Raw genomic sequence first — 57,671 nt, 5'->3', positions numbered from 1 at the left:
TAGCAACATCCAAACTCTGGCGCAGAGTGGCAGATGAAGTGTCCAAGGATTATCCAGATGTGACCTTGGAGCATCAACTGGTGGACAGCGCTGCTATGCTCATGATTACTAATCCTGCTAAGTTTGACGTTGTAGTAACGGAAAATCTCTTCGGGGATATTCTCTCGGACGAGTCCAGTGTCTTGTCAGGGACGCTGGGAGTTATGCCATCGGCCAGTCATTCGGCAGCTGGACCAAGTCTTTACGAGCCTATCCATGGTTCTGCTCCAGATATTGCAGGGCAAGGCATTGCCAACCCTATCAGTATGATCCTTTCTGTAGCTATGATGTTGCGGGATAGTTTTGCAGAGCTTGAAGCTGCAGAAGCGATTGAAGTAGCGGTTGAGAAGACTTTGGCTCAGGGGATTCTAACGCGAGATTTGGGTGGTCAGGCAGGGACAGCTCAAATGACGGAGGCAATTATTAAGAACCTATGAAATGGATATTAACAAGTATTTGCCTGCTATGGAACCTTGTCGTTTTCCTGCTTTATAGCTGGGATAAGCGAAAGGCTAAGAAAAATCACTATCGCATTCCAGAGAAGACTTTGCTGCTGTCAGCATTGGCAGCCGGAGGTTTGGGCGCTTTATTAGGCGGTCGCCTCTTTCATCACAAGACCAGAAAATGGTATTTCTGGCTGGCTTGGATTTGTGGAATAATAGTGGAAATCGGAATTTTATATTACATATGGAGAAGCTAGTATGGCTGGAAAATCGATTTTTGATAAGCTGTGGGAAAGGCATCTGATAACTGGTGAAGAAGGTCAGCCCCAGCTTATGTATGTGGATCAGCATTATATTCATGAAGTAACCAGCCCTCAGGCTTTTCAAGGTCTTCGAGATGCAGGGCGCAAAGTTAGACGGCCGGATTTGACCTTTGGAACCTTTGATCATAATGTTCCTACGGTCAATATCTATGATATTAGGGATGTGATTTCCAAAGCTCAGATTGATAAACTTTCTGAGAATGTCAAGGATTTTGGCATCGAGCATGCGGCTCACGGATCGGAACTGCAGGGAATTGTTCATATGGTTGGACCCGAAACGGGCAAGACTCAGCCAGGCAAATTTATCGTCTGCGGTGACAGTCACACGGCCACTCACGGAGCCTTTGGAGCTATTGCTTTTGGAATCGGTACTTCGGAGGTGGAACACGTTTTTGCCACGCAGACCATTTGGCAGGTCAAGCCTAAGAAAATGTTGGTCAAATTTACCGGAGTGCCACCTAAAGGTGTCTATTCCAAGGACTTTATCCTCGCTCTGATTGCCCGATATGGTGTGGCTGCGGGTGTTGGTCATGTGGTCGAGTATGCTGGGGATGCGATTGACCATCTGACCATGGAAGAACGCATGACTATCTGCAATATGTCCATTGAGTTTGGCTCTAAGATGGGCATTATGAATCCTGACCAGAAGACCTATGATTACGTTCAAGGTCGGCCGGGAGCTCCCAAGGACTTTGAGGCAGCAGTAGCTGATTGGAAGACTCTGGTCAGTGATCCTGATGCTGTCTATGATAAGGTCATTGAGATTGATGTCTCCCAGCTGGCACCTATGGTGACTTGGGGAACCAATCCTTCTATGGGAGTAGAGTTTGGCGCGGCTTTCCCAGAAATTCGCGATATGAACGATGAGCGGGCTTACAATTACATGGACCTCTCACCGGGTAAGAAAGCAGAAGATATTGACCTAGGTTATATCTTTATCGGCTCCTGTACCAATGCTAGACTCAGCGATTTGCAGCTGGCAGCTAAGTTTGTTGCTGGCAAGCATATCGCTCCCAATCTGACAGCTATCGTCGTACCAGGCTCTCGTCCGGTCAAGCGGGCTGCTGAAAAGATGGGACTGGATAAAATTTTCATGGATGCAGGCTTTGAGTGGCGTGATCCGGGTTGCTCCATGTGTCTGGGAATGAATCCAGACAAGGTGCCAGACGGAGTCCACTGTGCCTCAACCAGCAATCGGAACTTTGAGGATCGTCAGGGATTTGGCGCTAAGACCCATCTTTGCAGTCCTGCTATGGCAGCAGCAGCAGCTATTGCCGGGCACTTCGTAGACGTCCGCCAGCTACCGGAGGTCCAGTAAGGAAGGTTTATGGAAAAATTTACAATCTACACGGGGACAACGGTTCCCCTCATGAACGATAATATTGACACGGACCAAATTTTGCCCAAGCAGTTTCTCAAGTTGATTGATAAAAAAGGCTTTGGCAAGTACCTCATGTACGCATGGCGCTATCTGGACAATCAGTACACCGAAGATTCTGATTTCGTCTTTAATAGACCAGAGTACCGTAAGGCGACTATTCTGATTACAGGGGACAATTTCGGAGCGGGTTCCTCTCGGGAGCACGCTGCCTGGGCCTTGGCTGACTATGGCTTCAAGGTAGTCATTGCTGGATCTTTTGGCGATATTCACTACAATAACGAGCTTAATAACGGTATGCTGCCTATCGTCCAGCCTCTTGAAGTGCGGCAAGCCTTGGCTAATCTGAAGCCAACGGATCAAGTGACAGTGGATTTGGAGCAGCAGAAGATCTTTTCACCGGTGGGAGAATTCTCCTTTGACATTGATGGTGAATGGAAGCATAAGCTCCTCAACGGCCTGGATGACATTGGCATTACGCTGCAGTATGAGGATTTGATTGCAGAATATGAAAAAAATCGTCCATCTTATTGGCAGTAACCTTATTTTTGCTATATTGAGAAAATTCTGAAAAAACCTTGTCTCCGATAAAAATATATGGTAAAATAAATCTTAATTTAATAGAAAAGGAAGAAACTTATGACAAAACACATTCAATGGAACGGACAGCTTTCACAAGAAGGTTATGACATCCTGAAAGGCGATGGCGGCTGTATCGTTTGCCCGACCAAGGTGGGTTACATCATCATGACTAGCGATAAGGCTGGCTTGGAGCGTAAGTTCGAAGCTAAGGCTCGTAACCGTAATAAGCCAGGTGTTGTCCTCTGTGGCAGTATGGATGAGCTCCGTGCTTTGGCTCAGCTAAATCCGGAAATTGAAGCTTTTTATCAAAAGCATTGGGATGAAGACATCCTCTTGGGCTGTATCCTTCCATGGAAGCCAGAAGCTTTTGAAAAGCTCAAAGCCTTTGGCGACGGTCGGGAAGAGCTGATGACTGATGTTCGTGGCACTAGCTGTTTTGTTATTAAGTTTGGTAAGGCGGGCGAGCAGCTGGCAGCTAAGCTTTGGGAAGAAGGCAAGATGGTTTATGCTTCTTCAGCCAACCCATCTGGTAAAGGAAATCGTGGCAAGGTAGAAGGAATTGGCGAGCGCATTGAAAATGCTGTTGATTTGGTCATTGAAGCAGATGACTATGTAGCCTCTATCCAGCCAGACAAGACCATTGAAACGCGCTACGAGCAAGGTGTTATGGTCTCCATGGTGGACAAGGATGGAAAACTGATTCCAGAACAAGGTGGGCAACGTTCCATCTCACCAGCACCAGTGGTCATCCGCAAAGGCTTGGACATCGACAAAATCATGATGCACCTGTCCGATACTTTCAACTCATGGGATTACCGTCAGGGTGAATATTACTAAGATAAAAAGAAGCTCAGTGTGGGAGAGGTATTTCCTCATTACACTGGGTTTTTTGGTTTATAATTTCTTTTATTTTTCCTATAATCATGCTATAATATATAAGATTATATATTAATAGGATATAAAGGAGGGCTAACTTATAAAAAAGTATTTATATGTCACGATTAGATGAATGATTATATGACTATAAAGATGAAGAAAGGGAGATAAAGTTTAAATGATAAAAAAAGCAGATTTTTTAGAAAGAATAAAAGCAGAGTTTCCAGATGCGGTTGAAAATAGAACAAAAAGCTATATTTCTTTTCAGGTTGAGAATCAGAAAGGAAAATTACAAAACTTCATTGAGGTTAGTTTTCAGAGTAAAAGAATAAAAATTGCTATTTTATCAAAAAGTCTTCAAGAATCAGATGTTTTTTTATTTGATAAGAAACCAGATTCGTTTGGATGGACGCTTGATGCTGAGTATATTATTGATAGTGATGACTCATTGAATGAGGTTTTACCTTTTATAGACAAATCGTATGAGTTTGTAAAAGGAGGGACGGATATAGAGTGTTACACAGCTTTCAGAGAATTTTTATCAAAATTTGTTAATCAAGCAAATCTCTATAATTCAAAAGATATTAGGATTAAACGTTCTCAGAAGTTTGATGGTGCTAAGGCTATCTATCCTGCGGTTATTATTGATAATATTCCATACAAAGTTGAAATGCTTAACACAGGTCATTTTGGTCCAAAGAGTGGTAATGGATATATTAAATCACCTTACTTTGGTTATCGGCTGAGTGACATTGATAACTCATGGATAAATATAAGATGTGGTTTCCAAAGTTTTGAACTTACAGAATTTAAAATAGTAAAATGGTATAGTGATAATCGAGATGAAGAATTAGGTCATAAATACTTTGTTAAAGATTTAGAGTTGGAATCAACTGGTAAACCTAGCGATACTTTAAAAGAGTTTTATGACTATTTTACTAGTTTTTATAGAGAATTAAAAAAGAAAGATATAAATATGTTAGAAAATATTAACAAATATAAAAATGTTTTACTTTCATCCAAAAACTTCATCCTCCGTGGTGCGCCTGGTACTGGGAAGACTTATCTTGCCAGACAAATTGCCAATGAGTTGACTGGAGGAAATGAGGAACAAATCGATTTTGTTCAATTCCATCCCTCTTATGACTATACAGATTTTGTAGAGGGGTTGCGACCTGTTTCTAATGATAATAGCCAGATAAGTTTTGAGTTACAAGATGGAATTTTTAAGAAGTTTTGTCAGAAGGCTAGAGACGCTCAGAAGACTGGAGGACAAGATAATTTTGAAGAGACTTGGACTAAGCTAACCGATGCTATCAATGAGAAACAGGGGCAATATTTGTTCCCTCGTAGTTCGGTTCCAGCCAGTTTAAACAGTCAAGGGAATGTGAAGTTTGATTCTCCCGTTGCCACCAAAGAAAAAGTATATCTTTTATATAAGGGTGAGGAGACTAAGTTAAAGTACGAAACTTATCAAAAAATTGTTTTGGATCACATGAAAGAAAGTTATGGATTATCTGATTATGTATCCCCAACGATTGACACAGACAAGAACTTCGTCTTCATCATCGATGAAATCAATCGTGGTGAGATTTCTAAGATTTTTGGTGAACTTTTTTTCTCCATTGATCCGGGCTATCGTGGTAAGGATGGAGAGGTTTCGACCCAATATGCTAATTTACATGAAACTAATGAGAAGTTTTATATTCCTGAAAATGTCTATATCATCGGAACAATGAATGATATTGACCGCTCGGTAGATACTTTTGATTTTGCCATGCGCCGTCGTTTCCGTTTTGTAGAAATCACGGCTGAAAGTCAGCTGGGAATGCTTGATGAACCTCTTGGAGATGGAGCTGAAGAAGCGAAAATTCGTCTAAGAAACTTGAATGCTGCTATAGAAAAAGTAGAAGAGCTCAATAGTCATTACCATGTTGGACCAAGTTATTTCCTTAAGTTGCAGGAAGTAGATTTTGATTATGAATTGCTCTGGTCTGATTATATTAAACCGCTCCTAGAAGACTACTTGCGTGGTTCTTATGATGAGGTTGAAACTTTGGAAACTTTAAAAAAGGCATTTGATCAGACAAGCATTGAACAAAGAAATCAGTCAATAACGGGTTACAATGAAGGCGATGGAAATGACGATGCGGATAACTGATAATCAGCAACTGATAAAAAAAGAGGATTTTGTTGAAATCTACCCCAAAATTAGTCAGGTACTTTTAGATAGAACTTTAGAAAGTCTTTCTCAAGAGGATGGTATTTTCATTTTTCCAAATGACTTGAAAAATACTTCTGACTTGGACAAGGAACAGAAAATTTTTGAAACTGTAAATCAGAACATTAAGACAGGAAATGTGATTGGTTTTCTGGGTTACGGTCTGGAGAGATTAACGCTTTCCTCTCGTTTTTCAAATGCTAATAACGACTATTTTTTACATTATCTCTTGCAGAAGGTCCTCAATATCAATCTCACTAATTTGGATGTTGGTTTATCTAGCGAAGATAAACTCTATCAATTATTGGTTTACCTCTTCCCAAAATATCTGCAAGCGGCTTTGAGAAAAGGACTTTATAAGCAATACCAGAGTTTTTTCCATAATGATAGCCATGTAAAGGGAGCGATTGATGTAGGAAATCATCTTAAGAAAAATGTTCCTTTTATGGGAAATATTTCCTATACTACTAGAGAATTTACTTATGATAATCCATTGATGCAGCTGATTCGACACACCATTGAGTATATTAAGAATCAGAAAATAATTGGAAGTGGAGTATTTGATGCTAATCGTGAAAATGTAACAGAAATTATCCGTGTAACTCCGTCTTATAAACTAGCCGATCGTGTTAAGATTATTAGGCTGAATCAAACTAAACCCATCCGTCATGCCTTTTTTCGAGAATATAGAAAATTACAGGAACTCTGTCTGTTTATTCTGAGTAGAGAAAAGCACGGTTTAGGATTTCAAGAGCAAAAAATACACGGTGTTCTCTTTAATGTTGCTTGGCTTTGGGAAGAGTATGTCCAGACATTATTGCCAGAAGGTTTTATCCATCCACGAAATAAAGAAAAGACGGATGGCATTTCTGTATTTAGAAGTCATGTTCGAAATATTTATCCAGACTTCTATCATAAAGATTTAAAAATCGTACTAGATGCTAAATATAAAAAGCTAGAATTTACTGAAAAAGGAATCAATCGTGAGGATTTATATCAACTGATTTCCTATACATACATTTTAGAAGCTAAAACAGCCGGTCTTATTTTCCCAAGTGTGGAGAAGGTTGTTGATAACGACATAGGTAAATTATCAGGTTACGGTGCACTCTTGAAAAAGTGGTCCATTCTTATTCCTCAAGAAGCTGAAAATTATGACCATTTTGTTCAACAGATACATCAATCGGAAACAATAAATTTTAGATTTTAAAGCAGGTTGAACCTGCTTTTTTCTTTACCCAGTTTAAAATTATTTCCAAATAGAACAAAATTCTTGATAGTTGAAATCACAAATGTTACAATGGAACCGTTCTTTTTGGATGATAATGGATTGATTGTGGAGCATTGGGATAATAAAGAAGTCATGCCTAAGGTAGAAGACTTGACCAATCGAGGGAAGTTTTAAAAGGAGGACAAACAATGATTGAATACAAGAATGTAGCGCTACGCTATACAGAAAAGGATGTCTTGAGAGATGTCAACTTACGGATTGAGGATGGTGAATTTATGGTTTTAGTGGGTCCTTCTGGGTCCGGTAAGACAACCATGCTCAAGATGATCAACCGTCTCTTGGAACCTACAGATGGCGATATTTACATGGATGGCAAGCGCATCAAAGACTATGATGAGCGTGAGCTGCGCCTTTCTACAGGCTATGTCTTACAAGCGATTGCTCTCTTTCCAAATCTAACGGTGGTAGAAAATATTGCTCTCATTCCTGAAATGAAAGGATGGAGCAAAGCAGATATTCAGCAGAAGACCGATGAATTGCTGGAGCTAGTGGGCTTGCCTGCTGATGACTATGCTCAGCGTATGCCGAGTGAGCTGTCTGGTGGTGAGCAGCAGCGGGTGGGCATTGTCCGTGCCATTATCGCCCAACCCAAAATCCTGCTGATGGACGAGCCTTTTTCAGCTCTTGATGCCATCTCGCGTAAGCAATTGCAAGGCTTGACCAAGAGTATCCATGACCAGTTTGGGATGACAACAATCTTTGTGACCCATGACACGGATGAGGCCTTGAAATTGGGCAATCGGATTGCTGTTCTGCAGGACGGGGAGATTCGTCAAGTGGCGACACCTGAGGAAATCTTATCTGCACCTGCGACAAGCTTCGTAGCAGATTTGTTTGGAGGTGTTCAACATGACTAATTTGTTTTCTACCTTTCAGGATCGCTTTGGCGAATGGTTGGCAGCCTTAGGGCAACACCTCCAGCTGTCTCTTCTGACTTTACTAGTGGCCATATTCCTGACCATTCCACTCGCTATCTATCTTCATAGTCACAAAAAAGCAGCCAATTGGGTGCTGCAAATTGCAGGAATCTTTCAAACCATTCCTTCAATGGCCTTGCTGGGACTCTTTATCCCTCTTATGGGGATTGGTACACTGCCGGCACTGACTGCCCTGGTGATTTACGCTATTTTCCCGATTTTAGAAAATACCGTCACGGCTTTGAATGGGATTGATCCTAGTTTAGAAGAAGCTGGAATCGCCTTTGGGATGACCAAGTGGGAACGACTCAAAAAGTTTGAACTGCCTCTAGCTATGCCCGTCATTGTATCAGGAGTTCGGACGGCAACAGTTATGATTATCGGGACGGCAACTCTAGCAGCCCTTGTCGGAGCTGGTGGACTAGGTTCTTTTATCCTTCTAGGAATTGATCGTCGCAATGCCAGTCTAATCTTGATTGGAGCAATTTCATCTGCAGTTTTGGCCATTCTTTTCAACAGTCTCCTTAAATGGATGGAAAAGGCTAAGCTTCGGACGGTCTTTGCAGCATTTGCAGTCTTAATACTCGGACTTGGCGCTTCTTATACGCCAAGTTTGCTACCGAAACAGGAGAAGGATCATCTGGTTATTGCTGGGAAATTGGGTCCAGAGCCAGAAATTCTTATGAATATGTATAAGCTCCTCATCGAGGAAAATACGGATATGACTGTGACGGTCAAGCCAAACTTTGGTAAAACCGACTTCCTTTATCAAGCACTAAAAAAAGGTGATATAGATATCTATCCTGAGTTCACCGGTACGATTACTGGAACTCTCTTGCAGCCTGCTCCAAAGGTCAGCACTGATGCTGAAGAAGTTTTTGAAGCAGCACGTGATGGAATCAAAAAACAGGACAATCTAGTCTTGCTCAATCACATGGCCTATCAGAATACCTATGCGGTTGCAGTTCCAAAGGCTATTGCCAAAGAATATAATCTTAAAACGATTTCTGATCTCAAGGCAGTCCAAGACAAGCTCAAGGCAGGCTTTACCTTGGAATTTAACGACCGTGAAGATGGAAACAAGGGACTCCAGTCTGTCTATGGACTGAACCTCAATGTATCAACTATGGAGCCAGCCCTTCGCTATGATGCGATTCAATCAGGCGATATCCAGATTATGGAAGTCTACTCAACTGACCCTGAAATTGAGCGCTATCAACTTCAGATTTTAGAAGATGATAAGCATCTTTTCCCTCCTTATCAAGGGGCACCTCTCCTGAAGGCTGAATTGCTAGAAAAACACCCTGAGTTGGAAGGTATTCTCAATAAGCTGGCTGGTAAAATTACGGAAAGCCAGATGAGCCAGATGAATTATCAAGTTGGCATCGAAGGCAAAAAAGCCGAAGCTGTTGCGCGTGACTATCTGGTCAAGGAAGGACTTTTAAAAAAATAATAAGTAAAAGAGTTAGACTTGTAAGGTCTAGCTTTTTTGCTTACTTGAGGATAGACAGACTAAGGATGGAAGGAGATGTGTTTATCTCTTAGTTAGGTAATCTTCATTCATTTTTGGTATAATAAAGTAACAATTTATGGAGGTGTTCCGATGGCATCTAGTCAAGAATATTTTGATTTTATTCTGGAGCAACTGCAGGGCTTAGGGCAAGAAATTAGCTTTCGCAAGATGATGGGAGAGTATTTGCTTTATTATCGGGGGCGCTTATTCGGCGGGATTTATGACAATCGCCTGATGGTCAAGCCGGTCCAGCCAGCTCTGGATTTTTTTGAAAATCCGATTTATGAGTCCCCTTATCCAGGCGCAAAGCCAATGCTTCATATAAAAGAAGTAGAAGATGCTGCCTTTCTCTGTAGTCTGATTGAGGCTGTCTATCCTGCCTTACCAGCACCTAAAAAGAAAAAATAGTCTTTCCTTTACAATAGATATTATAAAAAATTTCCGTTTAAATAGACATTTTTAAAATTTTCCTTTATAATGGACTTAAAGGAGGTTTGGTATGCTTTATATTGCTCTTATTGGAGATTTAATAGAATCCAAACAGCTGAAAAATCGCAAGCAGGCTCAGAAGGACCTGCAGGACATGATGGCGGTGCTAAATCAGGATTATCGGGATTATCTGGTGTCACCTTTCACGGTAACGACTGGAGATGAGTTTCAGGCTTTGCTACGGCCTAATCCAGAGATCATGCAGCTCCTTGATCAGATTGCCTTGGGCTTTCCTCACCCAATTCGCTTCGGGCTTGGCCTGGGGGATATTGTGACGGATATCAATCGGGAGCAGAGTATTGGTGCCGACGGTCCGGCCTACTGGAGGGCACGCGCAGCCATTGAGGCTATTCACGAGAAGAACGACTACGGTAGCAGCCGTATAGCTGTATCCTTGGGAGATGAAGAGCTCAGTCAGGCGGTCAATACGGTGCTGGCAGCTACTTCATTTATCCAGAGCAAGTGGAACACCAGTCAGAGAGAAGTTCTGGAGCGGATGCTCATGGAATATATCTATGATGAGAATTTTTCTCATGGGGAAATAGCAGAGCTGCTGCAGATTAGTCCCAGTGCGCTTAGTAAGCGGCTCAAGTCGTCTGGTCTGAAGATCTATCTGAGAAATCGCCGTTTAGCTATGAGAATGATTCTACAGGCAGCAAAGGAGGCTGAAGAATGACAAATTTTATGGGATTTTCAGAATTTTTCATGCAGAATCCGATTCTTGTATTGACTTTGCTGGCTCATGTGCTAGCTGATTTTCAGCTCCAAAGTCAGAAAATGGCCGACCTTAAAAGCCGGCGGATGAATTTCTTAATTCTCCACTTGGGAATTGTTCTATTGCCCTTGTTGCTCTTGGGTCTCATCTTACCTAATTATCTGCTATATTTCGCCTTGGTCTGGCTCAGTCATGCGCTTATTGACTTCTTGAAGAATAGGTTGAATTCATCGATTGTCCGGCATCATGCTCAAAAGTCAGCCTTTTTACTGGATCAGATCTTGCATCTGATTAGCATTTTTGCTCTTTATTTTCTCTTAGGACAGCAGCAAATTCCAGCTCCTAATTGGCTGTCTGAGCGCTACCTCATGCTGCAGGCTCTCTTTTTCTTCGCCCTTACTGGTAAGCCGATTAATATCCTCTTTAAACTCTTCTTCAGCAAGTATCAGGCGGGGGAAGACAGTGGAGAGACTATTGCGGGGGCTGGTGCCATGATTGGGATTTTGGAGCGCTTGATTATGGGACTTTCTCTTATTTTCGGGCAGTTTACTGCGATTGGGCTAGTCTTCACGGCTAAGTCTATCGCCCGCTACAATAAGATTTCAGAAAGCCAGTCCTTTGCTGAATACTACCTGATTGGCTCGCTTTTCAGTATGATTGCAGTCCTGCTGGTTTACGGCTGTCTGTATTGGTAAAAATAAATAAAAAACAGATCATCATAACGATGGTCTGTTTGTATGTTCTTATCTATTAATTCTACTCAATCATGGTATTGACAGCAGTGCCTGTTTGGTAGTCAATCACTGCATTTGGAGAAACATTGTCCAAGAGGACATGAGACATTCCGTCTTCATCTATGGTTTCCTTGCCCCCTAGCTGAATGCTGACAACATTGCCTTCTGCATCAAGCCCGACATACTGGAGCTCAATCTTGCGAGGGAGAAGCTCATTGTCCGTGTAAATCGGAGTAACCTTGTAATCCAGCCAATAATCTGGATTCTCCTCTAACCAGCGCTCCAAGCGATGTTCATAATAGAGCATGCTATCTGGATTATTGTCGTCCAGTCCTTGGAAACTGCCAGAGTTGAGCCAAGCGGTCATCGGAACGAGGTTTTTCCCTTCATTGTTGAGGCCGCTGAAAGTGAAGCCAATCAGGTGAGCGCGATTCATGAGCCAAGCCCGATCATCTCCATTACCGTAGTAAAATTTGTAATTGTGCCAACCGATGGGATTGTAAGTGACCTTGGTCTCCTTTTTCTTTTTAGCTTTGTGTTGCTCCTGCATTTGGACATGAGCAGCAGTAGCCCGACCGTATTTGTCCTTTTTCCCAAGCTTTAGCTGATACTCTCCATTCAACTCCAGAGTGCCGACAGCTGTTTCATCGCTGTGGTTAAGCAGCTGGACCTTAATCTGGTTCTTCTGATTCGCAGCGACATTCTCTGCAGGAAGAGCCTGTGAAAGTAACAACAAAGAGCCGGCTGACAGGACAAGCCAAGTGCCAAACCTAAACTTTTTCATAAAGAACTCCTTTTAAATAATATATCTCCGACATCATTCTACTAAAAAATAGATTGTTTGACAACTAAAACTTTTCAAAAATATTACAAAAATAAATATCTGTTCAATAAGTGCAAGGTTTGACTAGGATGTGTATTTTTTCTATAATCGTAACTAGAGAAAACGCTTGTATAAATTACCTAAGGAGGTGCTTATGAGTCCATCTTTAGAGGAAATGTCACTTGAGGAGCTGTGGCAGCTTTTTCCTATTTTTCTGAGAGAGCATCAGACTGAGTGGAAAGACTGGTATGAGGAGGAGAGGCTTCGGCTTTTGAGTTTTTTGCCTGCAAAACAGCTGGTTCGGATTAGCCATATTGGCTCAACATCGGTAGAGACCATCTGGGCCAAGCCTATAGTGGATATCTTGCTGGAAATTCCTAAAGCGGCAGATATGGTAGTAATGAGAGACTTGCTGCTGCAAAATGGTTATCTGCTTATGTCAGAAAGCCAAGGTAGGAAGGGATTTCATGCTATTTTGGATGTTGGAGTTGGAAATGGAGCATCCTCGAAGTATTTGAAAATGCACTTTCCTGATAGCCAAGTTTTGGGGATTGATATTTCAACTACAGCCATCAAATCAGCTGAAGAATTGTCTGAGCTTGGCCTATCTTTCGAGGTGAAAAATATTGAGAAAACAAATCTTCCTGTTGAGGAATTTGATTTGATTACAGCCTTTCAGACGCATTTTCATTGGTCGGATTTAACTCAGGCATTCACAGAACTTAAACGGATACTAAAGCCAGATGGAACCATTCTATTGGCATGTGAATGGAGTAAATTAGCTTATTACCAACCAGACTTTAGAAAGCAAGAAAAACTTGGAAACTATTTGACAGACTTGGATTTATATCTCATCTATAGTCAAAGAAAGGAGCAATGGATTCTTTATAAAATCATGAAAAAATAAGGAGGTATACTATGAAACAATTATTTTTATGTTCATATTTTGCGGGAGTCAAGAACTTGTTCAGACAATATGCATCTGAAAAGCAATTGGGCAAACATGTGCTTTTTATTCCGACGGCTGGAAATGTAGAAGAGTACAGAGGTTATATTGACGAAGCCCTGCAGACATTTGCAGATTTGGGATTTCAAGTAGAAATTTTAGATATTTCAGCTTGTGATAGAGAGACAGCTCAGGCCAAAATTTTCCAAAGCAAACTCCTCTATGTCTCTGGCGGCAATACTTTTTACCTTCTGCAAGCACTAAAGAAAAAGCAGCTTCTGTCCTTGATAAAAGAGCAGATTGCGGATGGCATGGTTTATGTGGGCGAATCTGCTGGCGCTGTTATCACTGCTGAGGATATTGACTACATCAGACTTATGGACGATAAGGAAGTAGCAGGGGAAATGTCTGATACGGTGGCGTTACATGAGACAGATTTTTATCTCCCGCCTCATGTTGGCGAAGAACCCTTTGCTGAAAGTGCTCAGGCAATCCTAAATACTTATGGAGACAAGCTTAATTTGCTGCCCCTTAATAATCGCCAAGCAGTGCTGGTGGAGGATGAGGAAGTGAAGGTTTTGGTGGAAAATAAATAAGAATGCGAGTGTTGAACTTTGATTGAAAAAATATATGAAACACCAAGTGGAGTCATTCACTATTGGACAAATGATATGGATGCATCAGCGAAAAGTGCTCTAATCTTTTTACCTGGGCTAACCGCTGACCATAGGTTATTTGAAAAACAAATAGAATATTTTAAAGGTACATATAGAGTCTTGGTTTGGGACGCACCTGGACACGCTTCATCTTATCCATTCCGTCTCGATTTTACTTTATTTGATTTAGCAAGTTGGCTAGATAGAATATTTGTCAAAGAGAGAATAAAAAATCCAATAGTAATTGGTCAGTCAATGGGAGGATATGTAGGACAGGTTTATGCTCAACTTTTTCCTGAGAAATTAAAAGGCCTTGTTACGATTGATTCACCTTCCCTGCAAAGGAACTATTATACAGCTATGGAGTTGTGGCTCTTAAAAAATATGGAGGCAATTTATAGAATCTATCCATGGAAATCTCTTTTGAAATCAGGCCCTCAAAGCGTATCAACAACGGACTATGGAAGAAAATTGATGTATGATATGATGATGGTTTATGATGGCGATCAAGAAAGGTATGCTCGTCTTGCGGGATACGGATATAAGATATTTTCAGAAGCAGTAGAGAAGAGGCTATCTTATAAAGTAAAATGTCCACAATTGGTTATATGTGGAAAAGAAGATCGTGCAGGGTCTTGCAGACGATATTTGAAGGCCTATGAAAGAAATACTGGAAAGTCTGTTCAATGGATTGATAAGGCGGGACATAATTCTAATACCGACCAACCCGATATTGTAAATAGACTGATTGATGAATTTTTGAATAACAAAATTAAAGAAAAGCTTGGTTGAAAGACCGGCTTTTTGATATAATAGACTCTATGAACATAAAAGAAAAAATTTCAAATTATCAACTTTTACTGGCTCAGTTGGAAGCCTTGTTGGAGGGTGAGACCAATGCTTTAGCCAATCTTTCCAATGCTAGTGCCCTGCTTAATCAAGCTCTGCCCAATTCGGTTTTTACTGGTTTCTATCTTTTTGATGGGAAGGAGCTGATTTTGGGGCCTTTTCAGGGCGGTGTTTCCTGTGTCCATATTGCGCTAGGCAAGGGTGTCTGTGGGGAATCTGCGGAGAAAGATCAGACGATTATCGTAGATGATGTGACCCAGCATGCCAACTATATCTCCTGTGATAGCCGGGCTAAGAGCGAAATTGTGGTACCCATGGTCAAAGATGGCCAACTGCTTGGAGTGCTGGATTTGGACTCAGCCTTGACGGGTGATTATGATAAGGTAGATCAGGAATACCTGGAAAAGTTCGTCCAGATTTTGCTTGAAAAAACGACTTGGAATTTTGAAATGTTTGGAGAAAAAGCCTAATGTATCAAGCTTTATATCGAAAGTACCGCAGTCAGACCTTTGGTCAGCTGGTGGGTCAGCAGGTGGTAGCCACTACTCTGCGGCAGGCTGTTGAGCAAGGGAAAATCAGCCATGCCTATCTCTTTTCTGGCCCGCGTGGAACAGGAAAAACCAGTGTTGCCAAGATTTTTGCTAAGGCTATGAACTGTCCTAATCAAAAAGACGGTGAGCCCTGCAATGACTGCTATATCTGTCAGGCTATCACTGAGGGGAGCCTTGAAGACGTTATCGAAATCGACGCTGCTTCAAATAATGGGGTAGATGAGATTCGTGATATTCGGGACAAGTCTACTTATGCGCCCAGCCTAGCCAAGCACAAGGTCTATATCATTGACGAGGTGCATATGCTCTCAACTGGGGCTTTTAACGCCTTGCTCAAGACCTTGGAAGAGCCAACAGAAAATGTGGTTTTTATCCTAGCAACGACAGAGCTGCATAAGATTCCAGCGACCATTCTTTCCCGCGTCCAGCGTTTTGAGTTTAAGTCTATCAAGACTCAGGACATTATTGGTCATATCGAGTGGATTTTGGAGCAGGAAGGGATTGATTTTGAGCAAGAAGGTGTGCAGATTATTGCCCGTCGAGCTGAGGGCGGTATGCGGGACGCTTTGTCTATCCTCGATCAGGCTCTCAGCTTAACCCAAGAAAATCGTTTGACCACAGACATAGCTGAAGAAATCACTGGCTCTATCAGTTTGGGAGCCTTGGATGCCTATGTAGCAGCCTTGATTGCTCATGATGCAGTAGCAGCCTTGGATAATCTCAATCTGATTTTTGATAGCGGCAAAAACATGGCCCGTTTTGTGACGGACCTCCTGCAATACCTGCGTGACTTGATTATTGTCAAAACTGGCGGAGAAAATCATCATACCAGTGAGCTCTTTCTAGAAAATCTCAAGACGCCGCAGGACACTCTCTTTACCATGATTGATATGGCGACCAAGAGTCTGGCAGACATTAAGAATAGCCTGCAGCCTAAGATTTATACAGAAATGATGACCATTCGACTGGCAGAGACTAGTAGTCTTCCTACAGAGACAGTTATTCCAGATAATCTAGCTGATGAACTTAAGGGATTGAGACAAGAGATTGATAGTCTTAAGCAGCAGCTGTCTAATGGTAATGGGAAACCTGCAGCAGCTGTCAAAACTTCGGATATTCGTCCGCAGAAGTCCAAGGGTTACCGAGCAGATCGTAATAAGGTTAATGCCATCTTAGAAGAGGCTGTTGACAATCCTAGCCTGGCTCGCAGCAATCTGACCAAGCTGCAGAATGCTTGGGGTGAGATTATCGAAAGTCTGGCTGGAGCTGATAAGGCCTTGCTGGCAGGCTCGCAGCCAGTGGCAGCCAATGAAAGCCATGCTATCTTAGCTTTTGAGTCTAATTTTAACGCTGAGCAGACCATGAAGCGGGACAATCTCAATACCATGTTTGGTAATATCCTCAGCAATGCAGCTGGATTTTCACCAGAGATTTTGGCTATTTCCTTAGAAGAATGGACCAAGATTCGGGCGGATTTTTCGGCTCGCAGCCGCAATGGTAAGGCAGAGGTTGAAGAGAAGGAAGAGGAAAGCTTGATTCCAGAGGGATTTGACTTTTTAGCAGAAAAAATTACCATTCAAGAGGACTAAAAAAAGATTTTTCTAGGTTTTCGTGTTATAATAAATCTATGAACAGACGACAATTTATTGTAATGGCTGTTTTTACGGCCTTAGAAACCTATTTTTTCAATGAATCCATCATGGCGGGGCGCTATTTCATGGCTGCTTTCTGGGCAGTTTTGGTACTGCGCAATCTGCAGATTTCCTATGTCATGGGGCGGATTGTGGATGAAATCGATAAACATTTAGGACCGAAATAATGAAAACAGGACTGAGTCATTAGAACTCAGTCCTTTTGAATTGAATTTTTTAATTACCAACTGGTCAGCGAGACTTCGCCGCTGTTGAGCAAGATTTCCTGACCATTTGTCAGCTGAACTAAGAGTTGTCCGCTGTCTGAGATGTCCTTGGATAGACCTTGGTAGTCCACGCCTTTTTGGCTAAAGGTCACTTGTCGTCCTAGCACCAAGGAGCGCTGCTTGTAGAGGTAGATGAGCTCTTCTGGGTCACTTTCGTAGAAGCATTTCCAAATCTCGGCAATGAGCTCATTGCGACTAATGGCTGGTTTCTCTTTAAAGAGGGAGCCGGCTTTTTCTTTGATGTCGGCTGGAAAGTCTGTTATGAAAAAATTAAAGCCAACACCGATGATGACATCGGTGACGAGACCCGTCTCGATAGAAGTTGTAGCCTCGGTCAAGATGCCGGAAATTTTTTTGTTTCGATAGTAAATGTCATTAACCCACTTGATATCAATCTCCATGAGGGTTAGATTTTTCACCGCCTTGTAGATAGCTCCCGCGGTCAAGATAGTATAGGAGGGGAGCTGGTCGAAGGGGAGGTCGGGCTTGAGGTGGAGAGACATGTAAAAGCCGCCTTGACTGGGGCAAAAGAAGGCACGACCGAAGCGGCCACGGCCTGCGGATTGAGCTGCAGCCAGATAGAGAGTGTTGGCCGGGCGTCCGGCCTCCATGCCAGCCTTGGCATCCATCTGAGTGGATTGGCAGTCAGTATTGAAGGAGACCTGAACAGGTGAGTGTGTCTCAATCCAATCAGGAATCAATAGGTCACCCGCTGTCAGTCGATAGCCCCGGTTCTTGACGGATTCGATTTGGATGCCTTCTTTCTCCAATTTTTGAATAGCCTTCCAAATGGAAGTTCGGGAAATGCCCAATTCTTGAGCTATTTTTTCACCGTTCACATAGTCGTCAGCCTGGCTGAGGATGTCAAAGATTTTTTCGTAGGTTTTCATAGGCGTTCTTTCTAGCTTAATGGCTGCTTTCTCTTAGTGTCAGCTTGGTAGAGAGCTTAATCATGTAAGGGATGGGGCTTTCGTCTGTTTTGATGAATTGGTCCAGCATCTGCAGAGCTTGCTTACCCATTTCCTCTGTAAAGACTGTCACAGTGCTGAGAGGCGGATAGACGTATTTGGCGATGGATGTATCATTAAAGGAAATAATCTGGACATCCTGGGGAACAGCTGTTCCTGCTTCCTGAAGAGCACGGAGGGCACCGACAGCCAGAGCATCGCTGGCTATGAAGAATGCTTTGGGCATCTGCTCTTTTTGCTGGTCAATTAAGTCTTTCATCAGCTGGTAGCCCGACTCTGAGGAAAACTTTCCTATCTTGACATAGGCCGGCTGATAAAGACATTTGTCACTAAGGTAACGGCAGAAGCAGGCCAAGCGCGGATCGTCAAGACTTGTCGTCCCGTCTGAAGTCTCTTCACGTCCAGCAATCATTCCGATTCCTCGAATGCCCTGCTCAAGAAAATGGTCGAGAACATGAGTAACGGCATGCTCAAAGTCCGTTGTCACACAGCTGTGACCTTGGTTGAGCGTATCGCTATCAACGAAAACCAGGGCAGGACTGTATTGCTCCAGCTCCTTGACTTGCTTGCTGCTGAATTTTCCGATGGCAATGATGCCGTCAATCTGTTCTAGCTGGCTCAGAGAGTCGTTGTTGAAAATCCGTACGATATCATAGCCCAGTTCCCGTGCTTTCTTTTCAATGCCTAAGCGGATGGAGTAGTAGTAAAGATCATCCAGCTCTTCCAGCTCGGTGTACCATTCCACGATAGCAATGCGATGGGTTTGAGGTGAAGTCTTTTTCTGCCTTTTGCTTTTTTTGTAGTTGAGCTGTTCAGCGATATCGAAAATCTTTTTACGCGTCTCATCGCTGACAGACATGGACTTGTCATAGTTCAAAACCCGCGAAACAGTTGCGGGAGAAACACCAGCAGTCTGGGCGATATCTTTGATAGTAGCCATTTGATTTGGTCCTTTTTAATTTACTGTCTACATAAATTATAACTCAAAAATTAGTAAATAACAAAGAAGAATTTAGTAAATATTATTGCGGTAATTTGTTAACTAAAATTTTACTAAATTTATTGAAGTTTTACTCGGAAACAGTTATAATAAAATTAAGAAAACGATTACAATATCGATCATTCATTTTAAAGGAGTTTAGCTTATGTCAAACCTAATTTCAACGGAGCAAATCCGTGCAGATTTTGCCAAAGTTTTTGGAGTAGAAGCGGATCACACATTCTTTTCACCCGGTCGGATCAATCTGATTGGTGAGCATACCGACTACAATGGCGGCCATGTCTTTCCTGCAGCTATTTCCCTAGGAACTTATGGAGCGGCTCGCAAGCGGGACGATCAGCTCTTGCGATTCTTCTCAGGGAATTTTGAAGAAAAAGGGATTATTGAAATGCCATTGGAAAAACTGCACTTTGAGCCTGAGCATAACTGGACCAACTATCCAAAAGGAGTTTTGTATTTTCTGCAGGAGGCGGGTCATAAGATTGACCGAGGAATGGATATCTATGTTTATGGAAATATTCCCAACGGATCGGGCTTGTCTTCTTCTGCATCTCTAGAGCTCTTGACGGGTGTTATTGCTGAGAAGCTCTTTGATTTGAACTTGGAACGTTTGGATCTAGTGAAAATCGGTAAATTAACTGAGAATGAATTTATCGGAGTTAATTCTGGCATTATGGACCAGTTCGCTATTGGAATGGGAGCTGACCAGCGGGCTATTTACCTTGACACCAATACTCTTGAATATGACTTGGTGCCGCTTGATCTCCAGGACAATGTCGTAGTGATTATGAATACCAATAAGCGACGTGAGTTGGCGGACTCTAAGTACAATGAGCGTCGGGCGGAGTGTGAAAAAGCTGTTGAGGAACTTAACCGCAAGCTGTCTATCTCTACCTTGGGTGAGTTGGACGAGTGGTCCTTTGACGAGTATAGCTATCTGATTGAGGACGAGAATCGTCTCAAACGGGCTCGCCATGCTGTTTTGGAAAATCAACGGACCTTGCAAGCACGGGCAGCTTTGCAGGCAGGTGATCTTGACAAATTCGGCCGTCTCATGAATGCGTCCCATGTTTCTTTAGAGCATGACTATGAAGTGACTGGTCTAGAGCTGGACACCTTGGTTCACACGGCCTGGGAGCAAGAAGGTGTTCTGGGGGCTCGTATGACTGGAGCAGGCTTTGGTGGCTGCGCCATTGCTTTAGTTCATAAGGATGTGGTGGAATTTTTCAAAGAAAATGTTGGCCGCAAGTATCAAGAGGTTGTTGGCTATGCCCCTAGCTTTTACATTGCAGAAGTAGCTGGCGGAAGCCGAGTGCTGGACTAATTCACAGAAAAGGAACTTGGGTCTGGGACAAAAGTCCTAGCCTCTCAATTGTCTTTGGATTGTCGAGCAAGACGCAGTGGTTAAGTGGGCTCTATTACGCTGATTTTATCAGCTTTTACAGCCCTAATCAACTGTGCGGAGGTGGGACGACGAAATCGAATTCTAACGAATTACCGATTTCTGTCCAACTCTCTTTACTAGCAAAAGAAAGGAAGATCTATGTCCAAGAAGTTACTGACTGCTTTTGTATCTGCAGTGATTGACAATAGTACTTTTGAAGAAATGGACACCATCTATCTGAGCAATCGTGTCATGGCTCTAGTTGGAGAGACAGTGGCAGAGCAGGAGACTGAGGCTGAGCAGCTAATTGACCTTAAGGATGACTTGGTAGCTGTGGCTGTGAAGAATGGGAAGATTGGTGATACTCTGGCTGAGCAGGATATACTGGGATCTGAGCTCATGAACTTAATCACGCCAGCCCCTAGCCAGCTCAATCGGGACTTCTGGACTTCTTATGCCTCAAGTCCCGAGCAAGCTGTGGCTGATTTTTACCAGCTTAGTCAAAAGAATGACTATATCAAGGTCAAGGCTATTGCTAAAAACATTGCTTTCAAATCGCCAACTGAATATGGAGATTTGGAAATTACCATTAATCTCTCTAAGCCAGAAAAGGATCCCAAGGAAATTGCGGCAGCTAAAAAGGCTAAGAATAGTAATTATCCAGCCTGCCAGCTCTGCATGGAAAATGAAGGCTACCAAGGCCGCTTGGACCACCCAGCCAGAGCCAATCATCGGATTATCCGCTTTGACTTAGCTGGACAGGAGTGGGGTTTTCAGTATTCGCCCTATGCCTACTTTAATGAGCATTGTATCTTTCTGCACAGTCAACACCTTCCTATGGATATCAGTCGGCTGACCTTTGAGCGCCTGCTGGACATCGTCGAGACCTTTCCAGGTTATTTCGCAGGATCCAACGCCGACCTGCCTATTGTCGGTGGCTCCATCCTGACCCACGACCACTATCAGGGCGGACGTCATATCTTCCCTATGGAAATAGCAGAGCTGGATTGCAGCTTTACTTTTAGCGGATTTGAAGAGGTAGAGGCGGGTATTGTCAAGTGGCCCATGTCCGTCATTCGTCTGAGGTCTGAGAAGAAGGAATTGTTGATTGAGTTGGCTGACAAGATCTTGCAAGCTTGGCGAACTTATTCTGACCCAAGTGTGCAGGTGTTAGCAGAGTCTGAGGGTGAGTCACATCACACTATCACACCGATTGCCCGCAGAAAAGATGGACGTTTTGAGCTAGACCTAGTCTTGCGGGACAATCAAACTTCCCCAGAACATCCGGACGGCATTTACCATCCTCATAGGGATGTGCAGCACATTAAGAAAGAAAATATCGGTCTGATTGAGGTTATGGGACTGGCTATTTTGCCGCCTCGGCTCAAGGAAGAACTCAAGCAGGTGGAACTTTTCTTGCTGGGAGAAGACTGTCAGGTTGCGGCCTATCATCAGGAGTGGGCCAATCAACTCAAAGACCAGAATCCAGATGTTACCGCTGAGACAGTGGAAGGAGTAGTTCAGGCCTCGGTTGGACAAATTTTCAGCCGAGTACTGGAAGATGCGGGAGTTTACAAGCGAACGGAGGAGGGTCAGGAGGCTTTCATGCGCTTCGTCCAATCCGTTGGCATCCAGCCCTAGGAAATGTGTTATAATGAATCTAGCGTAACAGGGAAAGGAAGTTTTATGGCAATTTTAGTATTAGGTGGGGCTGGCTATATCGGCTCGCACATGGTAGACCGTCTGGTAGCGGCAGGCAAGGAAGACGTAGTCGTCGTTGATAATTTGGTAACTGGCCATCGGGCAGCCGTCCATCCGCAAGCGGTCTTTTATGAGGGGGATTTGGCGGATAAGGACTTTATGCGTGATGTCTTTGCCAAACATCCATCTATCGATGCAGTCATTCACTTTGCTGCTTTTTCACTGGTGGCAGAGTCTATGGTGGATCCGCTCAAGTATTTTGACAATAACACAGCAGGCATGGTTTCTCTTTTGGAGGTCATGCAGGAATGCGGCGTTAAAAATATTGTTTTTTCTTCGACAGCGGCGACTTATGGCATTCCTGAGGAAGTTCCGATTCTGGAAACGACTCCGCAAAAGCCAATTAATCCTTATGGTGAGAGCAAACTCATGATGGAGACCATTATGCGCTGGGCAGACCAGGCCTATGGTATCAAGTTTGTAGCTCTGCGTTATTTCAATGTGGCTGGTGCCAAACCTGACGGTTCAATCGGAGAGGACCACGGGCCTGAAACCCATCTCCTGCCCATTGTGCTTCAGGTGGCTCAGGGCAAACGTGAGAAGATTGCCGTCTTTGGAGACGATTACGATACTACAGACGGGACCAATGTCCGTGATTATGTCCATCCTTTCGACTTGGCTGACGCCCATATTCTGGCTGTTGAGCATCTGCGTGCGGGACAGCCTTCAGATGCCTTTAACCTTGGCTCTTCGACTGGTTTTTCCAACTTGCAGATTGTAGAAGCAGCCCGAAAGGTGACCGGCCATCCTATTCCTTTGGAAATAGCAGAGCGGCGCCCAGGGGATCCGGATACGCTGATTGCTTCCTCTGAGAAAGCAAGAAAAATTCTGAGCTGGCAGCCGAAATTTGACAATATCGAAAGCATTATCGAAACTGCTTGGAAATGGCATTCCAGTCATCCAAATGGCTATGATGATAGAGGATAAACTGACAAACCAGCTAGAAAGGCTGGTTTTTTACTTTGAATCAGAAATCCCTTCTTTACAAATTTTTAAAAGCCTTTTATAATAAAAGGAAGATTGATTGACATATTATCTGTAATCTTGTTTATTTGCTACTAATTATTAGTATATTTTAAAAATCATGGTAGTTACAGTGCAAGGAGAAATAAGAGTGTAGAATAGCGAATTTTTTGAACCACTATCAGATGAGACAGATGTTGACAGTTTGTTGTGTAAGGGCTTTAGAGACTTATGATATAATGAATTCATAAAAGTTTGAGAAGTCTCTTAATCTTTTCAAGCTGATTTTCATAAAAAGAATAGGAAATAAGTATGCACTCGATTCTTGCCTTATATATCACCCTGATGCCGGTCATTCTGGCTGGAGTTCTGAATATGATATTTTGCAGGTCTTCACTGCTAGAGGCGGCTTATCGACCAATGGATGCTGGGCTGATTTTAAAGGATGGGAAGAGGCTTTTTGGGGCTAACAAGACCTGGAAAGGTTTCTTTGGCATGATTGTCTGGGGAGCTTTGGCGCAGATCTTTTGGGGATTGCTCTTAAAGGGTATTCCCACTCTAGAGACGCTGCACTTGGTCTATGCTTTCTACGAAAATACCGTCCTGTTTAATCTGGTGCTTGGAGCTCTTTTGGGGCTGGCCTATGTTTTGTTTGAGCTGCCCAATAGCTTTATCAAGCGTCGTTTGGAAATCAGAGAGGGCAAGACGGCGGAGAATGGCTGGAAATGGACCTTTATCTGGATAGACCAGATTGATTCCTTGATTGGCTGTATCATTTTCTTGCTTTTCTATATTCCTCTGTCCTGGCAGCAGATGCTGGGCATTCTAATACTAGGGGCGGGCACGCATCTAGGAGTCAATCGTCTGCTCTACTGGGCTAAACTTAGAAAAAATCGTATGTAAGATGGGAGCTTTTGATGAAAGAACTATGGCTGGAAAAGGAGCCTTCGGCCGTCTATGGCGGTAAAATCAATCAGTTAATCAACCTCTGTCAACTGGGGTTTTCGGTTCCTAAGGGTTTGATTTTGCCTGCGGACCAAGTAATGGATTGGCTAAGAGCAGCTCTGCCAGAATACTCAAAAGAGGGACTTAAAGAATTAATCGAACTTGGCAAAGAGGAAATTGCGAAGCGTTTGCAGCAGTATCCCTTGGAGTCAGCTTGGCTACAGGAGTTAGCAGATTTTTGTCAGGAAAATCAAGCCTATATCGTTCGCAGCAGTGCCCTCTTAGAAGACGGACAGGCCATGTCATTTGCCGGTCAATATGACTCGATTGGCAACTGCCGGACACTGTCAGAAATTGAGTAGGGCATCCGTTCTTGTCTGCTTTCTCTTTTCAACCCAGAGGCGCTAGCCTATTGGCAACGACAAGGCTTGGCCGAGCAGGATTTTGCTATGGCTGTGCTGATTCAGGAGCAGATAGAGCCTGACTTCAGCGGTGTCTGTTTTTCCCTAGACGTAGCGACTAATCAAGACCAGACCATGCTATTGGAGTATGTAAAAGGCTCGACTGAGAGCTTGGTTAGCGGTCAAGTTAATCCTTTGCAGCTGACTCTTCCTTGGTACAGGCCAGACTGGAGCCAGTTTGAAAAAGTTGAAATGCCTCTGGCAGTCTTGCAGAAGCTGCACGAGCAAGTTTTGCAGATTGTGGCGTATTTTGGTCGGCCGATGGATATTGAGTGGTGTGCTGTCCAAGAGCAAGTCTATCTGCTGCAGGCTCGGCCCATCACGACAGTACCAACCAAAATCGACAGTGGTCGCTGGACGACAGCAAATTTTCGGGATGGAGGCGTGGCGGCTCAGCCCTGTCCCAACCTGATGTGGAGCCTTTACCGCCATTCTTGGCAAGAGGCCCTTTCTAGCTTTTTGCTGGCAATTGGACTAGAGCCTGAAGGTGTGATGCCTCCACTGATGCGTCTCCATTATGCTCGGCCTTTCTGGAACTTAGGCGTGGTCAAGCAAGGTATGGAGCAGATTCCGGGCTATATTGAGCGAGACTTTGATGATGAGCTGGGAGTTAATAAAGACTACCAAGGTCAAGGTTTTACCAGCAAATTAAGTCCAGCCTTGCTCTTAAATTTCCTGCGGGTAGCCTTAAAAACGCAAAAAGTAACTAAGACTTTTCTGCATCAGGCGCCAGACAAGCTGCAAGAGCTGCGTCAGCAATTTACCCGCCTGAATCAAGAAATCAAAGAACTGAACGACCAAAGCCTGCTGCATCAGGTCGAGAGTCTTTGGCAGTTAGTGCTAAATCAGGCTTATTTAGACAGTGAGGGAACTTATTTCTGGCAGGCCTACATCAATACGGTCCAGCTGTCTATGAAAAAGACCAGTCTGCTTAAATGGCTGACGGTCGATGAATTTTTCCAACTGATTGCCAAGTTAGGAAATGTTTCACATACCAAGCTTTTAGCTGAAATGCTGGAAGCTGCGGATCTTGTTTTGGCAGACGAGAAACTGACAGACGACTGGTTGAAGCTATCGGTGGAAGAGTTGCAGGGACTGGCAGCACAATATCCTGAGCGAGCTGATTTTATCAAGATTCAGGATTTCCAAAAGGACTTTGGCTATCACTCGGCTCGGGAGCTGGACTTGCGAGTGGCTAGCTATGAAGAAGATGCTTATCAGGTTATGACAGCGGTTCAGCAGTTGGTTGCTGATTCAGCGTATTACCAAGCGGCCAAAGCTTCGCTCAGTCCTGTCTCAGAGTCTGAACTGGATCTTGCCCATCTATCTCGAGCTAAGCAGAAAAAGATAGAAAAAATCAGTCAAGACTTGCGGAAATTGCTCTGGTGGCGAGAGGAGTTCAAGGATATTTCCACGCGCTATTACCACCTCATTCGTCAGATTAGCCTTAAACTCGGCCGAGCCTATGAAAAGCGAGGCTTTCTGAAAGTTTCTCAAGATGTTTTTTACATTAAGAAAGAAAGTCTGACTTCCTTTATGGAAGGGCAAAAGACTGCAGACCAACTTCAAGAAGAAGCGGCTGATAATCAGCATTATTGCCAGGCCTATCGGAATTTTGAGCCAGTGGGTGATTTGACTGACAAAGAGATGAGCCTGGAAGAGGTAGCCCATGAGAGTCAGGCCTTGCTGACGGGAATGCCAGCCAGCAGTGGTCAGGTGACCGGTCGGGTTCGAGTCCTCTTGGATTTGGCTGATATTGAGACGATTGAACCGGGAGAAATTCTTGTCACTCGCTATACAGATACGGGCTGGAGCTATGTTTTCGGTATTCTAGGTGGCCTTGTGACAGAGTATGGCGGGGTTCTCTGTCATGCATCTATTGTCGCTCGGGAATGCGGGATTCCAGCTCTGGTCTGCGCCAAGAATGCGACTCAGCTGCTAGAAACTGGCATGCTGGTTACTTTAGATGGAAGAAGAGGAGAAATAAGAATTCATGAAGAAGAATGAACCTTTGTTTATCGGTGAATACGACAAATCTGTTATCCTAACCTATATGGGCGCCACTTTTGCACTGTTGGCAGTCTATGCCATCATTCAGTCCCAGCTGCGGCTAGCCATGATGGCTTTTATCGTTAGCGGTATCTGTGACCTCTTTGACGGTGTCGTGGCGCGACGGATGAAGCGGACTGAAAGTCAGAAGCGCTTCGGTATTGAGATTGATTCGCTCTGCGACATGATTAGCTTTGCGTCTCTTCCGGCTGTTCTCCTCATGACTCAGCTGCCCTTGGGAGCGGCCAATATCATCTTGGCTGTCCTCTATGTCTTAGCTGCAGTTACGCGCTTGGCTCATTTTAATCGCTTGGCCAAACATGATGAAGGATCTGGCTCTTATTTTATCGGCTTGCCCGTGACTTACAGCGCCCTCTTTTTCCCTCTGACCTATCTGGTCTGTCAATGGATAGCGCCTGGTCTCTTTGCTTGGGTATGGCTGGGCTTGTCTCTTTTGCTGACCTTCTTATTTGTTTACAACTGCCGGATTCCCAAGCCCAATAAGCTGGCCTATCTGGTCTTTGCGATTTTAGCTGTTACAAGTCTGATTGGTCTGGGGGTTCTCCCGCATGGTTAAGGTCTATCAGAGAAGGACTGGCCAAGTAGTTGAACCGACAGAATACAAGGCGGGTCTATTAGACAAGCTTTATGGTACTGCTTGGGGCCGCATCTTGTTGCCTTTCTTGACCCGACCTAGCCTGTCTTATCTTCTGACTTTGAAAGACTACACTCCTTTTTCTCGCAAGAAAATAGCAGCTTTTGTTGAAAATTATCAGCTGAATCTGGCTGACTATGAAGATAGCCCCTATCCTAGCTTCGCGGCTTTCTTCCAGAGGAAAATCAAGCCCGCTCTACGTCCGGTCTGTCCTGACAGTCAAGTACTGGCTGTGACAGATGCCAAGCTGGAGGCTTTTACCATTAGTCAGGACTTGCAGCTGACGATAAAGGGTCAGACATACAGGCTAGCTGACTTACTGTTGGATGAAGAGTTAGCTCAGCTGTTCACTGGCGGAACAGCGCTGGTCTATCGCTTGGGAGTAGAAGACCTGCACCGCTATCTGGCGGCTGAATCCGGCAGAATTACCCGAAGACGAAAAATCAAGGGACGCCTCCATACGGTCAGGCAGGTAGCCCAGAAGCGGCGCTTGATTTACAAGGAAAATAAAAGAGAATACTGTCTTTTAGATACCGACCTAGGACCTGTCCTGCAGATGGAAGTAGGGGCTCTCTTGGTCGGAAGAATATACAATCACAGTCAGGAGCATTTGGTCAGGGGACAGGAGAAGGGCTGCTTTGGTCTGGGCGGCTCAACCATTCTTGTCCTCTATCCAGCATGCACGATTCGCTTGGATCAGGATATCCTGACTTACTCAGACCTTGGAATAGAAACCCAGATTCAAATGGGTGAAAAGATTGGAGAAAAGCTATGTTTAAACGATTAGCTGTTTATTATAAGGAAATGTTTCCCTTGCTGCCGCGTTTTTTTGTGGCTGCTATCATGTTTTTTGAGATTTATTTTGTCCTCTTGCTCAATGACGGAGTGACCAAGTTTCGCTTTGACCATCAGGAGTTGATCGGAATTTTTACCATTTTCGTCTTTCTGATGATTCTGCGGATCGCGGATGATTTCAAGGACTATGAGACCGACAGACGCCTCTTTCCTCATCGGGCTCTGCCATCTGGCCGGGTGAAAAAGAAGGACCTGGCTATTGCCCTCAGCTTTATCGTAGCTGTATCTGTACTTCTCAATATCCTCTTTATGAACAATATCGGCTGGTTCCTCTTTCTCTACATCTACGGAACTCTCATGTCCTTCTGGTTCTTTAAGCGTGATAAGATTCAAAATTCTCTGCCACTGGCTCTAGTAACCCATAATCCGGTCATGATGATTTTGAATCTTTATACTATTTCCTTTGTCTGCTACAAGTACAATCTGCCTCTCTTGTCCCTGCCGACTGTCTTGCTGGCCTTTACCATGTATTTCCCAAGTCTGATCTGGGAAGTCTGCCGCAAGATTCGAGCGCCAAAAGACGAGACAGAGTATGTGACCTATTCTAAGCTTTTTGGCTACAAAAAAGCTACTCGCTTTATCGAGGTGGTGACTCTGCTGGATATCTTGACCAATTTTGCCCTTCTCTGGAATATTTCCCATGTTGGAGTGGTAATCTTGGTGCTGAATGTCATTTGGATGACCGTCCAGTTTGAGCAGTTTATCAAGGATCCGACTCGCTTTAATATCCGGGAGCGGGTGGAGCGTTATACTTATATCACAGAGACGACAATGGTTCTGTCCGTTGCTGTTTATCTCTTGATGGGGGTACTTTGATGAAAAGAATCAAGCAGACAGGGCTTGACCAGGTCGGAGGCAAGGCCTATCATTTGCTGAAAATGCAGGCTGCTGGTTTGCCGGTTCCTGACTTTGCAGTATTTGCTTTTGACTTTTTTCAAGAATCTGCCAGCTCTGCTGACTTGGAGCAGATGGAAGTAGCCTATCGGTCCGGAGAGTTGGAATTGTCCCAACTCAGTCAGCAATTTCAGGATTGGGCTAAAGAGCAGTTTGCGCAAGAAGATCTGACAGCAGCAGAAAACTGGATTCATCAGGAGTTTTCTCAGACAGACTGTCGCTTTGCGGTTCGCTCATCAGCAACCATTGAGGATGGGAAGGCTTCATCCTTTGCCGGTCAGTTTGAGAGCCAGCTCAATGTGAAGCCAGAGGGGCTTAAAGAAGCCGTCCAAGCGACTTTGCTCTCTCTTTATCAGGAGTCGGCTCTTAGTTATCTATTTGAGCAGGGACTATCCTTGAAGCAGGCACAGATGATTTGCCTTGTTCAGGTCATGCAGGAGGGAGAACTGTCTGGGATTTACTTCACAGCTAATCCCAAGGGCATTCTGAACGAGCACATCATTGTCATCGGTCGGGGCTTGGGCAATAAGGTTGTCGAGGATAAGATTCCTACAACCATGGTGACGCTCCATCCCAAGGACCAGCTCTTTTATACTGAGCAGACGGAGGACTCACCAGAATTATCACAGGAACAACTCGAGGACTTACAGGCCTTGGCTGGTCAGGTAAGTCAGCTTTTCGGACCTTATATGGATATGGAGTTTACCTTCGCAAATGGCCAGCTCTATCTTTTGCAAGCACGACCTATTACTACCTTGCTAGAAGGCCAGCAGATTATTCTGGATAACAGCAACATTGTCGAGAGCTATCCGGGCGTTTCTAGTCCTTTGACCATTAGCTTTATCCAGGAGGCCTATGCTAGCATTTTCCGCAGTCTGGCCCAGCGATTGGTTGGCAAGAATGCCCCTGAATTGGCAGCTTATGAATCCACATTTCAAAATATGCTACAACCAGTCAACAGTCGGGTTTATTACCAGATCCAGAGCTGGTATCAGCTCTTGCAGCTTCTGCCTTTTTCTAAGAAAATCATTCCTATCTGGCAGGATATGCTGGGAGTGAGAGAGACAGAGGTGCCTCAGATGCCAGTGCACCTGTCTGCTTTCAAACGCCTGCAAATCATGCTCCGAATCATCCGAGAGTTTTGGACGGCACCCAAACAAATGAGGCAATTGGAAGAGCAGTTCGCCCAGATTCAGCGCCAATACGAAGCGAGCTTTTCTCCCGATGCAGATGCGGAGACCTTGATTGGCTTGGTCAGCAAGCTGAAAGAGGATATTCTGGCTCACTGGGACATTACACTGGTCAATGACCTCTATGCTTTTGTCTATACTGGACTCCTGAAGAAGTCGCGGCGCGGCGGAGCGGTTCAGGCTGAGATTGCGGGAATTGAGCAGATTGAAAGCATGAGACCGGCTTTGGCTCTGCAGGCTTTAACAGCTCAGCTGAAAGCAGAAGAAAATGCAGAGATTAGACAGGCTATGGAAACTGAAAGTCCAGCAGTTTTTCTAAGTCGCCATCATCCTTTGGTCCAAGAAATTACTCATTTTATCCATGAATTTGGTGACCGAGCTCCGGAAGAGTTGAAGTTAGAAACACCAACCTTCCGAACGCACCCAGAGCGTCTGTTCAAGCTCCTGCTGCAAATGTACCAACAAGAGGAGAAAAAGTTGGCCCCTCAGAAACTTGAAGAAGTTGAGCAAAAATCAGGCTGGTGGACGAATTTTCTTCGCAAGCGAGCCATGACTGGTGTTAAATATCGGGAGAGCTCCCGCTTAAACCGCACACGAATCTATGGCATGATGCGACAGATTTTCCGAACGCTTGGGCAGCAATTAGCCGAGCAAGGACTGCTGGCTACGCCTGACGATGTTTTTTACCTGACAAAGGAAGAATTGTTTGAGCTGACCAGAAAACCCAGAGATGTTAGCGGCTTGATAGCCGAGCGTCGAGAGAAGTTGGAGGCTGATAAGGAGCTGCCAACCTTTAGTCGCTACGTTTTTGCTGGACAGGTCTTTGAGAAATATCTGAAACCGCAAAACCGTACCAGCAGTCATAATACGGGCAATCAAGCCTTACAAGGGATTGGCTGCTCACCTGGCTGCGTCAAGGCTCAGGTTTTGGTCGTGGAAGATGTGCAGGAGATTGAGTCTGCTCAGGACCGGATTATCGTGACCAAGATGACCGATCCGGGCTGGGTCTATCTTCTGACCCAAGCCAAGGGTGTCATTGCCGAGCAGGGGTCTTTGCTCTCGCACACGGCCATTATTTCCCGCGAGCTAGGTATTCCTTCCATTGTCAATGTCAGAGGTGCCTGCAGCCAGCTGCAAAATGGCGACTGGATTGAGATGGATGGCCTTACTGGCAAGATTCGACTAATCAAGGAGGAAGACCATGCTGGAAATTAAACCAGTCAAACCCAATACGACAGAGCTGGATGATTTTCTAGCTCTGCCCAAGCAGATTTACCAGTCAGACCACCTCATGCAGTCGGAAGAGGAAGAGATGGCTTTGATTGAGGGCAGTCACCCGCTGAGTTCTGACTTAGAAACCTATGCCTTTGTTGGCTATGTGGACAGTCGACCTTGTATTCGAGGCATCCTGACCTTCTATCCAGATGATGAGGCTGCTTACTTGGGATTTTTCGAGTCGATTAATGATCAACAGATTGCATCTGCTTTTATCGAGCATTTAGCAGGTTTTGCTCGCAGTCTCGGAGCGATTAAGATAATCGGCCCCGTACAAGCAAGTTTTTGGCTGGGCTATCGAATGCAGCTGACTGGAACAGAGGAGCTTCCTTTTACAGGGGAGCCTCATAATCCAGCCTATTATCCTGAGCTATGGCAGGCTGCTGGTTTTGAGATCAAAGAACTCTATCTGTCCAATTTTTATCCCAAGGTCAGCAATCAAACTCATCAGGACAAGCTGGCTCATCGCTTTGAGTCTTTTGAAGAAGCTGGTTTCACCATTTGCTCTCCCAAAAAGAAGGACTGGGAAGAAGCCTCGCTGCAGGTTTTTGAGCTTCTCAATCGTCTCTATCAAGATTTTCCGATTTATCGGTCTATTTCTAGTCAGCAGTTCAGTCAGATTTTTCAAAAATACCAGTATATTCTTGATTTTTCTATGGTTAAGCTGGCCTATAAGGAGGACAAGCTAGCTGGTTTTCTGATTGCCATGCCAGACTACGGTTCTCTGGTTTATCAAAAACTGACTCCTCTTAACCTAGCCAAGCTTTTTTGGACCAAGCGTTTTCCAAAACGTTATACGATTATGTATCTAGGAGTAGATGAGCAATTCTTGGGGTTAGGCTCTGCCTTGGCTTATCCGATTTTTAAAGAAGCACAGAAGCGACAGGCTTCAGCTATCGGTGCCTTGATTCATCAAAAAACCGTCACGCGCCACTATGCGGCAGAACTGCAAGGGGACAAGCATGAGTACGGCCTCTTTGAATTGGATTTAAACTCTTAGCTAACAAAGCAAATCATAGTTTAAAAAGCAAATTTTCTAACCGAAGATTTGTTTTTTTAGTTAAAAATGAACACTATTTTCAGGTTGTTCAAAAACATGATGATTTCAGCTTTCAAAGATATATTTTTAAGCAAAAGCATTGAATTTTTGTAGGAAATTCTGTAAAATTTTAAGAGATTATTATATGGAGAAAAGGGAATTATTATGGAAAAAAGAATCACTGGTGATACGCTCCAGCGCTATTCTTTTAGAAAGTTATCAGTAGGATTGGTTTCCGCCACTATCGGAAGCTTCTTTTTGAGTACCGCCATAGGGGGAAATATAAGCACGGCTGAGGCTGCAGAAGTCTCAGCCGGCAAAACCGTTCCAGTTCAGTATCACTACGTAGTAGAGTCTGAACTGACTGAAGCTGAGAAGAATGCAGTTGTTAAGGAGCTTCCAAAGTTTGTGGAAGAAAACTCTGATACTTATTACCTGGTTTACCGTCCAAAGACCCAGGGGCTTTCGGCAAAAAGTTTGCCAAAGACGGGCTACTCAAGTCTGTGGGAAGCGACATTTGCGGCTGCTGGACTGACTTTAGCAGTTTTAGTAATTGCACGAGGTAGAAATGGTAAGCGATACCTGTCTTCTATTTTGCTGGTGACGGGTCTAGGATCTATTCTCCTAGCTCCTTCTGTATTTGCAGTGACCAATATTGAATTAGCCGCCTACAATCAAAGGCTGAATTTGACAGTGGGAGATAAGCTGCCGGAGCCTTTAGAGATTGCTGGTTTTGAGTATGTCGGCTATCTAAAAAGCGGTGAACAAGGCAAGGAGAACGCAGCAGGAAGTCATCAGCTTCCTACGGCACAAAAGGACTTATCAGCTGTTGAAGTCGATCAGCAGGCAGGTAAATTTGCTAGTCTTTCTGGGAATCTGAGTACTGCCAACAAGCCGGTATCTACTGAAACAGAGAAACTGACAGAGCAAGAAAAAGAGATTATTGCTGCCAAAGAACGCGAATTTGCTCGGCTTTCTCCAGTTACTGAAGTACCAGAACTGGAATTCAAGAGCCAAGAAAGCAGCCAAACCCAAGTCCTGCCTTATCAAACAGAATACCAATATTCAAATGAGCTCGCAGAGGGGCAATCTCAGGTCATTCGCGCAGGTGTCGCTGGTACACGTACTGTTGTCACTCGCAATTATATTGCAGGTAAAGAAATTGTAAAAAGCGAAGTGGTTTCAGACCAGGTAACTGCAGAGCCAGTTTCGGAAATTGTGTTGGTTGGAACTACTGCAGTCAAATCTGTTCCAAAAGAAGCGCCAGTTCAAGAAGTCCCAGAGCTTACCAGCTATGGCACCGCACCAGATACTGCGCCTGTGAATGAAGTTCCCGAATTGACGACCTATGGTACAACGTCCGATACTGCACCGGTTCAAGAAGTGCCTGAGCTAACGACTTATGGCACTGCACCAGACACCGCTCCAGTACAAGAAGTCCAAGAATTGACAACGTATGGCACAACGCCCGATACTGCACCGGTTCAAGAAGTGCCTGAGTCAACGACTTTTGGCATTGCACCAGATACCGCTCCAGTCCAAGAAGTTCCGGAACTAACAACTTATGGTACAGCACCAGATGACGCACCCGTTCATCAAGCCCAAGAATTAGAACTGACTGCGACAGATGAAACAAGAAGAGAAAAGATAGATTTTTCCGTCGAAGCACAGTATACTGATGAGATTCCAGAAGGCAGTCGCCAGATTGTCACACCAGGAGTTGAGGGCGAGCGGGCGATTACCACTCGTATCTATACCTCGAATGGCCAAGAGGTTGATCGCCAAGTTTTATCGGATGAAGAAATTCTTGCAGCAGTCACTCAAATTATTAAGGTCGGTACAAGTAAGTCAAGTCTGATTCCGGCTGACGCACCAAAGGTAGAAGAGCTATCAGAATACCCGCTAACTTACACGGACGAAACTAGAGTTGAAAAAATCAACTTCACAATTCGTGAAGAAGAGACTGACGAGCTAATTCAAGGCACCCGTCAAATAGTGATTCCAGGAGTTGAGGGCGAGCGAACTATCAAGACCCGTATCTACAGCTCCAACGGTCAAGAAGTTGACCGCCAAGAACTTTCAAATGAGGAAACTCTAGCGCCAGTAACGCAAGTTGTCAAAGTTGGTACAGCTAAGTCTCACATGGTACCGAACGATGCGCCAAAAGCAGACGCTTTGCCAGAGTACCAGTTGACTTATGCCGATGAAACGCGTGTTGAAAAGGTTAACTTCACCATTCGTGAAGAAGAAACGGACGAATTGGTTCGTGATGCCCGTCAAATCGCGACTCCAGGCGTGCAAGGTGAGCGAACAATCAAGACTCGCGTCTATAGTTCCAATGGTCAAGAAGTTGACCGTCAGGAGTTATCGAATGAGGAAACTCTAGCCCCAGTGACGCAAGTTGTCAAAGTTGGTACGGCTAAACCAAATATGGTACCGAACGTTGCACCAAAAGCCGATGCTCTTCCAGAGAACCCATTAACTTACATGGACGAAACGCGTGTTGAAAAAGTAGCCTTCAATATTTTGGAACAATACACTGATGAGTTGCCACAGGATGCCCGTCAAATTGCGACTCCAGGTGTTGAGGGTGAACGAACAATCAAGACTCGTGTCTACAGTTCCAACGGTCAAGAAGTTGACCGCCAAGAAATTTCAAATGAGGAAACTCTAGCGCCAGTAACGCAAGTTGTCAAAATCGGAACAGCTAAGCCGCATATGGTACCGAATGATGCACCAAAAGCAGACGCTTTGCCAGAATACCCGTTGACTTATACGGATGAGACGCGTGTAGAGAAAATCGCCTTCAATATTGAAGAGCAATATACTGATGAATTGCCTCAAGACGCTCGTCAAATCGCGACTCCTGGCGTTCAGGGCGAGCGGAGGATTAAGACACGTGTTTACAGCTCCAACGGTCAAGAAATCGACCGCCAAGAGCTTTCTAACGAGGAAACATTAGCACCAGTAACGCAAATTGTTAAAGTTGGTACTGCTAAGCCGCACATGGTACCGAACGATGCGCCAAAAGCAGAGGCTTTGCTAGAGTATCCACTGATATACACAGACGAAACGCGTGTAGAAAAAATCAACTTCAGCATTCGTGAAGAAGAGACAGACGAACTAGTTCGTGATGCCCGTCAAATCGCGACTCCAGGTGTGCAAGGCGAGCGAACAATCAAGACCCGTGTTTACAGATCCAATGGTCAGGAGATCGACCGCCAAGAGTTGTCCAATGAAGAAACCTTGGCTCCAGTAACACAAGTTGTTAAAGTCGGAACTGCTAAGCCAACCATGGTACCAGGTGATGCGCCAAAAGCAGACGCTTTGCCAGAGTACCCGCTGACTTACACGGACGAAACTCGAGTAGAAAAAATCAACTTCACAATTCGAGAAGAAGAAACGGACGAACTTGTTCGAGATGCTCGCCAAATCGCAACACCGGGCGTTCAGGGCGAGCGGACTATCAAGACCCGCATCTATAGTTCCAATGGTCAAGAAATTGACCGCCAAGAGTTGTCCAATGAGGAAACTCTCGCTCCAGTGACGCAAGTTGTCAAAGTCGGAACAGCTAAGCCGCATATGATACCGAACGATGCGCCAAAAGCAGATGTTTTGCCAGAGTATCCGCTGACTTACACAGACGAAACCCGCGTAGAAAAAATCAACTTCAGCATTCGAGAAGAAGAAACGGACGAATTGGTTCGTGATGCCCGTCAAATTGCCACTCCAGGTGTTGAGGGCGAGCGAACTATCAAGACCCGAGTTTACAGCTCCAACGGCCAAGAAGTTGACCGCCAGGAGTTGTCCAACGAGGAAACTCTAGCTCCAGTAACGCAAGTTGTTAAAGTTGGTACGGCTAAGCCAAGCATGGTACCGAACGATGCGCCAAAAGTAGAAACTTTAGAAGAATTCGATTTAATTCCACTTCACAATCTATTAGCAGAAGCGGATCAGATTAAAGCTCAGGCACGTTATTTCAACGATAGTCAGAGCCATCAATCTAGCTATGATACTGCTTTGACAGCAGGTCAAGCAATCCTGAACCGATCACATGCTAGCCAAGAAGAAGTCAACCAACTGGTGGAACAAATCAATCAAGCCAAGACTCAGTTAAGCGGTCTTGAGGTTGTCAAAACGGCTCTTCAAAATGAATACGATTTAAATCCAACTATCAAAGCAGCTCCAAAATATAAAAATGCTGACTCAGAGAAGCAGACATCTTATACTGACGAATTAGCCAAGGCAGAAGTAGTTCTGAACAATCAAACTGCCACACAAGTGCAGGTCAATCAAGCTTTTGCTAGCCTGACAGCAGCCAAAGATGCTCTAAATGGAGTGCCTAAAGTCAAGCCAACGGTTTCCATTCTAAGTCTGACAGAAAATGCAGATGACAAGTCGGTTACAGTCCAATATAGATTAGAAGACCAGTCCCAGTCCTTCCGTTCAGCGACTGCTGAATTATACCAGGGGGATCAGCTTGTTCGCACTCTTCCGATTACCAATTTCGCAGGAAGTCTGAAGATTGGCGACTTAGACTACTACACAGGCTATACCCTGAAAACCAAGCTGACTTATGAACTGGATAATGGCAGCTTCACAGAACTTGAAACGGACAGCCGCAATTTTGAATTGGAATACAAGAAGATTGCCTTCCGAGATATTGATTCGGCAGAGTTTTACAGAAAAGAAAACGACCAGTTTAAGCGCGTCGTGTCCATGAGCTCTATGCCTACGGATCTGTCTACCTACTTCGTCAAAGTCAAATCAAGTGAATCTAAGGAAATGCTCCTGCCGGTTTACAGCATAGCGGAAAGTCATAAGGATGGCAGGGATGTCTATAAGGTGACAGTCTCTCTGCCTGAGCTGGTCCAAGAAGGTGAGACAGGCTATAAGTCTGGCTATGACTTCTATATCAGTAAGGCAGCTGTTCCTAGTCAGCAAAATATCTACACTAGCTTTGCTAGTTTGGTAGACGCTATGAAACAAAATATGGCTGGCAACTACGTTCTGGGAGCTGATTTGGATGCTAGCGAGGTTAGTCTGGCACCTGCGGATTATGTCTACCTCAAAGGAAACTTCACAGGCAGTCTGACTGGTAGTCATAATGGCAAGCAGTACGCGATTTATAATCTAGCCAAGCCTTTATTTGAAAACCTCAAGAGTGGTTCCTCTATTTCTAATCTGGACCTGAAAGAGGTCAATATTGTTGGTACTTATGACTCAGCTGCCCTGGCCCGCAATGCAGAAAATGCTCGAATCACAGATGTTTCTGTCCAAGGTAGAGTAGAAGTAAAAGAAAATGCTTCGCAGGTGGCAGGTTTGGTCGTTATTGCTAACAATACCCAAATCACCAATAGTTCCTTTACTGGAACTATCGTATCAAATGATAAGCAGGGCAAAGAATACAATGTCGGTGGTTTGGTTGCCAATCTTAAGGGAGGAAACTCCTTGATTAGCCAAAGCAGGGCAGATGTGACTATTCTAGCAGGCGCTAGAGCCAACAACCAACGCTTCGGCGGTCTGGTTGGCCGTTTAGAAAACAATGCCCGCATCAGCCGTTCTTATGTAGCTGGAAAGATTCAAAATTCTACTAAGAACGGTCAGATTGGTGGCGTAGTAGGTTCCAATTACTTCAATGGCTTGATTGATAATGTTATCAGTAACGTCAGTGGTACAAATGTTTACAGTATTTCTGGCGATCAGGGATATGAGAATAACCGTATCACAGAAGCTTATGCTGTTGAAGGAAATAAAACACTGGAAAATGACAAGTTTGTCACTTCGACACTGACTCTGAACGAGGCAGAAGAAAAGCTGACTAACCTAGACATTACGACCACGCTGGAAGACACGAATCTCAACCTTTATTCTGTCAACTATGCTCTGGAAAAGAATGCTCGAGAAGACCGTTTAATAGCTTATGCTAACATGGAAAAACTCCTTCCATTCTACAATAAGGAGACCATTGTTGCCTATGGAAATAAACTTCCAGATAATCACAAGCTCAATACAGAGTACTTGCTGGACGTTGTTCCGATGAAGGGCGACCAGATTATCACTGATATCAATAGCAATAAGACCGGAATTAACCGCTTGATGCTGCACTTTGAGGATAATACAGTTGACTACCTGGATCTGACCTATAAGGGAGATTTCAAATATAAGGCAATTGCAGAGTACAGTGTAAATGGCTTAGACCTCCTTTATACACCAGAAGCCTTCCTATCAGACTATAGCAGGGTTCTCAATCAAGTGCTGCCGGAGTTGAACCAGGTTGTCCTGGACTCACCGGCTATGCGAACTGTTTTAGGCGTGAATGCTGACACTTCTCTGGATGATCTCTATCTAGATACGGCCTTTGACCAAGTCAAGACCAAGCTGTCAGAAGAGTTACGCAAGGTTCTGGCTATGGACAAGTCCATCAATACTGAAGGCGATGTCGTGGCTGACTATGTAGCTCAGAAGATTACAGCCAATAAGGAAGCCTTCCTGTTGGGTCTGACCTATCTCAACCGTTGGTATAATATCAACTATGACAATATCAATGTTAAGGATTTGTCGGCCTATAAGTTTGACTTCTTTGGAAATCATAATGCTTCAACGCTGGATACCATCATTTCACTAGGTCAGTCAGGCTTTAATAATCTTAAAGCCAAGAACAACTATATGGCTTATGATACCTCTCTCTCTGAAGCGACTGGTAAGCGAGGGCTCTTTAACTACTTAGAAGGCTATCGTCAGCTCTTCCTGCCGGACAAGAGCAATAATGAATGGCTCAAGACCAATACAAAAGCCTACATCGTTGAGGCTAAGTCGGATGTAGCAGAAGCGAGACAGCTTCAGGATGCAGCTGAGGACAAGAGTAAGTATTCTGTCGGCGTTTACGACAAGATTACTGCTGATAACTGGGAACACAAGGGCATGCTCTTGCCACTCTTGACCATGACTGAGAAGGGTGTCTATGCTATCTCCAATATGTCTACCATCTCCATGGGGGCTTATGACCGTTATCGCCTTGATGCCAATGGCAGGGTTCGGACAGATGCAGAGCTAGCTGAATTTGTCGAAGACAGAGTGAGAAAAACTGCTGAATACCAGCGCGATCACTATGACTTCTGGTATAAGATTCTAAGCGATGAAAGCAAGGACAAGCTCTTCCGTTCTGTTCTGGTTTACGATGGATTCTCATTGGTTGACAAGAATGGTCAAAAATATTGGGCTCCAGCTAATGACAAAAAATCACTGGCTATGCAGGAGTTCTTTGGACCAGCTGGCAAGTGGTATCCAAGCAAGGGCTACAATGCCTATGCTACAGGAAGTGTAACCCACTTTGATGCCGCTCGCTTGTTAGAAGACTATGGTAACTCTGTCTATACGCATGAGATGACCCATAACTCTGACGGTGGCATCTACTTTGAGGGCAATGGCCGTCGCGAAGGTCTGGGAGCTGAGCTTTATGCTCGCGGTCTCTTACAGTCCACTCCAAGTGCAGATGAAGCAACCATTACTCTCAATACTCTCTTCAAGGTGGACAAGGACTCTAAGACGCGTCTACACACATATAACTTCAAGGAACGCGTTCAAAATGCAGAAGACCTGCAGCACTATGTCCATGGTATGTTTGACATGATCTACACCCTAGATTACCTAGAAGGTACTTCTATGCTGAAGCAGAGCGATGATGCTAAACTTCAGTGGTTCAGAAAGATGGAGAATTACTATATTACAGATAAGTATGGTAAGGAGACCCATGCAGGTAACCAGACGCGAAGCTTTACTGCTGAGGAAATCAAGCATCTGAAGACTTTTGACTCTCTGATTGAAAATGATGTCATCACTCGTCGGGAGAATAAGGATAGTGGGAAATACGGTCGAAATGGCTACCTCAGTCTCAGCCTCTTCTCACCAATCTACTCAGCCTTGAGCAATCCAAATGGAGCTCCGGGTGATGTCATGTTCCGCCGTACAGCCTATGAGTTACTAGCAGCTAAGGGTTACCATGAAGGATTTATCCCGTATGTTTCTGGTAAGTACTCTAAGGAAGCCTTTGATGAAGGTAAGAAAACGTGGGATGGATGGTCCGGAAGAGATGTTGGTCTCGTAACTGACCAGAAAGTCTTGGAAAATGTATTCAAGGGTGAATATGATTCCTGGGTAGCCTTCAAGAAAGCTATGTATAAGGAGCGGATTGATCAGCTGACTAAGCTCAAGCCAATCACTATTGAGTACGAGCTTAAAAATCCAAACAGTACTAAGAAAGTAACCATTCATTCTTATGAAGAGATGCAGAAGCTAATGGACGAAGCAGTGGCAGAGGATGTACGCAACATTACTAATGCTACCAGCCGTGTTGATGCTAGCTGGGTCAACCTGCTCAAGAAGAAGATTTACAATGCTTATCTTCGTGAGACAGACGACTTCAGACAGTCAATCTTTAATAAGTAAGCGGCAAAATGTTTTTCAGAAATACTAAAAATATCTAGACTATAAAAAGTCTAGGTATTTTTTGCCATTTATTTCTAATAAAACAATAATAATCCATCCGAGTTAGATTAAAAACCAATTTGTAACTTTTTTGTAACGAAAGTAGACAAAGAATAGAAAAATGATAATAAAAATTATAGTTTACAAGGCGTAAATTATAATTTTTATGTTATAATTGATATGTATATGTCATATTTGCTTATCATATACGAGTACTATCATTTTTAGTTTGGTAATAAATCTTGATTTAGAACCGGCTGAAAATGAGGGGGTAGACAGGTGATGGTGTGCCTGCCAGCATTTGTCTAAAATAAAATATAAAAAGAAGGAGGACCGCATTCAAGGTGAAACAAACTTATCATAAAGTGTCTCATGCTCTGATGACTTTGCTGCTTTTGGTATCAACCTTTCTTCCCTTGTTAAGCTCAAGTCCTAGGGTTTCTGCTGCAGAGTTAGGTGAAAGTGATTATCAGCTAACTACAGATGTTACCATTAATACTAATCCTTTAAAGGATACAGGCTACGGTGAAGGTAAATTTTACATTGCTCCGACCTATACATTTGAGGATAGCAAAGTATTAAATAATGGTGATACCATGGTTTATCGTGTTCCATCACAGTTCAAAATTGAGCGAACTTTGGAGGAAAACATAAGTGCACCGGATGGTACTGTTGTTGCCAAGTTGGTGACAGATCCTGTTACCAATACAGCGACCATTACAGTCACAAATGCTGAGTATTTTGCGAAAATGCCAGATACCAAGCGTATTCAATCTTCTTTCACAGTGGTTTGGGCTGATAATATGCCTTATGACCAAGAGCAAGAAGTTAATTTCCCAGGTGCTAGAACCTATAGGCTGAAGCGTATCAAGGTTGATGAAGAACCTCAGGGGTATTCCAAGTGGGGGGTTCAGGATTCTAAGGATCCAAACTACGTCAACTGGCGTATCCGTGTCAATCGTGATGTCCAAAATCTTGGTCAAGTTGTCATTGAGGACGCTATTCCAGAAGGCCAAGAGCTGGATGAAGATTCAGGGATTACAGGTTACTACTTTACTGAGTGGGAAGGTGCTTCTGGCACACGTCAATCCTTTAATCCGAGCCAGATTGTGACAATCACTGACTCCAATCATTTCACAGTCAATGCTGGGGATTTGAGTGGAAGAGGTATTTATGTTATCTATCGGACACGTTTGACAGAGCCAGTTGATAAGGTGACCAAAAAAGCCTTTAACGATGTAACCGTTACGTCTAATGGACAAAAGATGCCAGATTTAGTATCACGTCCATTTGCACCTTTGACAACTCTTGATGGTGTCGGGGAAGGTACCCGTTCGGATGAAGTTATCTTCAAAGTCAAAAAGGAATTGACTGGCCGCAATTTGGCAGATGGTGAATTTACTTTTGATTTGATCAATAAGGATGACAACGACAAAGTTGTTCAAACGGTAACAAACAAAGACGGTGCCGTCACCTTTAAGAAACTTCGTTTCAAAAATGAGGGAACCTTTAACTATGTCATTCGTGAACGAGCAAGCAATCTGCCAGGTGTGACAAACGATGCAAATTCAGACATCAATGTTACTGTTACTGTAACAGACAACAACGGCGTCAAGACAGCAGCGGTTACCTATGACCGTGATGCTTTCACCAATACCTACAAGTTAGAGCCAGCAACTGCAGCGATTACCGCTAAGAAAGTTCTGGATGGTAAAGCACTTGAAGCTGGTAAGTACACTTTCAAGCTGACTGAGGTTGGCGGAAATAACGTGGAACTTCAAGCAACAAATGACGCCAATGGTAATATCAAGTTTCCTGAGATCAACTATGATAAAGAAGGGACTTATACCTACAAGCTGAAAGAAGTGGCTGGAAATGAAGCTGGAGTAACGTATGACAGTAAAGAACATACTGTGACTGTCACAGTGACTGAAAACAATGCTAAATTGGAAGCTGCTGTCGCAGGTAACAATCCAACATTCACCAACAGTTATAAAGACTATGGTGTCAGCTATGAGTTTCTCAGCTCTAACCCAGCCTATCCAAACCTGCCAAAAGAAGTAACTGATTTGCTTCCAGCAGATACTAATCGCTACACTAGTGGTACTAATGTAGACGCTAAGCAGCCTGCTAAAACAAGTGTTACAGTTACTGAAGGCACATGGACTTTCGAAGGCTATGCAGAAACGAATGCACAGACTGTTGCGGATAAGGACCTTAAATTTACTGGTAAATGGAATTTCATTCCAGCGCCGAAATATAAGGTGACGTATGAATTTGTAAGCGAAGATCCGAATCGCGCCTTACCTGCAGAGGTAACAGAATTGCTGCCGACCGATGCCAATGAATACACAGATGGTACTGCAGTTCAAGCGGTTCAGCCAGCTAAGGATTCTATTGAAGTAACTGGAGGTACTTGGAAATTCCTTAAATATGACGCGGATAGTAAAACTATTGCAGGCTCAGATGTCAAATTTACAGGCACATGGACATTTGAAGCTAGACGTCCACAAGGACCAACACCACCACCATCTTCTTCAGATTCGACACCACCACCGTCATCATCTGGTGATAAACCAAGCGGTTCGACGGATGGAACCCCAGGTAATTCGTCAGATAAAGATGGAAAAGATGTTCGTGGATCAGCAACTGGCAAAAAAGTTTTGCCGAAAACTGGCAGTGAAACATCTATCTTTGCGATAGCAGCAGGATTTGCACTGATTCTTTTATCAGCTCTTGTCTATCGTTTCAAAAAAGCTAATTAATTTTAGCCAGACAAATCATCTCAGCTAGCTGAGATGATTTTTTTGTCTTTGTCACCATCTATCCTTGATAATGTACTGACGCTTAAACATATAAACTCTAAAGTAAGCAGGCATTTGAATGGCTGTTTTTTACGGTGGCTGAAATTTGCTAAGCTTGATTTCACAGTCAATGAATACTTTAAAATAAAAGAGAATTCTTGTTTTATAAAGAAGGTTTGTTATAATAAAATAAGAAAAAGTTTCTTTATTTAAAGGGAGATGTGGATGAAAAATAAGAAGTTTAGGGTGATTCCTTTTTTGCCCCTATTTTTGTATCTACTGGTTTTTCAGTACGGTTATTGGGGAATTGAGCCAGAGCCGGGGGTTGTTTATGGTTATCTTTACCTTTTTCTATTTTTAGTTCCTGTTGTCATTGTTTATTTTGTAATTGCTGTTATGAATTTTGCAACACTGATGGGGGAAGTTACTTATTTATTCAAAGGACAGCTGCTAGGGCATCTCTATCGGCTTTATTTTTCTATCTTTTTCTTTTCGATTTTGTTTTGCGGTCTTAATTATTATCAGTTGATAGCTCCATATGGCTCTCAGATGAAAATTAGTGCTGGAGAAGCTTATAATCCCCTAGCAGCTTATGCCATTCCTATCTTGCTTTTTCTCTTAGGATTGTTGGGCAATCTATTCTTTTGGGAGTTGAAAAAGAATTAAGTCCAGGAGGATAAAGAGCAGCAGTACAGCGATAGTAATTGAGGAGTTTTTCTTGCATTTGATCATTAAAAGCCTGCTGAAAATCTATTTGCTCAGGCTTTCTTTGTGCTATAATAAAGAAAAACGATGAGGAGACATTCATGAATCAAACTGTTCAATATTTACAAGAATTAACGGCTATCCCTTCGCCAACAGGCTTTACGGCTGAGGTGGCAGACTATCTGGTGAAAACGCTGGGGGAAATGGGCTATGAGCCTGTCCGGACCAATAAAGGCGGCGTCCATGTTGTGGTTAAGGGTGAAAATGATGCCCAGCATCGGGTAGTGACTGCCCATGTGGATACTCTGGGGGCTATTGTTCGGGCTATTAAGTCTGACGGTCGTCTCAAGCTGGATCGGATTGGTGGTTTCCCTTGGAACATGATTGAAGGAGAAAACTGCCTAGTCCATGTGGCCAGCAGTGGCAAGACTATCAATGGGACTATCTTAGTTCACCAGACTTCCTGCCATGTCTATAAGGATGCTGGGACGGTTGAACGTACTCAGGACAATATGGAAGTTCGTTTGGATGAAAAGGTGACAAGTGAGAAAGAAACTCGCGATTTAGGAATCGAAGTCGGTGATTTTATTTCCTTTGATCCTCGTACCACAGTTACCGAGTCTGGCTTTATCAAGTCTCGCTTTTTGGATGACAAGGTCAGCGCAGCTATTTTGCTCAATCTTTTGCGAGTTTATAAAGAGGAAAATATTCAGCTTCCGGTGACGACTCATTTTGCTTTCAGTGTTTTTGAAGAGGTTGGTCATGGGGCTAACTCCAGCTTGCCGGAGCAAGCTGTGGAGTATCTGGCTGTTGATATGGGCGCTATGGGTGACGACCAGCAGACAGATGAGTATACGGTTTCCATCTGTGTCAAGGACGCATCAGGACCTTATCACTATGGCTTCCGCCAGCATTTGGTAAATTTAGCCAAGGAGCAGGACATTTCTTACAAACTGGACATCTATCCGTTTTACGGATCAGACGCCTCTGCAGCTATGAGTGCAGGAGCAGAAGTCAAGCATGCTCTGCTAGGTGCCGGCATCGAATCCAGCCACTCTTATGAGCGTACCCATATTGATTCAGTTGTTGCGACAGAGCGCATGGTGGATGCTTATCTAAGGAGTGGCTTGGTGGAGTGAGCAATCAAATTTTAGAAAAAATCATCTGAAACGCTTGCATAAAATTGTAAGTTGTGAGATATTATTATATAGAATTACTTTAGGTTAAAAGGGAGAAAATGAAAGTAGTTTGTGTGGATGCTTGTATCCGCTCTAGGGCGTTTGGGATTGATATTGCCCTCCGCAATCGTTTTGAGCTTTTTGAAGAAATGAAAGTCCCTTATGAATTGTGGGTTTCTGAAGCGGATACAGATATATATGCTAATGCCTCTTCTAGGCAGCTTGTGCTGGATAGTTATAAAGCCTTGGGAATTGATAGGAGTAAAGTCCGTTTTCTGGGCATAGAATTAGCTGGTAGGAGTCTTCAGGAGTTTGCTGAGGAGGAGCTTGAGCCAGAAGACTGGCTGATGATGGAGCGTCTGGATATTCCAGAAAATATTCTCTTGAGGCGTGAGCAAGATTTTCATGTAGCACGCGTCCTTCATCAGGATCACATGATTGCCCTGGGACAAGAGTTAAATAAAAAAGTCATGGGCTGGCTTGATCAGGATGTATTAGACTCTTTGATTTTGGTTGGCGAAGGTCAGGAGGCCTATCTGCCTCAAAAGATGAGGGATAAGGCCCTCTTTATTCCAACCACCTATGCAGAACAAGTAGTCCAATATCCAAGAGAGAGGGTATTTGATTCAAAGGATATTCACTTGGTGACAGTCAGTCGTTTATCTGAGGAGAAAAATGTTCTGTTATTGTTGAAAATTATGGCTTTATTGAAATTTAAAGGTCATAGGCAGTTTACTCTTGACATCTATGGAGATGGTCCTGACATGGCCATGCTGCAAGATGTCCTTGAGCTCAATGATTTGGAAGACTTGGTTCACTTTAAGGGCTATCAGTCTCAAATACCTTATCAAGCTTATGATGCCTATATTAGCACTTCCTTATCGGAAGCCTTTGCGACATCGCTCTATGAGGCTCTGGTCAATGGCTTGCCTCTGATTGGTCTGGATGTGCGCTATGCTAATCGCGCTTATATTAAGCATGGAGAGAATGGATGGCTTATACCGCAAAATGACGCTAATCAATATGTTGTCCATTTGGAGCAATTTAGCCAATTTGGAGAAAAAGAATGGAGGGGATTGTCGGCAAGATCCAAAGAACTTGCCAATCGCTATAACAGAGAGCTACTAGTCAATTTATGGGAAAAAGTTTTTAAAATGTCTAAAATAGGAGATTAAAAGGAGAAGAAGATGAAAAAGACTTTAGGGAAAAAATTAGAACTGGGAATGAAATTAGTCCCAATTCCTCTGTCCTTGCTGCTTGCTGGAACAATGGCAGTTACTGTACAAGCAGAGGAGGTAAGTAGTGAAACAGAGGGGAATCAAGTCCAGAATAACCAGGCGACACCTCCTGTCAATCAAGAACTGCCAAATGATGGGACAATCAAAAATACACCAGCAGAGGAAGCTTCCGGTCTGACCATCTCAGAAGAAGGAGAGAAGGGTGCGGCCCAAGTCACGCCTGAAATCAAACAATTAGCTCAAGAATTTTATGACTATCATACCAAGGGAGAGAGAGATGAAATAACTAAGGCTGCAACCATGACATCTGTCATGCCTGAGATACAGTCGGTGGAGCAAATAGAAGAAGCAGCTAAAAAGTATGATCATGCTTATGCGATCCGTAAGATGGATGGTGTCTTTAAATACATTGATTTAAAGCAAGTAAAAGATTTAAATCTAGTCAGAGATGAACACTTTCAAGAAGTTCCTTCAGGAGAAGTTTATTATGGTCAATCGCTAATTCAAAATAATACTGCCCTCTTCTTTTTGAATAAGTGGGAGGCTATATTCAATCCAAATCCAAGTCCAGAAGAAGTAGCGAAGATACCAAAAGCCATCATTCCGCGTTCTGAGTTGGATTTGACTGTCGAGGAAACCTTTCCTACAAAGAGATTTTTGCAGATGAAGGTATGGGAACACTCAGGTTTAACATTTGAAGAGGCATTTTCTAGAAAGTATTTACCTGAGTCAGATAATAGAGTATTGTCTATGGAAGAGATTAAGCAGATTATTCTTACTAATCCTAATTTATTCCAAATTCAAGCAAGTTCTGAAGAATTTAGTTATTATATGAACCCTTTCTTTCAAAAATTGCTTATCAGTGGAAAGGAAGCTGGAGATGAATACACTTACTGGAAAGGAAAAAATTATTCACTTGTAGATTCAAGGGATAATTTCGCTACAAATCACATCTATTTTGATTCTTTTGATTATAACACTCTATATCCTATAGGCAATCAATTTTGGGGGTTTTATAGAGGTTTAAATAATGGTGCCATTGATGATGTTGCAGATAATATTTTGAGAAAATATAATCTATATGAAAAGCCCTTTGTACATATTGATTGGCTGGGTAAAAATCCTTCTCTAGAGAGACCCTGGTTTGGTAAGGATAATATTAAGACCTTCCACTATAAACTATATCTGATGAAACCTAATGATAAGACTCGTTATTATTTTGATCGAGACTATACGATTGATATCGCAGGAGTTCCTAATATTGCTGAAACACCAGATGGTGGCTTCAAGTTTATAGAAGATACTATCCCTGGTGGTGGACAGACAACAGGTGGTTATGAACCTGATCAAGGAGAGCTAGATAAACTTTTCAGAACGGTCAAAGCTGAAGGTTTCGTCTTTAAAGTTTCGGATGTTAAGAAGGTTGGGGAAGGAGAGACCGAACCGGGCAAGGTTCTTGTCCGGTACCAAGACGAGCAGGGGCATGCTATTGCTAACCCTATTACGGATGAGCAACCAGGTAAGACTAGATATACAGTCAGTCCTAAACCTCTAATTTCCTATAATAACAAGCTCTATACTTATAAATCTCGGCTAACTGCCTATGATGCTGAATCGGGAGAGTATGAAGCAGGAAGAACCAAAGAAATCGTCTATGAGTATGAACTCAGCCAGCACCAGCTTCCAAATGACGCTCCAAGCGAGGACAAGCCTGTCTTGGAAATGACCCGCTTTGTAGATGAATCAGGTCAAGAGCTATCAGATCCAGAGCGAGGTTTAGTAGCTTCTAAGACTATCGCTGGCTATGACTTCCAGTCCAGCAGTGACGAGGACGGTATTCGCACCCACGTCTATCGTGCTAGTGTGCATGAAGTACCGACAAACGCACCAAGTGAAGAGCGCCCAGTCATGTCGATGACTCGCTTTGTAGATGAAACAGGTCAAGAGTTATCAGCCCCAGAGCGTGGTTTGGTGGCGTCTAAGACTATTGCCGGCTATGATTTCCAATCCAGCAGTGATGAGGACGGCATTCGTACGCATGTCTATCGAGCAAGTGTGCACGAAGTACCGACAGATGCACCAAGTGAAGAGCGCCCAGTCATGTCGATGACTCGCTTTGTAGATGAATCAGGTCAAGAGTTATCAGACCCAGAGCGTGGTTTGGTGGCGTCTAAGACCATCGCTGGTTATGATTTCCAATCCAGCAGTGATGAGGATGGCATTCGCACCCATGTCTACCGAGCAAGTGTTCATGAATTACCGACAGACGCTCCGATTGTGGACAAGCCGGCTATTGAAATCACTCTTTTCCTAGATGTAGATGGACGGCCATTGGCAGCAGCAGAATTTGGTTTGCTAGATGCTAAGAATTTTGAAAAATATGGTTTTGTTTCTGTAACGGAAGCAAATGGCGTTCGAACTTATGTATACGTGCCAAAAACGAATACTCAAATAGCTTTGGGAACAGAAACTTCTGAGCAGAAGAGTCCTGTAAAGGTTGAAAACTCTGAGACTACTCCTGTTCTGTCTCGAGTGTCCAAACATCAATTACCAAATACTGGAAACACAAATTCATCATTCTTGGGAGCAGCAATTATCAGCCTTTTGGCTTCCGTTGGCTTACTACATTCCAAGAAAGAACGAAAAAAATAAGGCCAATTTGGTCTTATTTTTCTTTTTCCATATTTTTGCTGTGACTTATCTGACACTCCAGACACTAACTGATTTTTCCTCCACAGGAAATTCTCCCCAGCCTTGGTCGTCAATAGTTACGATTTGGGAGCTGTTGCCTAGATAGTCGCTGAATTCTCTGCCAGCCCATTCCGTACCGACCAGCATAGATTTGCTGGTTGCTTGGTCATTATTGATAAGAACAGCGATTGGTTGACCATCGTCCTTGCCTTGGCGAGTCCAGCCGATACAATTGGCATCGTCCAAGTAGTCAATCTGCTCACCATAGGCTAGATTGAGACGGATGTCTAGGAGTTTATCCAGTAGCTCTTGAAAGCTCTCTTGGGCAAATTCTCCGCTAATGCCATAGTAGTCTCCGTAAAAGACGCAAGGCAATCCGGCTTCTCTTAGAAGTATGAGAGCATAGGCCGCAGGCTTGAACCATTCTTCAACTGTAGACTCCAGGGCCTGCCCTCTCTGAGTATCGTGGTTGTCCACAAAGGTTACAGCTGATTCAGGATGATTCTTTGCAAGTGTCTGGTCAAAAATAGTTCGCAGGTCATAGTCTGCTCCAGATTTGCTGGCATCAAATAAATTATGATGAAGTTTAACATCGACTAGGTCAAAGCGGTAGTCAATATTTTCTAGATAATCGTTATTGGCCTTCTCATCGCTATTCCAAAATTCCCCAAAGACATAGAAATCTTCACCGTATTTTTCAGTAATATCGCGGATGAAATTCTTCATAAAGAAAGAATCAATGTGCTTGACAGCATCTAATCGAAAGCCATGTACACCAGTGCTTTCAATGAACCAATGAGCCCAGTCGTAGAGATTTTGGATGACTTCAGGGTGCTTGAAATCAATATCCGCATACATCAGATAGTCGTAGTTACCATTCTCGTTGTCCACTAGCTCATCATCTGCCCAACCTTTATTGTCCCCTTGGATGAGAAAAATGCCTGACTTGTTGTTTTTGGCATCATAGTCAGTGCCGGTGAAGTGGTACCAGTGCCATTCGAAGTCATTATAGGCTTTTTTGCGGCCTGGGAAGACAAACTTAGTCCAGCCTTTGATTTCGAAAGGTTCTGACAAGACCTTTGTGCGGTCGTTAGGATCTACTTCAACAACGGTAAAGCGCTCTTTATAGTCAGCTGCAGCCTTGTGATTGAGAACCACATCTGCAATAGCTTCGATACCGTTTTGGCTAAGCGCTTCAATCGCTCGGAGGTATTCTTCCTTCAATCCATACTTTGTGCGGACGGTCCCTTTTTGGTCGAATTCTCCCAAATCAAAAAGGTCGTATACACCATATCCGACATCATTAGAGCCAGTTCCTTTGAAAGCTGGCGGCATCCAGACTTTGCGAATTCCTTTCGCTGCTAAGTTTGGTGCATCTTCCGCTAAGCGGTTCCAATGCTGACCGTCATCTGGCAGATACCATTCAAAATACTGCATTAAGGTTTGGTTTTCCATATAAATTTTCCTCTTCATTCTCACTGATTGGCTTTATTGTACCAAAAGAAGCAGAAAGGCGCAATCGTTTGCGTTTTTTCACTCTCATAGATATTTAACTCTTTTATAATTTGAAAAATATTTTTAAAATTGAAAATGAAACATTTTTAGCTGAGACAAAAAGCCGCAAAAAGAGTATACTAATCTGTATAGAAATCGGTAAAGGAGCTCTCTTATGATTGAATTTAAAGATGTCACTAAAGTTTATGAAGGAACGGTAGCTCTCAATCAGCTGAATCTAACCTTGCAGAGCGGAGAAATCGTCGGTCTGATTGGTCACAATGGCGCGGGAAAATCTACCACCATTAAGTCATTGGTCAGCGTCATCAATCCTAGTAGTGGACAGATTATTGTAGATGGGAAAGAATTATCAGCTAATCGCTTGGAAGTCAAGAAAAAAATCGGCTATGTAGCCGATTCACCAGATTTATTTTTGCGCCTAACTGCCAATGAGTTCTGGGAACTGGTAGCGACTTCTTACGATATGACAAATGCTGAAGTCGAAGAGCGACTGGGAAATCTGCTCCATATTTTCGACTTTGGCTCTCATCGGTATGAGGTCATTGATTCATTTTCTCATGGGATGAGGCAAAAAGTCTTCGTCATAGCGGCGCTTTTGTCTGACCCGGATATTTGGGTGCTGGATGAGCCGCTGACTGGTCTTGATCCGCAGGCAGCTTTTGACCTCAAACAAATGATGCGGGAACATGCAGATAAAGGAAATACAGTTCTCTTTTCAACCCATGTCTTGGAAGTTGCAGAGCAGCTCTGTGATAAGGTGGCCATTCTCAAAAAAGGGAAATTGATTTTCTACGGAACGATTGAAGAACTAAAAGGCCAACATCCAGAACAGTCTCTTGAAACCATTTATCTTGGTCTGGCAGGCCGTAGAGAAGAGGTGAGTCCTGATGCGCATTAAAGCTATAAAAAAACTCGTTGATATCAACATCCTCTATGCTATTCAGCCGTCTCAGCTGCAACAGTACCGCAAGATGCAAGCTAAGAATCCTGAGCGCAAGGTCAATGTATCGCTGAAGGCCATCCGCATGTATCTGATTTTAGGACTGGTCTATCTCTTTCTTTTCGGCTTGATGGGCTCCCTGAACCAACTGGTTGGCAATCCTGGTCTCTTTGCCAATTTGGTTTCTGCTTTTGCTCTCTTTTCTATGTCTCAGGGCTTTCTGGTTTTTTACAATGTCTTTTATGAAAGCAAGGACTTGCAGTCTTATCGTCCCTACGCTTTTAGCGAAGCAGAAATCATCGTCGGCAAAAGCATTTCAGTTATTCTGACCTTGCTGATTGCCATTTTGCCTATGTTCAGTTATTTCTTGGTTCTGACTTTCCAAGGTGGTAATCCTTTCTTGGGCCTGCCCTTAGCTCTGCTTGCTATTCTGATTTTAAGTTCAGTCATCACCTTTCTGATTCTGATTGCCGTCCATTTCATTACCAAGACAGTCTTTTTCAGGAAGTACAAGACCATCCTGTCCAATGTCATTCTGGCTCTTGTTTCCGTTGGATCCTTTTTCCTCTATTTTATGATTAATCAAATGAACAGCAGAAGCGTTGTAAATCGTACAGAGGTCAAAGCTTTCTTTCCGCCAGTTCAGGCCTTTTATGATTTTATCCTTCATCCTTTTCATACAGCTTCCTTGCTGGGATTTTTGGGATGGGTTGCAGTTGCGGCTCTTCTATTTTTCATCGTAAAGACCAAGGTGATTCCAGAGTTTTATGAGGCAGCTCTCATGACGGGCTCTTCAGTAGGAAAGCGGGAGCGCGTGCATGACATCAATATTGCGGAAGCAAAAAATCTCAAAAAGTTTGTCTGGCATTACAATATCAGGCTCTTGAGCGAGGGTTCTGTCATTATGCAAGCTATCTTTATGTCGGCCTTTCTCCCTTACATTGTCATTTTCAGTATGGGAATGGGCATGATACAAGGTGGCCTGTCTTTGACTTCTTATCTGGGACCACGTTTCCTCTTGCCAATGATGGCTCTGGCTGTTTTGATTGCAACTCTAAACTCAGGCGGCAGCAACCTTACGGCTATTGGGATTTCTCTGGAAAGGGAAAATTTTGATTATCTCAAGGTTCTCCCCTTTGATTTGAAGCAATATATTCATCTGAAGTTTTGGCAACTCTTTGCCGTCCAGTCTATCCTGCCTTTGACCTTGCTTTTGATAACCAGCCTTGTTTCCGGTATGCATCCATTGACTTTCTTGGGCATGGTGATTGTTTGGGCCTTGATTAGTCTAATGTGGAGTTCTTGGGGTTACTACCGAGACTACAAGCATCTGGTGACTAATTGGTCCAATGTCACAGAATTGATGAGCCGAGATAATAATATGGTGAAAACTCTCTTAGCCATCGCTCTGATTTTAGGAATGGTGATTGTCATTACTCTTCTCTTCTTTATATCCAATGTTCTTGCGCCTCTGGTAATTTATGTGATAGTCGCTCTAGTTTTAGCAGGCTTAGCTGTGTTGTCTTACATAGTCCACAAACACTACATGAAAAAGCTGAATGAAGAGCTAGTAGTATTTTATTAAACAAGCATCAGGAAGTCGAAAGACTTTCTGATTTTTTGACTGTAAAAATAACAGCTCTGCACATTCGCAGAGCTGTTAATTGTTTTTCTGTATTTTTTCTACATCCAGTGGCATGAAAGTCGCCATGACTCGGCCGATGAGCTTAGGCTCTTCCTCATGCGGAATAAACTTGTCACTATATTTTTTATTAAGGGAAATCAGACGAATACCGGATGGATCGTTGAAGACCCTTTTTATAATGGTTTGGCCGTCATAGTCAATAGCATAGATAGCACCGGCAAGCTCAAAATGAGTCTGCTTGATTAGCGCTACGGAATCCCTCGGATACTTGGGCTCTAACGAGTCTGTTCGTACCCAAAGAGCAATATCGTAGTCAATTTCTCTGTCCAACCAGACTAAATCAGCTTGTTCAGGTTTATGCTGAGAGAGGTAGTAGTTTTCATGGACCAAGTAGGGGAAGTAGTCGTCCTTTAAGCTGGCATGTGTTTCTTGCTCAGTCAGGCTAGCTTCCAGTAGCTTTAATCCTTTCCCCTGTCTGTCTTGATCAAGTTGTTGATAAATACGATTTAAATCGGGGAATTGCTGAGGGATGTCTGCAATTAGTCGGTAACGAGGGTCAATTTCTTCAACCTCTACCTCAAAAAATCTTGCAATCTTTTCTAGATTGGCTGCAATAGGCAGAGATGTTCCTTTGATATAGCCAGTCAGTGTACTAGCAGGAATGCCTGTTTCACGAGATAGTTCGACTTGTTTTTTACCTGTTTCCTTGAGAAGTTCTTTGAGCTTTTTAGAAATGAGAAGACTTGCTTCCTTGTCTTGGGGGCTTGCGGCGCCTCTTCCTCTGGCCATAATATCAACTCCTTTACTTGTTTCAATTATAGCGAATTAAATCGAAAAAGTAAAGGATTAGATCAATTATCTTAACCTAATCCTTTACTTTTTTAGATATTGTATTAAATTTCGTAGCCCATTAAGATTCCGCCTTCCTCAGCGTAGAAGCTGCAGAGTCCTGAAGTCGGCACCATTTCGATTTGAGCTTGGGGATACTTTTCTTGTACCAGTTGGCTAAATTGCTGGCAGAACTTTTCGTTATTGCGGTGAGCGATGATGAGTCGGCCACCCTTGTAACCAGCTTTCAGTAGCTCTTCGATTGCAGAAGCAAGAGCCTTTTTCGGACCGCGTGCCTTTTGTAGAAGCTCGAGAGTACCAGTCTGGCTAGCTTCACCGACCATGCGGATATTGAGCAAGCCGACAACGGTTCCCAGAAGCTTGCTAAGCCGGCCGTTTTTGACCAAGTTATCTACCTTTGCCAGAACGAAGAGAAGTTTAGTTTTCTCTTGATAGCGACTAATGACTTCAACAACTTCATCAAAGCTAAGATCTTGCTGAATGAGTTCGTTGAGTTTAGTCACAAGTAAGTCTACCTCGCCGCCAGCAGAAAGACTATCAATGACATGAATCTGGGCATCAGGGTGTTCTTCTAAAAAGATTTTCTTAGCAACCTGAGCACTATTATTGCTGCCAGATAGAGTTCCAGTGATAGTCACCACAAAGATCTTGTCAGCTCCCTCAAAGCTTTTGAGATAGTCATCTGGACTAGGGCAGGCGGACTTTGAAGCAGCAGAAGAAGCATACATCTTCTCCATCATCAGGTCAATATCAAGTTCCTTATTATCTACAAAGATTTCATTTTCCACTTGAATGGTCAAGGGAACACTTTCAAACTGTGTGTCTTTAGCCAAGTTTGCCATTTCACGAAAGTCACAGCCAGAGTCAGCTATAATTTTCCAAGTCATATTTTTCTCCTTTTTTTGTCAAGTATGTACAATAAAAAAATTGACAAAAAACCTGTCTTTTTTTACAATTATAACATGAAGAATGCTTACTAGAAAGCGGAAACTGTCAGCTGAGACAAGAGGGAAGAAATTGTTATGTCGGAAAAGAAAATATCGGAAAAATCACTCGCGAATTTAAAGAAATACAATCAGGAATCCAATCAAATCACGAGAGAGTCTCTGGAAATCTCTCTCATGCAGCTGTTGGAGAAGAAAGAACTCAAAAAAATTACGATTTCAGAGCTGGTTGAGCGAGCAGGGGTTTCCCGCGCTGCATTTTACCGCAATTATAGCTCTAAAGAGCAGATTCTGGAAGAGATTTTTAAAAATACTGTTCAAGGTATTACGGATAAATTAGAAGAGTTTAACTTTAAAACTGAGATGTACCAAATTTGGCTTTTTCTTTTTAAGGAAGCTAAGAAAGAAGCTCGGGTTATCAGCCTAGCCATCGACTATAATTTTGAAAAGCTACTGACTCAGGCTGTATTTGACTTTTTGGAAAAGCGCAATCGCAATGCTAAGAAAACGACTAACTCTTACATGAATTCCTTCTGGAGTTCGGCAGTTGTTTCCGTTCTTTCCAAGTGGATTAAGGACGGCATGAAGGTTCCAGCTGAAAAAATAGCTTCTTTAGGTCTGCCCCTCTTTCCCCAGAAAAAGAAAATCAAATAAAAACAAGTGAGTCATTAGGGCTCGCTTGTTTTAAGGTTCTGTAAGAAGTTGGTCAGTTCTTTTTGATTTCTTAATTCGTAGAATTTCTGAGGAAAAGTTTGTCGGATTTTCTTATATCTTGCCAGTGCAGTCTGACGTCGTCCTTTCCAAAGAACCCAGCAGATAAACTCCCAGTCAAACTTTTCGGGGCAGCCTGGAGCCATGCTTTCTCTGGTCCGGTTGCGGTATTTTAGATAGCGTTTGAAAGCTCGATAGAGGCAGTTCCAGCGAGAGAAGTTCAGAAAGATAATTTGATCGGCTTCTGCCATCCGCCGTTCATAAAAACACCAAGAGTAGTTTCCGTCAATTATCCAGTCGGTATTTTTTGACAAAAAATTGTCCATTTGTTTTCGCATCCAATCACGATCACTATCTTTCCAGCCAGGTTGGAACTGCAATCTATCCATGTGAAGTTTGGGAATGGAGTAGTGGTGGGACAGTTGTGCTGCTAAAGTGGATTTGCCAGAACCGGAATAACCAATAATTGCTATTTTCATCCCTTTCTCCTTTGTGTGAGAAACAAAAAAAGCTCCTGAGAGCTCCCTTTGTATGCATTATTTAGCAAGTTTAGCTGAAAGGCGTGCTTTATCGCGGCTTGCTTTGTTTTTGTGGATCAAACCTTTTGTTTCTGCTTTATCGATAGCTGAGCTAGCAGCACGGAAAAGTTCTTCAGATGGGTTTGCTTCAAATGCTTTGATTGCAGTACGCATAGCTGACTTTTGAGCTGAGTTTTTTTCGTTATGTTTCACGTTCAATTCAGCGCGTTTGATAGCTGATTTAATGTTTGCCAAGTTGTTTCACCTCCATTGAAAATACTAACTATCTAATTATATATGAAAAGTTAGGATTTGACAAGCTTTTTTATTTTTTTAAGTAAATTTCATCAATTTCATGATTTCCAGCTTTGTGCAGGATAATTTCTGCCCGATTGCGGGTTGGCTCAATGTAGTCTAGCAGGTTGACAAGGTTAATGCTTTTCCAAACATTATGGGCGAAGGTTACTACTTCCTCTTCTGATTGAGTGGTGAAGCGGTGGTAGTAGTTTTTGGGGTCGTTTTCAGCCAGCGTCAGCATTTTTTTAAAGCGATCTAGATACCAATTTTCAATATTTTCGACTTCTGCATCAACATAGATAGAAAAGTCAAAAAAGTCTGTCATATAGAGGCGCTCGTTCTGAGGATTCTGGAAAACATTGATGCCTTCGACAATGACAAAGTCAGCAGCCTTTACCTCTTGCATTTCCTGAGGGACGATATCGTAAGTCTCATGTGAATAGACA

General features: G+C 43.4%; 45 protein-coding genes and 2 pseudogenes (2 of these 47 only partly in view). 38 read left to right on the top strand and 9 right to left on the bottom strand.

The annotated features are described in order from the left end of the window. The 13 genes and pseudogenes from leuB to O3621_RS05710 all read left to right on the top strand — a co-directional run. Window positions 1-476, top strand: partial view of a 3-isopropylmalate dehydrogenase gene (gene leuB / locus O3621_RS05770; protein WP_371513908.1) — the end only. 562 nt of this gene lie to the left of the window's left edge; 476 of the gene's 1,038 nt are visible here — the last part of the coding sequence; its start codon lies beyond the left edge, outside the window; its stop codon occupies window positions 474-476. Next, complete coding sequence (locus tag O3621_RS05765) at window positions 473-739, top strand: DUF1294 domain-containing protein (protein WP_371513906.1); 267 nt, start codon at window positions 473-475, stop codon at window positions 737-739. The genes leuB and O3621_RS05765 overlap by 4 nt, the downstream gene beginning before the upstream one ends. 1 nt (window position 740) lies before the next feature. Then, window positions 741-2,123: a 3-isopropylmalate dehydratase large subunit gene (gene leuC / locus O3621_RS05760; RefSeq protein WP_125341313.1), complete on the top strand. Its 1,383-nt coding sequence runs from the start codon at window positions 741-743 to the stop codon at window positions 2,121-2,123. Window positions 2,124-2,132: 9 nt separating this feature from the next. Then, window positions 2,133-2,723 (top strand): 3-isopropylmalate dehydratase small subunit, encoded by a 591-nt coding sequence (gene leuD, locus O3621_RS05755; protein WP_371513903.1) that lies wholly within the window; start codon window positions 2,133-2,135, stop codon window positions 2,721-2,723. A 99-nt stretch (window positions 2,724-2,822) separates the two neighbouring features. After that, window positions 2,823-3,602 (top strand): L-threonylcarbamoyladenylate synthase, encoded by a 780-nt coding sequence (locus O3621_RS05750; protein WP_002897734.1) that lies wholly within the window; start codon window positions 2,823-2,825, stop codon window positions 3,600-3,602. Window positions 3,603-3,819: 217 nt separating this feature from the next. Next, window positions 3,820-5,802 carry an McrB family protein gene (locus tag O3621_RS05745; protein ID WP_371513901.1) on the top strand — a complete coding sequence of 661 codons (1,983 nt, stop codon included), beginning with the start codon at window positions 3,820-3,822 and terminating at the stop codon, window positions 5,800-5,802. Next, window positions 5,789-7,072: an McrC family protein gene (locus O3621_RS05740; RefSeq protein WP_371513899.1), complete on the top strand. Its 1,284-nt coding sequence runs from the start codon at window positions 5,789-5,791 to the stop codon at window positions 7,070-7,072. Before O3621_RS05745 ends, O3621_RS05740 begins: the two co-directional genes overlap by 14 nt. Window positions 7,073-7,183: 111 nt before the next feature. Next, window positions 7,184-7,267: pseudogene (locus tag O3621_RS05735) on the top strand (polyketide cyclase); the annotation flags it as partial. Between the two features lie 14 nt (window positions 7,268-7,281). Continuing rightward, window positions 7,282-8,010, top strand: a complete 729-nt coding sequence (locus O3621_RS05730; RefSeq protein ID WP_371513897.1) for an ABC transporter ATP-binding protein — start codon at window positions 7,282-7,284, stop codon at window positions 8,008-8,010. After that, window positions 8,003-9,523, top strand: coding sequence for an ABC transporter permease/substrate-binding protein (locus O3621_RS05725; RefSeq protein WP_371513895.1), 1,521 nt, complete (start codon window positions 8,003-8,005; stop codon window positions 9,521-9,523). The genes O3621_RS05730 and O3621_RS05725 overlap by 8 nt, the downstream gene beginning before the upstream one ends. Window positions 9,524-9,673: 150 nt before the next feature. Continuing rightward, a complete protein-coding gene (locus O3621_RS05720) occupies window positions 9,674-9,991 on the top strand; it encodes a TfoX/Sxy family protein (RefSeq protein WP_268688935.1) in 318 nt (105 codons plus the stop codon). Window positions 9,992-10,082: 91 nt separating this feature from the next. Then, window positions 10,083-10,748, top strand: coding sequence for a SatD family protein (locus tag O3621_RS05715; RefSeq protein ID WP_268688936.1), 666 nt, complete (start codon window positions 10,083-10,085; stop codon window positions 10,746-10,748). Continuing rightward, a complete protein-coding gene (locus O3621_RS05710; protein WP_371513892.1) occupies window positions 10,745-11,482 on the top strand; it encodes a DUF3307 domain-containing protein in 738 nt (245 codons plus the stop codon). Before O3621_RS05715 ends, O3621_RS05710 begins: the two co-directional genes overlap by 4 nt. A 61-nt stretch (window positions 11,483-11,543) precedes the next feature. On the opposite strand, the gene O3621_RS05705 is transcribed toward O3621_RS05710, so the two are convergent. Then, window positions 11,544-12,305: a DNA/RNA non-specific endonuclease gene (locus O3621_RS05705; RefSeq protein WP_268688938.1), complete on the bottom strand. Its 762-nt coding sequence runs from the start codon at window positions 12,303-12,305 to the stop codon at window positions 11,544-11,546. A gap of 193 nt (window positions 12,306-12,498) precedes the next feature. Here O3621_RS05705 and O3621_RS05700 point away from each other — a divergent pair, with 193 nt between their 5' ends. Genes O3621_RS05700 through O3621_RS05675 form a run of 6 tightly spaced genes read left to right on the top strand, consistent with a single transcriptional unit; the run spans window position 12,499 to window position 17,165 of the window. Continuing rightward, complete coding sequence (locus O3621_RS05700; protein ID WP_371513890.1) at window positions 12,499-13,251, top strand: methyltransferase domain-containing protein; 753 nt, start codon at window positions 12,499-12,501, stop codon at window positions 13,249-13,251. 11 nt (window positions 13,252-13,262) lie between these two features. After that, window positions 13,263-13,886, top strand: a complete 624-nt coding sequence (locus O3621_RS05695) for a Type 1 glutamine amidotransferase-like domain-containing protein (protein WP_371513888.1) — start codon at window positions 13,263-13,265, stop codon at window positions 13,884-13,886. Window positions 13,887-13,904: 18 nt separating this feature from the next. Next, on the top strand, window positions 13,905-14,738 hold the full coding sequence (locus O3621_RS05690) for an alpha/beta fold hydrolase (RefSeq protein WP_371513886.1): 834 nt from the start codon (window positions 13,905-13,907) through the stop codon (window positions 14,736-14,738). 29 nt (window positions 14,739-14,767) lie between these two features. After that, window positions 14,768-15,265 (top strand): GAF domain-containing protein, encoded by a 498-nt coding sequence (locus O3621_RS05685; RefSeq protein WP_314450085.1) that lies wholly within the window; start codon window positions 14,768-14,770, stop codon window positions 15,263-15,265. Beyond that, entirely contained in the window at window positions 15,265-16,935 is a 1,671-nt protein-coding gene (gene dnaX / locus O3621_RS05680) for a DNA polymerase III subunit gamma/tau (protein WP_314450082.1), read from the top strand. The genes O3621_RS05685 and dnaX overlap by 1 nt, the downstream gene beginning before the upstream one ends. A gap of 38 nt (window positions 16,936-16,973) precedes the next feature. Continuing rightward, window positions 16,974-17,165 carry a DUF3272 domain-containing protein gene (locus O3621_RS05675; RefSeq protein ID WP_002895701.1) on the top strand — a complete coding sequence of 64 codons (192 nt, stop codon included), beginning with the start codon at window positions 16,974-16,976 and terminating at the stop codon, window positions 17,163-17,165. A gap of 53 nt (window positions 17,166-17,218) precedes the next feature. Here the strand turns inward: O3621_RS05675 and birA are convergent, their stop codons facing one another. Next, window positions 17,219-18,154 (bottom strand): bifunctional biotin--[acetyl-CoA-carboxylase] ligase/biotin operon repressor BirA, encoded by a 936-nt coding sequence (gene birA / locus O3621_RS05670; protein ID WP_371513883.1) that lies wholly within the window; start codon window positions 18,152-18,154, stop codon window positions 17,219-17,221. A 16-nt stretch (window positions 18,155-18,170) separates the two neighbouring features. After that, window positions 18,171-19,172: a LacI family DNA-binding transcriptional regulator gene (locus tag O3621_RS05665; RefSeq protein ID WP_009660534.1), complete on the bottom strand. Its 1,002-nt coding sequence runs from the start codon at window positions 19,170-19,172 to the stop codon at window positions 18,171-18,173. A 205-nt stretch (window positions 19,173-19,377) separates the two neighbouring features. Between O3621_RS05665 and O3621_RS05660 the strand changes: the two genes are divergently transcribed. From O3621_RS05660 to O3621_RS05585, 16 genes and pseudogenes are all read left to right on the top strand, one after another. Then, window positions 19,378-20,556, top strand: coding sequence for a galactokinase (locus O3621_RS05660; RefSeq protein ID WP_009660339.1), 1,179 nt, complete (start codon window positions 19,378-19,380; stop codon window positions 20,554-20,556). 219 nt (window positions 20,557-20,775) lie between these two features. Beyond that, window positions 20,776-22,257 (top strand): UDP-glucose--hexose-1-phosphate uridylyltransferase, encoded by a 1,482-nt coding sequence (gene galT / locus O3621_RS05655; protein ID WP_314450078.1) that lies wholly within the window; start codon window positions 20,776-20,778, stop codon window positions 22,255-22,257. A 45-nt stretch (window positions 22,258-22,302) separates the two neighbouring features. Next, window positions 22,303-23,304, top strand: a complete 1,002-nt coding sequence (gene galE, locus O3621_RS05650; protein ID WP_371513880.1) for a UDP-glucose 4-epimerase GalE — start codon at window positions 22,303-22,305, stop codon at window positions 23,302-23,304. A gap of 348 nt (window positions 23,305-23,652) precedes the next feature. After that, window positions 23,653-24,243, top strand: coding sequence for a CDP-archaeol synthase (locus O3621_RS05645; RefSeq protein ID WP_009660392.1), 591 nt, complete (start codon window positions 23,653-23,655; stop codon window positions 24,241-24,243). A gap of 14 nt (window positions 24,244-24,257) precedes the next feature. Then, a pseudogene (locus O3621_RS05640) lies at window positions 24,258-26,753 on the top strand (PEP/pyruvate-binding domain-containing protein). Then, a complete protein-coding gene (locus O3621_RS05635) occupies window positions 26,740-27,372 on the top strand; it encodes a phosphatidylcholine/phosphatidylserine synthase (protein WP_002909902.1) in 633 nt (210 codons plus the stop codon). Before O3621_RS05640 ends, O3621_RS05635 begins: the two are co-directional and overlap by 14 nt. After that, the gene (locus O3621_RS05630; RefSeq protein WP_002900512.1) at window positions 27,365-28,237 is read left to right on the top strand and encodes a phosphatidylserine decarboxylase; all 873 of its coding nucleotides are present in this window, start codon (window positions 27,365-27,367) and stop codon (window positions 28,235-28,237) included. The genes O3621_RS05635 and O3621_RS05630 overlap by 8 nt, the downstream gene beginning before the upstream one ends. Next, on the top strand, window positions 28,222-29,121 hold the full coding sequence (locus O3621_RS05625) for a UbiA family prenyltransferase (protein ID WP_002900511.1): 900 nt from the start codon (window positions 28,222-28,224) through the stop codon (window positions 29,119-29,121). Before O3621_RS05630 ends, O3621_RS05625 begins: the two co-directional genes overlap by 16 nt. Beyond that, entirely contained in the window at window positions 29,121-31,604 is a 2,484-nt protein-coding gene (locus O3621_RS05620; protein WP_002900510.1) for a phosphoenolpyruvate synthase, read from the top strand. Before O3621_RS05625 ends, O3621_RS05620 begins: the two co-directional genes overlap by 1 nt. After that, window positions 31,591-32,664 (top strand): hypothetical protein, encoded by a 1,074-nt coding sequence (locus O3621_RS05615; protein WP_002900508.1) that lies wholly within the window; start codon window positions 31,591-31,593, stop codon window positions 32,662-32,664. Before O3621_RS05620 ends, O3621_RS05615 begins: the two co-directional genes overlap by 14 nt. Window positions 32,665-32,868: 204 nt before the next feature. Then, window positions 32,869-41,151 (top strand): ZmpA/ZmpB/ZmpC family metallo-endopeptidase, encoded by an 8,283-nt coding sequence (locus tag O3621_RS05610; RefSeq protein WP_371513877.1) that lies wholly within the window; start codon window positions 32,869-32,871, stop codon window positions 41,149-41,151. A gap of 383 nt (window positions 41,152-41,534) precedes the next feature. Further along, a complete protein-coding gene (locus tag O3621_RS05605; protein WP_002900506.1) occupies window positions 41,535-43,955 on the top strand; it encodes an SHIRT domain-containing protein in 2,421 nt (806 codons plus the stop codon). Between the two features lie 258 nt (window positions 43,956-44,213). Then, the gene (locus tag O3621_RS05600; protein ID WP_002900505.1) at window positions 44,214-44,660 is read left to right on the top strand and encodes a hypothetical protein; all 447 of its coding nucleotides are present in this window, start codon (window positions 44,214-44,216) and stop codon (window positions 44,658-44,660) included. 140 nt (window positions 44,661-44,800) lie between these two features. Beyond that, window positions 44,801-45,838, top strand: coding sequence for a M42 family metallopeptidase (locus tag O3621_RS05595; RefSeq protein WP_002900504.1), 1,038 nt, complete (start codon window positions 44,801-44,803; stop codon window positions 45,836-45,838). Between the two features lie 98 nt (window positions 45,839-45,936). After that, window positions 45,937-47,052: a glycosyltransferase gene (locus tag O3621_RS05590; RefSeq protein WP_002900503.1), complete on the top strand. Its 1,116-nt coding sequence runs from the start codon at window positions 45,937-45,939 to the stop codon at window positions 47,050-47,052. A 12-nt stretch (window positions 47,053-47,064) separates the two neighbouring features. After that, window positions 47,065-49,767: a MucBP domain-containing protein gene (locus O3621_RS05585; protein WP_002902820.1), complete on the top strand. Its 2,703-nt coding sequence runs from the start codon at window positions 47,065-47,067 to the stop codon at window positions 49,765-49,767. Between the two features lie 45 nt (window positions 49,768-49,812). On the opposite strand, the gene O3621_RS05580 is transcribed toward O3621_RS05585, so the two are convergent. Next, complete coding sequence (locus tag O3621_RS05580; protein WP_314449777.1) at window positions 49,813-51,279, bottom strand: alpha-amylase; 1,467 nt, start codon at window positions 51,277-51,279, stop codon at window positions 49,813-49,815. A gap of 196 nt (window positions 51,280-51,475) precedes the next feature. On the opposite strand from O3621_RS05580, the gene O3621_RS05575 reads away from it, so the two are divergent. Together O3621_RS05575 and O3621_RS05570 are read left to right on the top strand one after the other, a co-directional pair. Further along, window positions 51,476-52,219 (top strand): ABC transporter ATP-binding protein, encoded by a 744-nt coding sequence (locus O3621_RS05575; protein ID WP_009660324.1) that lies wholly within the window; start codon window positions 51,476-51,478, stop codon window positions 52,217-52,219. Beyond that, entirely contained in the window at window positions 52,209-53,846 is a 1,638-nt protein-coding gene (locus O3621_RS05570) for a hypothetical protein (protein WP_009660466.1), read from the top strand. Before O3621_RS05575 ends, O3621_RS05570 begins: the two co-directional genes overlap by 11 nt. Before the next feature lie 75 nt (window positions 53,847-53,921). Here O3621_RS05570 and O3621_RS05565 read toward each other — a convergent pair whose 3' ends face one another. Next, on the bottom strand, window positions 53,922-54,695 hold the full coding sequence (locus O3621_RS05565; RefSeq protein WP_009660399.1) for an XRE family transcriptional regulator: 774 nt from the start codon (window positions 54,693-54,695) through the stop codon (window positions 53,922-53,924). 104 nt (window positions 54,696-54,799) lie between these two features. After that, complete coding sequence (locus tag O3621_RS05560; RefSeq protein WP_009660352.1) at window positions 54,800-55,642, bottom strand: DegV family protein; 843 nt, start codon at window positions 55,640-55,642, stop codon at window positions 54,800-54,802. Window positions 55,643-55,777: 135 nt separating this feature from the next. Here O3621_RS05560 and O3621_RS05555 point away from each other — a divergent pair, with 135 nt between their 5' ends. Continuing rightward, the gene (locus O3621_RS05555; protein ID WP_002895666.1) at window positions 55,778-56,353 is read left to right on the top strand and encodes a TetR/AcrR family transcriptional regulator; all 576 of its coding nucleotides are present in this window, start codon (window positions 55,778-55,780) and stop codon (window positions 56,351-56,353) included. A 14-nt stretch (window positions 56,354-56,367) separates the two neighbouring features. Here the strand turns inward: O3621_RS05555 and O3621_RS05550 are convergent, their stop codons facing one another. The 3 genes from O3621_RS05550 to coaA form a co-directional block, all read right to left on the bottom strand. Beyond that, on the bottom strand, window positions 56,368-56,889 hold the full coding sequence (locus tag O3621_RS05550) for a DNA topology modulation protein (RefSeq protein ID WP_371513870.1): 522 nt from the start codon (window positions 56,887-56,889) through the stop codon (window positions 56,368-56,370). 57 nt (window positions 56,890-56,946) lie between these two features. Next, a complete protein-coding gene (gene rpsT, locus O3621_RS05545) occupies window positions 56,947-57,183 on the bottom strand; it encodes a 30S ribosomal protein S20 (RefSeq protein ID WP_002895661.1) in 237 nt (78 codons plus the stop codon). Window positions 57,184-57,253: 70 nt separating this feature from the next. After that, window positions 57,254-57,671, bottom strand: partial view of a type I pantothenate kinase gene (gene coaA / locus O3621_RS05540; RefSeq protein WP_002895656.1) — the 3' end only. Its footprint extends 503 nt past the window's final position; the window shows 418 of its 921 coding nt (coding positions 504-921); its start codon lies beyond the right edge, outside the window; its stop codon occupies window positions 57,254-57,256.

Origin of the sequence: Streptococcus sp. 20925_1_22 (genome assembly GCF_041431685.1) — a bacterium.
Taxonomy (GTDB): Bacteria; Bacillota; Bacilli; order Lactobacillales; family Streptococcaceae; genus Streptococcus.
This window is presented reverse-complemented; position numbering and strand designations above follow the sequence as displayed.

What these genes read in the sequence shown, in the direction of transcription:
- O3621_RS05645 (WP_009660392.1), top strand. Translation starts at nt 23,653, where the DNA reads ATGCACTCGATTCTTGCCTTATATATCACCCTGATGCCGGTCATTCTG.
- O3621_RS05715 (WP_268688936.1), top strand. Translation starts at nt 10,083, where the DNA reads ATGCTTTATATTGCTCTTATTGGAGATTTAATAGAATCCAAACAGCTG.
- O3621_RS05590 (WP_002900503.1), top strand. Translation starts at nt 45,937, where the DNA reads ATGAAAGTAGTTTGTGTGGATGCTTGTATCCGCTCTAGGGCGTTTGGG.
- dnaX (WP_314450082.1), top strand. Translation starts at nt 15,265, where the DNA reads ATGTATCAAGCTTTATATCGAAAGTACCGCAGTCAGACCTTTGGTCAG.
- O3621_RS05560 (WP_009660352.1), bottom strand. Translation starts at nt 55,642, where the DNA reads ATGACTTGGAAAATTATAGCTGACTCTGGCTGTGACTTTCGTGAAATG.
- O3621_RS05625 (WP_002900511.1), top strand. Translation starts at nt 28,222, where the DNA reads ATGTTTAAACGATTAGCTGTTTATTATAAGGAAATGTTTCCCTTGCTG.
- O3621_RS05580 (WP_314449777.1), bottom strand. Translation starts at nt 51,279, where the DNA reads ATGAAGAGGAAAATTTATATGGAAAACCAAACCTTAATGCAGTATTTT.
- galT (WP_314450078.1), top strand. Translation starts at nt 20,776, where the DNA reads ATGTCCAAGAAGTTACTGACTGCTTTTGTATCTGCAGTGATTGACAAT.
- O3621_RS05725 (WP_371513895.1), top strand. Translation starts at nt 8,003, where the DNA reads ATGACTAATTTGTTTTCTACCTTTCAGGATCGCTTTGGCGAATGGTTG.
- O3621_RS05700 (WP_371513890.1), top strand. Translation starts at nt 12,499, where the DNA reads ATGAGTCCATCTTTAGAGGAAATGTCACTTGAGGAGCTGTGGCAGCTT.
- O3621_RS05765 (WP_371513906.1), top strand. Translation starts at nt 473, where the DNA reads ATGAAATGGATATTAACAAGTATTTGCCTGCTATGGAACCTTGTCGTT.
- O3621_RS05550 (WP_371513870.1), bottom strand. Translation starts at nt 56,889, where the DNA reads ATGAAAATAGCAATTATTGGTTATTCCGGTTCTGGCAAATCCACTTTA.
- O3621_RS05710 (WP_371513892.1), top strand. Translation starts at nt 10,745, where the DNA reads ATGACAAATTTTATGGGATTTTCAGAATTTTTCATGCAGAATCCGATT.
- O3621_RS05570 (WP_009660466.1), top strand. Translation starts at nt 52,209, where the DNA reads ATGCGCATTAAAGCTATAAAAAAACTCGTTGATATCAACATCCTCTAT.
- O3621_RS05615 (WP_002900508.1), top strand. Translation starts at nt 31,591, where the DNA reads ATGCTGGAAATTAAACCAGTCAAACCCAATACGACAGAGCTGGATGAT.
- O3621_RS05665 (WP_009660534.1), bottom strand. Translation starts at nt 19,172, where the DNA reads ATGGCTACTATCAAAGATATCGCCCAGACTGCTGGTGTTTCTCCCGCA.
- O3621_RS05635 (WP_002909902.1), top strand. Translation starts at nt 26,740, where the DNA reads ATGAAGAAGAATGAACCTTTGTTTATCGGTGAATACGACAAATCTGTT.
- leuC (WP_125341313.1), top strand. Translation starts at nt 741, where the DNA reads ATGGCTGGAAAATCGATTTTTGATAAGCTGTGGGAAAGGCATCTGATA.
- leuD (WP_371513903.1), top strand. Translation starts at nt 2,133, where the DNA reads ATGGAAAAATTTACAATCTACACGGGGACAACGGTTCCCCTCATGAAC.
- birA (WP_371513883.1), bottom strand. Translation starts at nt 18,154, where the DNA reads ATGAAAACCTACGAAAAAATCTTTGACATCCTCAGCCAGGCTGACGAC.
- O3621_RS05685 (WP_314450085.1), top strand. Translation starts at nt 14,768, where the DNA reads ATGAACATAAAAGAAAAAATTTCAAATTATCAACTTTTACTGGCTCAG.
- O3621_RS05585 (WP_002902820.1), top strand. Translation starts at nt 47,065, where the DNA reads ATGAAAAAGACTTTAGGGAAAAAATTAGAACTGGGAATGAAATTAGTC.
- O3621_RS05720 (WP_268688935.1), top strand. Translation starts at nt 9,674, where the DNA reads ATGGCATCTAGTCAAGAATATTTTGATTTTATTCTGGAGCAACTGCAG.
- O3621_RS05595 (WP_002900504.1), top strand. Translation starts at nt 44,801, where the DNA reads ATGAATCAAACTGTTCAATATTTACAAGAATTAACGGCTATCCCTTCG.
- O3621_RS05745 (WP_371513901.1), top strand. Translation starts at nt 3,820, where the DNA reads ATGATAAAAAAAGCAGATTTTTTAGAAAGAATAAAAGCAGAGTTTCCA.
- O3621_RS05705 (WP_268688938.1), bottom strand. Translation starts at nt 12,305, where the DNA reads ATGAAAAAGTTTAGGTTTGGCACTTGGCTTGTCCTGTCAGCCGGCTCT.
- O3621_RS05555 (WP_002895666.1), top strand. Translation starts at nt 55,778, where the DNA reads ATGTCGGAAAAGAAAATATCGGAAAAATCACTCGCGAATTTAAAGAAA.
- O3621_RS05675 (WP_002895701.1), top strand. Translation starts at nt 16,974, where the DNA reads ATGAACAGACGACAATTTATTGTAATGGCTGTTTTTACGGCCTTAGAA.
- O3621_RS05750 (WP_002897734.1), top strand. Translation starts at nt 2,823, where the DNA reads ATGACAAAACACATTCAATGGAACGGACAGCTTTCACAAGAAGGTTAT.
- O3621_RS05695 (WP_371513888.1), top strand. Translation starts at nt 13,263, where the DNA reads ATGAAACAATTATTTTTATGTTCATATTTTGCGGGAGTCAAGAACTTG.
- O3621_RS05660 (WP_009660339.1), top strand. Translation starts at nt 19,378, where the DNA reads ATGTCAAACCTAATTTCAACGGAGCAAATCCGTGCAGATTTTGCCAAA.
- O3621_RS05730 (WP_371513897.1), top strand. Translation starts at nt 7,282, where the DNA reads ATGATTGAATACAAGAATGTAGCGCTACGCTATACAGAAAAGGATGTC.
- O3621_RS05740 (WP_371513899.1), top strand. Translation starts at nt 5,789, where the DNA reads ATGCGGATAACTGATAATCAGCAACTGATAAAAAAAGAGGATTTTGTT.
- galE (WP_371513880.1), top strand. Translation starts at nt 22,303, where the DNA reads ATGGCAATTTTAGTATTAGGTGGGGCTGGCTATATCGGCTCGCACATG.
- O3621_RS05600 (WP_002900505.1), top strand. Translation starts at nt 44,214, where the DNA reads ATGTGGATGAAAAATAAGAAGTTTAGGGTGATTCCTTTTTTGCCCCTA.
- O3621_RS05630 (WP_002900512.1), top strand. Translation starts at nt 27,365, where the DNA reads ATGGTTAAGGTCTATCAGAGAAGGACTGGCCAAGTAGTTGAACCGACA.
- O3621_RS05565 (WP_009660399.1), bottom strand. Translation starts at nt 54,695, where the DNA reads ATGGCCAGAGGAAGAGGCGCCGCAAGCCCCCAAGACAAGGAAGCAAGT.
- O3621_RS05620 (WP_002900510.1), top strand. Translation starts at nt 29,121, where the DNA reads ATGAAAAGAATCAAGCAGACAGGGCTTGACCAGGTCGGAGGCAAGGCC.
- O3621_RS05610 (WP_371513877.1), top strand. Translation starts at nt 32,869, where the DNA reads ATGGAAAAAAGAATCACTGGTGATACGCTCCAGCGCTATTCTTTTAGA.
- O3621_RS05575 (WP_009660324.1), top strand. Translation starts at nt 51,476, where the DNA reads ATGATTGAATTTAAAGATGTCACTAAAGTTTATGAAGGAACGGTAGCT.